General features: G+C 62.8%; 54 protein-coding genes, 2 tRNA genes and 1 pseudogene (1 of these 57 only partly in view). 35 read left to right on the top strand and 22 right to left on the bottom strand.

The window, feature by feature from the left end:
• Positions 1 to 18: transfer RNA gene (locus F3H26_RS01920), tRNA-Gly, on the top strand; it begins 56 nt to the left of the window's first position.
• A gap of 39 nt (positions 19 to 57) precedes the next feature.
• Here F3H26_RS01920 and F3H26_RS01915 read toward each other — a convergent pair.
• Positions 58 to 912, bottom strand: coding sequence for a LysR family transcriptional regulator (locus tag F3H26_RS01915; protein WP_149774377.1), 855 nt, complete (start codon positions 910 to 912; stop codon positions 58 to 60).
• An 86-nt stretch (positions 913 to 998) separates the two neighbouring features.
• Between F3H26_RS01915 and F3H26_RS01910 the strand changes: the two genes are divergently transcribed.
• From F3H26_RS01910 to F3H26_RS19340, 3 genes are all read left to right on the top strand, one after another.
• Positions 999 to 1466 carry a c-type cytochrome gene (locus tag F3H26_RS01910; RefSeq protein ID WP_149774376.1) on the top strand — a complete coding sequence of 156 codons (468 nt, stop codon included), beginning with the start codon at positions 999 to 1001 and terminating at the stop codon, positions 1464 to 1466.
• 7 nt (positions 1467 to 1473) lie between these two features.
• Complete coding sequence (locus F3H26_RS01905; RefSeq protein WP_149774375.1) at positions 1474 to 2367, top strand: cytochrome c; 894 nt, start codon at positions 1474 to 1476, stop codon at positions 2365 to 2367.
• A 202-nt stretch (positions 2368 to 2569) separates the two neighbouring features.
• The gene (locus tag F3H26_RS19340; protein WP_188127666.1) at positions 2570 to 3331 is read left to right on the top strand and encodes a hypothetical protein; all 762 of its coding nucleotides are present in this window, start codon (positions 2570 to 2572) and stop codon (positions 3329 to 3331) included.
• Positions 3332 to 3394: 63 nt separating this feature from the next.
• On the opposite strand, the gene F3H26_RS01890 is transcribed toward F3H26_RS19340, so the two are convergent.
• Both F3H26_RS01890 and F3H26_RS19960 read right to left on the bottom strand, forming a co-directional pair.
• Positions 3395 to 4036, bottom strand: coding sequence for a response regulator (locus F3H26_RS01890; RefSeq protein WP_149774373.1), 642 nt, complete (start codon positions 4034 to 4036; stop codon positions 3395 to 3397).
• Positions 4033 to 4620, bottom strand: a complete 588-nt coding sequence (locus F3H26_RS19960; RefSeq protein ID WP_149774372.1) for a sensor histidine kinase — start codon at positions 4618 to 4620, stop codon at positions 4033 to 4035. Before F3H26_RS19960 ends, F3H26_RS01890 begins: the two co-directional genes overlap by 4 nt.
• 94 nt (positions 4621 to 4714) lie before the next feature.
• Between F3H26_RS19960 and F3H26_RS19955 the strand changes: the two genes are divergently transcribed.
• A complete protein-coding gene (locus F3H26_RS19955; RefSeq protein WP_149774371.1) occupies positions 4715 to 5410 on the top strand; it encodes a hypothetical protein in 696 nt (231 codons plus the stop codon).
• Positions 5411 to 5548: 138 nt separating this feature from the next.
• Here the strand turns inward: F3H26_RS19955 and F3H26_RS01875 are convergent, their stop codons facing one another.
• A complete protein-coding gene (locus F3H26_RS01875; RefSeq protein WP_149774370.1) occupies positions 5549 to 6406 on the bottom strand; it encodes a class I SAM-dependent methyltransferase in 858 nt (285 codons plus the stop codon).
• 24 nt (positions 6407 to 6430) lie between these two features.
• A complete protein-coding gene (locus tag F3H26_RS01870; RefSeq protein WP_149774369.1) occupies positions 6431 to 8473 on the bottom strand; it encodes an ASKHA domain-containing protein in 2043 nt (680 codons plus the stop codon).
• A gap of 217 nt (positions 8474 to 8690) precedes the next feature.
• Here F3H26_RS01870 and guaB point away from each other — a divergent pair, with 217 nt between their 5' ends.
• From guaB to F3H26_RS01855, 3 genes are all read left to right on the top strand, one after another.
• On the top strand, positions 8691 to 10139 hold the full coding sequence (gene guaB, locus F3H26_RS01865; protein ID WP_149774368.1) for an IMP dehydrogenase: 1449 nt from the start codon (positions 8691 to 8693) through the stop codon (positions 10137 to 10139).
• 33 nt (positions 10140 to 10172) lie between these two features.
• The gene (locus F3H26_RS01860) at positions 10173 to 11330 is read left to right on the top strand and encodes an RsmB/NOP family class I SAM-dependent RNA methyltransferase (protein WP_149774367.1); all 1158 of its coding nucleotides are present in this window, start codon (positions 10173 to 10175) and stop codon (positions 11328 to 11330) included.
• Between the two features lie 113 nt (positions 11331 to 11443).
• Positions 11444 to 13735: a hybrid sensor histidine kinase/response regulator gene (locus F3H26_RS01855; RefSeq protein ID WP_149774366.1), complete on the top strand. Its 2292-nt coding sequence runs from the start codon at positions 11444 to 11446 to the stop codon at positions 13733 to 13735.
• Between the two features lies 1 nt (position 13736).
• Here the strand turns inward: F3H26_RS01855 and F3H26_RS01850 are convergent, their stop codons facing one another.
• A complete protein-coding gene (locus F3H26_RS01850; RefSeq protein ID WP_149774365.1) occupies positions 13737 to 14330 on the bottom strand; it encodes a gamma-glutamyl kinase in 594 nt (197 codons plus the stop codon).
• Positions 14331 to 14623: 293 nt separating this feature from the next.
• Here F3H26_RS01850 and recA point away from each other — a divergent pair, with 293 nt between their 5' ends.
• The 4 genes from recA (at position 14624) to F3H26_RS01830 (ending at position 19750) form a co-directional block, all read left to right on the top strand.
• Complete coding sequence (gene recA / locus F3H26_RS01845) at positions 14624 to 15688, top strand: recombinase RecA (protein WP_149774364.1); 1065 nt, start codon at positions 14624 to 14626, stop codon at positions 15686 to 15688.
• 136 nt (positions 15689 to 15824) lie between these two features.
• Positions 15825 to 18497, top strand: a complete 2673-nt coding sequence (alaS, locus tag F3H26_RS01840) for an alanine--tRNA ligase (RefSeq protein WP_149774363.1) — start codon at positions 15825 to 15827, stop codon at positions 18495 to 18497.
• A 1-nt stretch (position 18498) separates the two neighbouring features.
• Positions 18499 to 18786, top strand: a complete 288-nt coding sequence (locus F3H26_RS01835) for a DUF1330 domain-containing protein (protein ID WP_149774362.1) — start codon at positions 18499 to 18501, stop codon at positions 18784 to 18786.
• A gap of 340 nt (positions 18787 to 19126) precedes the next feature.
• Positions 19127 to 19750: a transglutaminase-like cysteine peptidase gene (locus F3H26_RS01830; protein WP_223162406.1), complete on the top strand. Its 624-nt coding sequence runs from the start codon at positions 19127 to 19129 to the stop codon at positions 19748 to 19750.
• Positions 19751 to 19928: 178 nt separating this feature from the next.
• Here F3H26_RS01830 and F3H26_RS01825 read toward each other — a convergent pair whose 3' ends face one another.
• The 5 genes from F3H26_RS01825 to F3H26_RS01805 all read right to left on the bottom strand — a co-directional run bounded on the left by F3H26_RS01825 (position 19929) and on the right by F3H26_RS01805 (position 24436).
• Positions 19929 to 20465, bottom strand: coding sequence for a hypothetical protein (locus F3H26_RS01825; protein ID WP_149774361.1), 537 nt, complete (start codon positions 20463 to 20465; stop codon positions 19929 to 19931).
• 481 nt (positions 20466 to 20946) lie between these two features.
• Entirely contained in the window at positions 20947 to 22764 is a 1818-nt protein-coding gene (typA, locus tag F3H26_RS01820; RefSeq protein WP_149774360.1) for a translational GTPase TypA, read from the bottom strand.
• Between the two features lie 74 nt (positions 22765 to 22838).
• Complete coding sequence (locus F3H26_RS01815; protein ID WP_149774359.1) at positions 22839 to 23174, bottom strand: DMT family transporter; 336 nt, start codon at positions 23172 to 23174, stop codon at positions 22839 to 22841.
• Between the two features lie 363 nt (positions 23175 to 23537).
• The gene (locus tag F3H26_RS01810) at positions 23538 to 23783 is read right to left on the bottom strand and encodes a hypothetical protein (RefSeq protein WP_005983173.1); all 246 of its coding nucleotides are present in this window, start codon (positions 23781 to 23783) and stop codon (positions 23538 to 23540) included.
• On the bottom strand, positions 23783 to 24436 hold the full coding sequence (locus F3H26_RS01805) for an alpha/beta hydrolase (protein WP_149774358.1): 654 nt from the start codon (positions 24434 to 24436) through the stop codon (positions 23783 to 23785). The genes F3H26_RS01810 and F3H26_RS01805 overlap by 1 nt, the downstream gene beginning before the upstream one ends.
• Positions 24437 to 24615: 179 nt before the next feature.
• Here F3H26_RS01805 and F3H26_RS01800 point away from each other — a divergent pair, with 179 nt between their 5' ends.
• The 10 genes from F3H26_RS01800 to F3H26_RS01755 all read left to right on the top strand — a co-directional run bounded on the left by F3H26_RS01800 (position 24616) and on the right by F3H26_RS01755 (position 32424).
• Positions 24616 to 25074 carry a Fe-S cluster assembly transcriptional regulator IscR gene (locus F3H26_RS01800; RefSeq protein ID WP_149774357.1) on the top strand — a complete coding sequence of 153 codons (459 nt, stop codon included), beginning with the start codon at positions 24616 to 24618 and terminating at the stop codon, positions 25072 to 25074.
• Between the two features lie 51 nt (positions 25075 to 25125).
• Complete coding sequence (locus F3H26_RS01795) at positions 25126 to 26169, top strand: cysteine desulfurase family protein (protein WP_149774356.1); 1044 nt, start codon at positions 25126 to 25128, stop codon at positions 26167 to 26169.
• A gap of 18 nt (positions 26170 to 26187) precedes the next feature.
• The gene (sufB, locus tag F3H26_RS01790) at positions 26188 to 27708 is read left to right on the top strand and encodes a Fe-S cluster assembly protein SufB (RefSeq protein WP_149774355.1); all 1521 of its coding nucleotides are present in this window, start codon (positions 26188 to 26190) and stop codon (positions 27706 to 27708) included.
• On the top strand, positions 27708 to 27905 hold the full coding sequence (locus F3H26_RS01785) for a hypothetical protein (RefSeq protein WP_149774354.1): 198 nt from the start codon (positions 27708 to 27710) through the stop codon (positions 27903 to 27905). Before sufB ends, F3H26_RS01785 begins: the two co-directional genes overlap by 1 nt.
• Before the next feature lie 48 nt (positions 27906 to 27953).
• Entirely contained in the window at positions 27954 to 28709 is a 756-nt protein-coding gene (sufC, locus tag F3H26_RS01780) for a Fe-S cluster assembly ATPase SufC (protein ID WP_149774353.1), read from the top strand.
• Positions 28709 to 29989: a Fe-S cluster assembly protein SufD gene (gene sufD / locus F3H26_RS01775; RefSeq protein ID WP_149774352.1), complete on the top strand. Its 1281-nt coding sequence runs from the start codon at positions 28709 to 28711 to the stop codon at positions 29987 to 29989. Before sufC ends, sufD begins: the two co-directional genes overlap by 1 nt.
• Positions 29989 to 30474 carry a YIP1 family protein gene (locus F3H26_RS01770; protein WP_149774351.1) on the top strand — a complete coding sequence of 162 codons (486 nt, stop codon included), beginning with the start codon at positions 29989 to 29991 and terminating at the stop codon, positions 30472 to 30474. Before sufD ends, F3H26_RS01770 begins: the two co-directional genes overlap by 1 nt.
• Complete coding sequence (locus F3H26_RS01765; RefSeq protein ID WP_149774350.1) at positions 30471 to 31037, top strand: Yip1 family protein; 567 nt, start codon at positions 30471 to 30473, stop codon at positions 31035 to 31037. Before F3H26_RS01770 ends, F3H26_RS01765 begins: the two co-directional genes overlap by 4 nt.
• 12 nt (positions 31038 to 31049) lie before the next feature.
• Entirely contained in the window at positions 31050 to 32270 is a 1221-nt protein-coding gene (locus F3H26_RS01760; RefSeq protein WP_149774349.1) for a cysteine desulfurase, read from the top strand.
• 77 nt (positions 32271 to 32347) lie between these two features.
• Positions 32348 to 32424 (top strand) — tRNA-Arg (locus tag F3H26_RS01755).
• 138 nt (positions 32425 to 32562) lie between these two features.
• Here F3H26_RS01755 and F3H26_RS01750 read toward each other — a convergent pair.
• Entirely contained in the window at positions 32563 to 33132 is a 570-nt protein-coding gene (locus F3H26_RS01750; protein WP_149774348.1) for a YcbK family protein, read from the bottom strand.
• 344 nt (positions 33133 to 33476) lie between these two features.
• Between F3H26_RS01750 and F3H26_RS01745 the strand changes: the two genes are divergently transcribed.
• The 4 genes from F3H26_RS01745 to F3H26_RS01730 are packed head-to-tail and all read left to right on the top strand — an operon-like array spanning position 33477 to position 37721.
• Positions 33477 to 35087 (top strand): L,D-transpeptidase family protein, encoded by a 1611-nt coding sequence (locus tag F3H26_RS01745; RefSeq protein ID WP_149774347.1) that lies wholly within the window; start codon positions 33477 to 33479, stop codon positions 35085 to 35087.
• Between the two features lie 34 nt (positions 35088 to 35121).
• On the top strand, positions 35122 to 36213 hold the full coding sequence (gene lpxD / locus F3H26_RS01740) for a UDP-3-O-(3-hydroxymyristoyl)glucosamine N-acyltransferase (protein ID WP_149774346.1): 1092 nt from the start codon (positions 35122 to 35124) through the stop codon (positions 36211 to 36213).
• A gap of 32 nt (positions 36214 to 36245) precedes the next feature.
• Positions 36246 to 36503 carry an acyl carrier protein gene (locus F3H26_RS01735; RefSeq protein ID WP_149774345.1) on the top strand — a complete coding sequence of 86 codons (258 nt, stop codon included), beginning with the start codon at positions 36246 to 36248 and terminating at the stop codon, positions 36501 to 36503.
• Positions 36504 to 36512: 9 nt separating this feature from the next.
• Positions 36513 to 37721 (top strand): beta-ketoacyl-[acyl-carrier-protein] synthase family protein, encoded by a 1209-nt coding sequence (locus F3H26_RS01730; protein WP_149774344.1) that lies wholly within the window; start codon positions 36513 to 36515, stop codon positions 37719 to 37721.
• A 45-nt stretch (positions 37722 to 37766) separates the two neighbouring features.
• Here F3H26_RS01730 and F3H26_RS01725 read toward each other — a convergent pair whose 3' ends face one another.
• A complete protein-coding gene (locus tag F3H26_RS01725) occupies positions 37767 to 38360 on the bottom strand; it encodes an invasion associated locus B family protein (protein ID WP_149774343.1) in 594 nt (197 codons plus the stop codon).
• A 431-nt stretch (positions 38361 to 38791) separates the two neighbouring features.
• On the opposite strand from F3H26_RS01725, the gene F3H26_RS01720 reads away from it, so the two are divergent.
• Positions 38792 to 40339, top strand: a complete 1548-nt coding sequence (locus F3H26_RS01720) for a helicase HerA-like domain-containing protein (RefSeq protein ID WP_149774342.1) — start codon at positions 38792 to 38794, stop codon at positions 40337 to 40339.
• Positions 40340 to 40353: 14 nt separating this feature from the next.
• Here the strand turns inward: F3H26_RS01720 and F3H26_RS01715 are convergent, their stop codons facing one another.
• The 7 genes from F3H26_RS01715 to F3H26_RS01685 all read right to left on the bottom strand — a co-directional run bounded on the left by F3H26_RS01715 (position 40354) and on the right by F3H26_RS01685 (position 46884).
• Complete coding sequence (locus tag F3H26_RS01715) at positions 40354 to 40608, bottom strand: hypothetical protein (RefSeq protein WP_149774341.1); 255 nt, start codon at positions 40606 to 40608, stop codon at positions 40354 to 40356.
• A gap of 162 nt (positions 40609 to 40770) precedes the next feature.
• Complete coding sequence (locus F3H26_RS01710; protein WP_149774340.1) at positions 40771 to 42084, bottom strand: branched-chain amino acid ABC transporter permease; 1314 nt, start codon at positions 42082 to 42084, stop codon at positions 40771 to 40773.
• Positions 42081 to 43091, bottom strand: a complete 1011-nt coding sequence (locus F3H26_RS01705; RefSeq protein ID WP_149774339.1) for a branched-chain amino acid ABC transporter permease — start codon at positions 43089 to 43091, stop codon at positions 42081 to 42083. Before F3H26_RS01705 ends, F3H26_RS01710 begins: the two co-directional genes overlap by 4 nt.
• Positions 43092 to 43299: 208 nt before the next feature.
• Entirely contained in the window at positions 43300 to 43629 is a 330-nt protein-coding gene (locus F3H26_RS01700) for a hypothetical protein (protein WP_149774338.1), read from the bottom strand.
• 328 nt (positions 43630 to 43957) lie between these two features.
• Positions 43958 to 44788, bottom strand: coding sequence for an ABC transporter ATP-binding protein (locus F3H26_RS01695; protein ID WP_149774337.1), 831 nt, complete (start codon positions 44786 to 44788; stop codon positions 43958 to 43960).
• On the bottom strand, positions 44785 to 45573 hold the full coding sequence (locus F3H26_RS01690) for an ABC transporter ATP-binding protein (RefSeq protein ID WP_005983120.1): 789 nt from the start codon (positions 45571 to 45573) through the stop codon (positions 44785 to 44787). Before F3H26_RS01690 ends, F3H26_RS01695 begins: the two co-directional genes overlap by 4 nt.
• A 129-nt stretch (positions 45574 to 45702) precedes the next feature.
• A complete protein-coding gene (locus F3H26_RS01685; protein ID WP_149774336.1) occupies positions 45703 to 46884 on the bottom strand; it encodes an ABC transporter substrate-binding protein in 1182 nt (393 codons plus the stop codon).
• A gap of 166 nt (positions 46885 to 47050) precedes the next feature.
• Here F3H26_RS01685 and F3H26_RS01680 point away from each other — a divergent pair.
• Both F3H26_RS01680 and F3H26_RS01675 read left to right on the top strand, forming a co-directional pair.
• Positions 47051 to 48147 (top strand): annotated as a pseudogene (locus F3H26_RS01680) (PQQ-dependent sugar dehydrogenase).
• Between the two features lie 32 nt (positions 48148 to 48179).
• Positions 48180 to 48590, top strand: a complete 411-nt coding sequence (locus F3H26_RS01675; RefSeq protein ID WP_149774335.1) for a hypothetical protein — start codon at positions 48180 to 48182, stop codon at positions 48588 to 48590.
• 3 nt (positions 48591 to 48593) lie between these two features.
• Here F3H26_RS01675 and F3H26_RS01670 read toward each other — a convergent pair whose 3' ends face one another.
• A complete protein-coding gene (locus tag F3H26_RS01670; protein WP_149774334.1) occupies positions 48594 to 49598 on the bottom strand; it encodes a GlxA family transcriptional regulator in 1005 nt (334 codons plus the stop codon).
• Between the two features lie 169 nt (positions 49599 to 49767).
• Here F3H26_RS01670 and F3H26_RS01665 point away from each other — a divergent pair, with 169 nt between their 5' ends.
• Entirely contained in the window at positions 49768 to 51138 is a 1371-nt protein-coding gene (locus F3H26_RS01665) for a class II 3-deoxy-7-phosphoheptulonate synthase (RefSeq protein ID WP_149774333.1), read from the top strand.
• Between the two features lie 66 nt (positions 51139 to 51204).
• On the opposite strand, the gene F3H26_RS01660 is transcribed toward F3H26_RS01665, so the two are convergent.
• The gene (locus F3H26_RS01660; protein WP_223162405.1) at positions 51205 to 51822 is read right to left on the bottom strand and encodes a PAS domain-containing protein; all 618 of its coding nucleotides are present in this window, start codon (positions 51820 to 51822) and stop codon (positions 51205 to 51207) included.
• 286 nt (positions 51823 to 52108) lie between these two features.
• Here F3H26_RS01660 and F3H26_RS01655 point away from each other — a divergent pair, with 286 nt between their 5' ends.
• The 5 genes from F3H26_RS01655 to F3H26_RS01635 all read left to right on the top strand — a co-directional run.
• Positions 52109 to 52999: a YicC/YloC family endoribonuclease gene (locus F3H26_RS01655; protein ID WP_149774331.1), complete on the top strand. Its 891-nt coding sequence runs from the start codon at positions 52109 to 52111 to the stop codon at positions 52997 to 52999.
• 16 nt (positions 53000 to 53015) lie between these two features.
• Positions 53016 to 53657 carry a guanylate kinase gene (gmk, locus tag F3H26_RS01650; RefSeq protein ID WP_149774330.1) on the top strand — a complete coding sequence of 214 codons (642 nt, stop codon included), beginning with the start codon at positions 53016 to 53018 and terminating at the stop codon, positions 53655 to 53657.
• Positions 53654 to 54187 (top strand): gamma carbonic anhydrase family protein, encoded by a 534-nt coding sequence (locus F3H26_RS01645; RefSeq protein ID WP_149774329.1) that lies wholly within the window; start codon positions 53654 to 53656, stop codon positions 54185 to 54187. Before gmk ends, F3H26_RS01645 begins: the two co-directional genes overlap by 4 nt.
• A 16-nt stretch (positions 54188 to 54203) precedes the next feature.
• A complete protein-coding gene (locus F3H26_RS01640; RefSeq protein ID WP_149774328.1) occupies positions 54204 to 55250 on the top strand; it encodes a sensor histidine kinase in 1047 nt (348 codons plus the stop codon).
• A 140-nt stretch (positions 55251 to 55390) separates the two neighbouring features.
• Positions 55391 to 55578 (top strand): ATP-binding cassette domain-containing protein (locus F3H26_RS01635; protein WP_223162404.1); only part of this gene is annotated, 188 nt, incomplete at its 3' end.

The raw sequence follows: 55578 nt of genomic DNA, 5'->3' as shown, positions 1-55578 counted from the left end.
TTCCCGCTACCCGCTCCAGATTTTCCCGCTTTGGCAATGTGGTCGTTCGTTTGAGCGTCAGGTCCGCTCTGCTGCAAACAGCGGCTTCAAACGTGCCAGCAGTTGGTCGCGCACCAGCGTGAACCTGGGGGTGTGGGCAATCTCTTCCAGCATGGCGACCCATAGCGGCACGGTCATCCCAGGGGGCGTTTCGGGGTCGCGCTGCAGTCTGGGCTCGGCGTCTCCGACGAAGGTCGGCAGGAACGTCCGGCCCGCTCCTTCGGCAGCCATCTGCCGCAGGACCAGAAAGCTGTCGGCGCCGCTGATGATGGACGCGGGCGCGATGTTGTCCGCCATCCACTGCGCGGGCTTCGACTTGTCCAGCGCGCCTTGCAGGGCCAGCCATTTCTGGCCGGGCGTGCCATCGTGATATACGGCAAAGCGCAGTGCGCCGGCCTTCAAACCGGTCAGCCCGCCATCCAACCCGGGGGACGGGCGCACCACGATATCCGCCGTCAGGCGGGTCAGGTCATGGTGCGTGTTGTTGCTGAGCAAAGTGAAATCCAACCCCGGAAACCGTTCCGAGATGCGACGCAAAATACCTGGCAGCACGATCTGGCACAGGCTGTCCGTCGAAGCGATCCGCACTTTTCCCACCGGCGACCGGTCGGCCCCTGCGATCGTCCGATCCAGCGCCAAAACCGCGTTTTCGACATCTTCCATTGCGGCAAAGATCTGCTGAGTCTCGGGGCGGGGTGCATAGCCGGACGTGGCTTTGCCGAACAGATGGCAGGCGTGGCGTTGCTCGAACGCGGCGACCCGGCGCAGGACCGTGGCATGCGTAACGTTCAGGGCCGTTGCCGCGGCGTTCAATGAGCCATGGCGACGGACGGCCAGCACGTAGCGGATGTCATCCCAATTTTCCTTGTTCATAAATGAACAAGGTCAGCAAAATATCAAACAATTACAAGAAAATTTATTCAAGCTAGTCTGAACCCGTTCAATCAGGGAGCAGAATTATGACCAAATATCTTTCCTTTGCGGCGGCCGGGCTTCTGACGGTTGCGATCGTAGGTACCAGCATGGCGCAAGAGGCGAAGAATCCCGCGGTGAAGGCGCGGCAGTCTCTGATGTCGCTCTATGCGTTCAACATCGGCCAGTTGGGCGCCATGGCCAAAGGCGAGGCGGAATACAATGCCGAGGCCGCGGCGGCGGCGGCGAGCAATCTGGCCACGCTGACCCAAGTCGATCAGTCGGCGATGTGGCCGGCCGGAACCGACAATGCGGCCGATCCGTCTTCGCGTGCCTTGCCGGCGATCTGGCAGAACTTCCCTGATGTCAGTGCCAAGGGGCAGGCCCTGGCCGAAGCCGCTGTTGCCATGCAGGCGGCCGCTGGGCAGGACCTTGATGCCCTGAAGGCCGCGATGGGGCCTCTGGGCGGGGCGTGTTCGGCATGCCACAAGGCCTATCGCGCGCCCAAGGAGTAAGAGCGGAATGCGAAAATGGGGTGTCACGGCCGCCGCCTGTGCGGCCGTGATCGTGGGGGCTGGACTTTTCGTGACCCGCCCGCGTTTGGCTGATCCGGCAGTGTTGAGCGGCCTGGTTCCCGATATTGCGCAGGGTGAACAGGTGTTTCATGCCGCCGGCTGCGCGGCCTGCCATTCGGCACCCGGGGCCGAAGGCGAGGCCCGCTTGGTCTTGTCCGGTGGGCGCAGGTTTTCCACGCCGTTCGGCACCTTCGTCGCGCCCAACATATCCAGTGATCCGGCGCACGGGATCGGCGATTGGACGCCCGTCGATCTGGCCGGCGCGCTGTGGCATGGCAGCAGTCCGGACCGCCAGCATTATTACCCCGCTTTCCCCTATGCGTCCTACGTCAGGATGGCGCCGCAGGATGTCGTCTCGTTGCATGCCTTCCTGATGAGCCTTCCCGCCGACGCCACGCCCAGCGCAACCCACGAGGTAGGTTTTCCGTTCAATCTGCGGTTGGCTCTGGGAGGGTGGAAGCTGCTGTTTCTGCGATCAGGCTGGATCGTGGACGGGGATCTGTCCGGCCAGCAGCAGCGCGGCCGCTACCTTGTCGAGGCGCTGGGTCATTGCGGAGAATGCCATACCCCGCGCAACGCCCTGGGCGGGTTGATCCTGTCGAAATGGCTGCAAGGGGCGCCGAATCCCGGCGGCAAGGGACGCATCCCGGGGCTGGCCCCCGATCAGTTGGACTGGTCCGAAGCGGATATCGCCGAGTATCTGAAGTCCGGGTTCACGCCGGACTATGACAGTGCCGGGGGCGAGATGGCCGAGGTGGTGCTGAATACCGCGAAACTGAGCGACGCAGATCGTCTGGCCATCGCCAGCTACCTGAAGGCCATCCCTCAATCGCGTGATTGATTGACATCGAAGTTGCGTTGTCTCGGCGTCGGGCCGGTACGTATGCTCCTGTTCGGAGGCTTGTTCGGAAGAAAGACCTGTCGGGCAGTGTCCCAAGGGCCGAAAATTCGTCCGACCATGGGCCGATGTTGCCGTTTCCCCAGCCTGCTAGCTTTTTCTCAATGGCGTCAAGAGGGGCGCCTGGACAGGAAAGGATATCGAGATGAGCGTGAAATCGAAAATCGCAAGGTTGTTGAGCACCGCCGCCCTGGCGTCGGCCTTCGCCGCCAGCCCCTATTCACTGAGTTTTGACTTCGACTCCGGTTTCCATGTGGATCCCTCCTATGCTTTTGCAAAAAGCGGAAAAGGCAAGGATGGTGACGACGACCGGGACGACGACCGCGACGACGATCGGGATGACGACCGGGACGACGATCGGGATGATGACAGCGACGACGACCGCGACGACGATGACGACAGCGACGACGACCGCGATGATGACAGCGACGACGACGAAGACGACAAGTCCCGCAGCGGCAAAAGCAAACGCGGCGGATCCGCGGCCGCGTCGGGATCGGGCAACGGTCCGGTGCGCGTGACCAAGATCGAAACCAGCGCCAGCGGTGTCGAGGTTCGCTATTCGGACGGCACCAAGGAAGAAATCGAGAACGGGCGCTATGAGCGCAAGAACGCGCAGAACCGCACGGTCGAGGAGCGACCGGCGACCGGCGCGGACGTGACGCGACTGCGTTCACTGGCCGACAGCGTGACCATCAACAGCGTGCCGTCCAGTGGCAACGGCGCCGGTGGCCGGCCGGCCAAGGTGGAACGTCAGGGCGGCAATATCGAGGTGCGCTATACCAATGGCTGGAAAGAGGAAATCGAGGCAGGCCGGTACGAGTTGAAGGATCCCTACAATCGAACGGTGGTCGAACGCCCGGCGACCTCGGCCGATATGCAGCGGTTGAACGCGATCACCAACTAAGCAACCCGCCCGGCAAACCAGGCACGGCCCCCGGAAATTCCGGGGGCCGTCATCCGTTGGGCGTCAGGTTTTCCAGGCGTCATGGGCGATCAGCGCCGCCTCGACCCGGTTTCGCGCGTGCAGCTTGGACAGAATGCTTGTCATATAATGCTTTACGGTCTTTTCCTGAAGCTTCAGCTCATCGGCGATTTCGCGGTTGCTCAGCCCCTTGGCCACGCGGCGCAGAATCTCTTCTTCGCGATACGTCAGGTCGCTCAGCCCGTCAGGTTCGGTATCCTTGGCCTTGCCTTTTCCGATCGAGAACAGCACCCGTGCGGCCAGTCCGGGGGACACGACCCCTTCACCGGCGGCGATGCTGTGCAGCGATCCGGTCAGGGCGCCGGCTGTGACGCCCTTGAGAATGTAGCCCGTCGCCCCGGCCTCCAGCGCGTCGGCGACGTCGTTGCTGTCCTCGGAAACGGTCAGAATGGCAATGCGGGGCGGGTCCTCCATCGCCGCGATCTGCCGCGTCGCGGCAATCCCGCCGCCCGGCATGGACAGGTCCAGGATGACGAGGTCGGGCTTGTGGCTTTGGGTGAGTTGCACGGCCTCGTCGGCGCTCTCGCCGGCCGCCAGCACCTTGAATTCGCCCGAATCCTCCAATGTCCTGCGCAATCCGTCCCGGAAAATCGGGTGATCGTCCGCCAATACGATTGTCCTGGTCATCTCGGCCTCGCTTGCCTGTGAAACAAAGTCATCTTGATCGTTGTTCCCGCGCCGGGGGCGGTTTTGATCTCGAAACGCCCGCCGGTGCTTTCCACCCGGTCACGCAGCCCCAAAAGGCCCTGACCGCCCTCGGTGCCCAGCTTGATGGCATCTGACGGATCGAACCCCGGCCCATCGTCTGCGACCGTCACCGACAGCTCGTCGGGACTTGATGCGCAGGTCACGGTGCATTTCGCCCCCTTGGCGTGACGGGCCGCATTCGACAGGGCCTCCTGCACGAACCTGAAAACGCACAGCTTTTCGGCGTAGGACAACGCGGGCGTCACGTCGCCGCTGATCGACAGCTCGGGGGCGTGCGTGCCGGGAACCGACCGGTCGCTGGCGGCGAGCACGATTGCGTCTTCGAGGTCCAGCGCCTCGATGTCGGGGGCGGCCAGCCCGCGGGACAGGGCGCGGATCTCGCTCAGTGCGCGTTGAATCGATTGGTGAACCTCGTGGGCGACCTTGTCGCCGGACCCGTCCTGGGGGAAAGGCCGAATCCAGCCGCAACGCCGCCAGCGCCAGATATTGGGCCGGGCCGTCATGTAGTTCGGCACCCAGCTTGCGCAAAAAGCGGTCGGTCTGGGCGGTGGATCGGTCCGACGCCTCGATCACCCGCGCGCGCAGGTCGGCGTTCTGTTGCGACATCTTCTGGCTTTCGGCCAGACGGGCCTTCAACAGGTCGGACTGGGTGCGGATCGTCCGGTCGCCGACCGCCACGATCAGGTACAGGATCAGCGTGCTCAGCCCGAAGGTCGTGGCCACCACCAGCCAACTGGTGCGTCTGGCCTGCATCAGGTCGGTCTGCAACTGATCCGCGCGCTGGTAGAATTCGCCGACGGCGATGATCTCGCCGGACCAGATCTCGCGGATGGGGCTGTAGGCTTCCAGCAACGGAAGGCCCATCGCGGCTTCGGCCTGGTTCTCGGCGCGGTCCAGTTCCTCGAACGAACCCGAGATCTGCCCCGACCAGGCGCGTTTCAGATCGTCGGTGGGGGGGAACGTGCGTCCGATGATGTCCGGGTCGGACGCATGGGCGATCAGCCCGCCCTTTTTCCAGATCTTGTACGAGACGATCCGCTCTTGCATCGATTGCTGGTCGAACAGCTCGGACACGGCCCTCGCTGCCGGGTCCGACAGGCTGTCGCCGTAGGCCAGTTCCTGGCTGAGCGGCGACAGGATGCTTTCCATGTAGAGGGCTGCGGAATTGGCCGAGTTCTGAACGACCGCATCTTCGATCCGGCCCGTGACCCAGCCGCCGATCACGATGGCGCCAGTCCCCATGACGACGACGCTGGCCGCAAGATAGGCGCGCGACAGGGACCAGGTTCCTGAACTGAGATCGGGCTTTGGTAGTTTCATGCTTCCCCCACTATTGCCCGGCCGGCCGCCCTTTGCCACGGACCTTGGTCGGAAAAGATCACCCCCGGGATGCGGCAATGGCCGCACTGGGTGCAACGGTAAGGGGCCGCCTCAGGCGGCGCGGCGGGCCTGGAACAGGTTGATGACCGCGGGCAGCCCGGGAATGCCATCGACGACGAAATGTTCAAATTCGCCCTGAACGGCGCGCTGGATGATGCGGGCGTCGTCCTCGGACCCGTCGAAATGCGCGATGACCCGCGCGGCAGGCCCCACGCGGGTGCACAGGCTGGCCGTGTCCTCGACGCTGTTCAGGCCGGGCAGTCGCAGGGGGACAGGTTCGCCGGAAACATCGCGCAGCCCGGCCCGGGTCATCAGGCCGGTGACGCGGTCGATGTCCTGAAAGGCCAGCGGGCCGGGCGCGTGGCGTCCGTATTTGGGTGGGTGGCCCAGATGCGCCGTGGCGGCCACATGCGGCACCCGAAACCACGGGTTGTCGGACAGCGGCCCCCAGGCGGCAAAGATCATCCGTCCGCCCGGAACCAGCGCCTTCGCGATATTGGTAAACGCGGCGACGGGATCGTCGAAGAACATCACCCCAAAACGTGAAATGGCCACGTCGCGGGTTTCCGGCTCGAACGGGGCGACCTGGGCATCGGCCAATTGGAACGCGGCGTTGGGCAGGCCGACCGCGTCGGCACGCTGGGCGGCACGGTCAAGAAACGGGGCCGAGATATCGGCGCCAAGAACGTGCCCCTCGGGCCCGACCGCGCGCGCGGCCGCGACCGTGCTGGCACCGGTGCCACAGCCGATGTCCAGCACCCTCAGGCCGGGCGTCAGGTCTGCGCGCTCCAGAACCAAGTCTAGCACCGGGGCCAGCATGTGGTCCAGTTTGTCCTCGAAGGTCAGCCATTTGGTGCCGGATTCGGAGTTGCCCCAGTATTCAGCCTGATCTTCGTTTGCTGTTTGCATGGGGGTCCTCCGCAGTTTTTCGGACTATGCCTTTCTGCGGCGGCGGCGGCCAGTTTTTTCCGCGTCGCCGCCGGTGTTGAAGGACGGGGTGGGCAGGGTGACGACCTTGGCCAGTTCCGGGAACGGGTCGGTCTTGTGCGGAATGGCGTTGGCGGCGACGAAATGCTCCTGGAATTTCGGCTCGATCGCGGTTTCGACCTTGGTGATCTCGCGCACCACGCGTTCGATCTCGGCCCGGGCGGCGATGTTGCACAGCGCGATGCGCGCGCCGGTACCGGCGGCGTTGCCCGCGCTTTGGACCTTGTCCAGCGGCGCGTCGGGGATCATGCCCAGAACCATCGCGTGCTTGGTCGAGATATGGGCGCCGAACGCCCCGGCCAGCACCACGCGATCCACCTTGTCTATGCCCATCTCGTCCATCAGCAGCCGCGCCCCGGCATAGAGCGCGGATTTCGCCAGCTGGATCGCCCGGATGTCGCCTTGGGTCACGGTGATGCGCGGGCCGCCTTCGGCGCTGGCGTCATGGATCAGGTAGGAATGGGTGCGGCCCTCGGGGACGCAGCGGCTGGTGCCGGTCTGCTCGGCCGAGCCGATCAGGCCGCTCTCGTCCAGCAGGCCGGCCATGCGCATTTCGGCCACCGCCTCGATGATGCCCGACCCGCAGATGCCGGTGATACCGGTGGTGGCGATGTCTGCCTCGAACCCTTCCTCGTCCGACCACTTGTCCGAGCCGATCACCCGGAACCGGGGTTCCTTGGTCACGGGGTCGATCTGAATGCGCTCGATCGCGCCGGGGGCGGCGCGCTGGCCCGAACTGATCTGCGCACCCTCGAAGGCCGGTCCGGTGGGCGAGGAACAGGCCAGTACGCGGGTCGTGTTGCCCAGCAGAATCTCGGCATTGGTGCCGACGTCCACGATCAAAACCAGATCCTGCGACTTGCCCGGCTCTTCGCTCAGCGCCACGGCGGCGCAGTCGGCCCCCACATGGCCCGCGATGCAGGGCAGGATGTAGACCTGCGCACGGGGGTTCATCGTGGTCAGATCCATCTCGCGCGCGGGCAGCGAGACGCTTTCCGACGTGGCCAGCGCAAACGGCGCCTGGCCCAGTTCAACCGGGTCCAGGCCCAACAGCAGGTGGTGCATGACCGGGTTGCAGACGAACACGGTTTCCACGATCAGGGCTGGGTCGATCCCGGCCTCGTCGGCGATTGAGGTGACCAGATCGTTGATCGCCTCTCGCACGGCCCGGGTCATCTCGTGATCACCGCCGGGGTTCATCATCGCGTACGAGACGCGGCTCATCAGGTCCTCGCCGAACCGGATCTGCGGGTTCATCAGGCCCGAGGAGGCCTTGACCTCGCCGGTTTCCAGATCGGTCAGATGCGCGGCGATGGTGGTCGAGCCCAAATCGATGGCCAGCCCGTACAGCCCGTTTTCGTGCAGGCCGGGCCAGATTTCGACGATGCGCGCCACGTTGTCCTTGTGGCCCTTGTGAAGGGCGACCGTGACCTCCCACTTGCCCTTGCGCAGGGTCGGCTGCAGCTTGCACAGAAGCGACAGGTCGGCAGTGACGGCCTCGATCTGCCACTGCTCGCGCAGGGCACGCTCCAGCCGTTCCAGATCGCCGGTGGGCGAGTGCATGTCGGGTTCTTCGACCACCACGAAATAAAGACGCGTGGCCGGGTCCATGGTGATGGCGCGCGCGGCGGCGGCCTTGCGCACAACCTGGCGGTGCACCTGGCTTTCGGGCGGAACGTCGATCACCACGTCGCCCTGAACGGTGGCCTGACAGCCCAGACGTCGGCCCGGTTTCAGGCCGCGCTTGTCGTCATAGCGCTGCTCGACCGCGTTCCATTCGCTCAGCGCGTCTTCGCGGACCGTGACGCCGTGTTTGGGAAACTCGCCATAGCTGGGCGTGATCTGGCATTTCGAGCAGATCCCGCGCCCACCGCAGACCGAATCCAGATCGACCCCCAGCTGCCGAGCCGCCGTCAGGATCGGAGTGCCCACGGGGAAATGTCCGCGTTTGCCCGAAGGGGTAAAGACGACAAGGGGATCGGTGGTCATGGATGGCCTGCCTTTTCAATATTCGCGCGTGTGGCGGCAAGATATGGGTTTCGCGGCAAAGGGAAAGGCCAATCCGCGGCAGGTTTTGCGCGGCTTGCGTCGTTTTCCGCGCCATCGCGGCGGTTTGTGGGCGAACAAGTCGGGGCAGGGGCTTTCCCTTTGGTCGAAACCATGCAATAGGGTCACCGCCAAACGGGGTTTTGCATGGGGTTAGCAGATGCAGATTCGTGAGGCACTCACCTTTGATGACGTTCTTTTGGTTCCGGCGGCCTCGTCGGTCCTGCCGGCAACGGCGGACACGTCCACGCGCGTGACACGCGCGATCACCATGAACATACCGCTGCTCAGCTCGGCCATGGACACGGTGACCGAAGCGCGCATGGCCATCGCCATGGCGCAGGCCGGCGGCATCGGAGTGATCCACAAAAACCTGACGGCCGAGGAACAAGCCCGCGAGGTGCGCCGGGTCAAACGCTTCGAATCCGGCATCGTCTACAACCCCGTCACCCTGCGCGCCGATCAGACGCTGGCCGATGCCAAGGCCTTGGTCGAGCGCTACAACTTCACCGGGTTCCCGGTGGTGGATGACGCGGGCCGCGTCGTCGGCATCGTGACCAACCGCGACATGCGTTTCGCCACGTCTGACGATCAGCCGATCCGCGCGATGATGACCTCGGACAACCTGGCCATGCTGCAGGAACCGGCCGATCGGGAAGAGGCCATCAGCCTGATGAAGGCCCGCCGGATCGAAAAGCTGCTGGTCGTGGACGCCAACGGCAAGCTGACCGGCCTGCTGACGCTGAAGGATACCGAACAAGCGGTGCTGAACCCAACGGCCTGCAAAGACGATCTGGGCCGGTTGCGCGTCGCGGCGGCCACATCGGTCGGCGATGCCGGTTTTGAACGGTCCGAGCGGCTGGTGGATGCGGGCGTCGACATCATCGTGGTCGACACGGCGCACGGCCATTCCCAAGGGGTGCTGGACGCGGTGAAGCGGATCAAGTCCCTGTCGAACGAAGTGCAGATCATCGCCGGCAACGTCGCCACCGCAGACGCGACCAAGGCCCTGATCGATGCCGGAGCCGATGCGGTAAAGGTCGGGATCGGGCCGGGCTCGATCTGCACCACGCGCATGGTGGCCGGTGTCGGCGTGCCCCAGTTGACGGCAATCATGGATTGCTCGGCGGCGGCTGGTGACGTGCCGGTCATCGCCGATGGCGGCATCAAGTTCTCGGGCGATTTCGCCAAGGCCATCGCGGCGGGGGCGTCCTGCGCCATGGTCGGTTCGATGATCGCCGGCACCGACGAAAGCCCGGGCGAGGTGATCCTGTACCAGGGCCGTTCGTTCAAATCCTATCGTGGCATGGGCAGCCTGGGCGCGATGGCGCGCGGCTCGGCCGATCGCTATTTCCAGAAGGACGCCGCCAATGACAAGCTGGTGCCCGAAGGGATCGAGGGGCAGGTGCCCTACAAAGGCTCGGCCAGCGCGGTCGTGCACCAGTTGGTCGGCGGTCTGCGGGCGGCCATGGGCTATACCGGCTGTGCCACGATCGAAGAGATGCGGCGCAACTGCCAGTTCGTGAAGATCACCGGCGCGGGCCTGAAGGAAAGCCATGTGCACGACGTGCAGATCACCCGCGAAAGCCCCAACTACCGCATCATGTAACGGCGCCAACGGATTGCCCGAACGGATCAGCAGATGACACCAGCCGCGCGGGTTCAGGCCGCCATCGAAATTCTGGACGAGATCCTGTCGGGTGCGCCCGTCGAAAAGGCGCTGACCGGCTGGGCGCGGCGCAGCCGCTTCGCCGGGTCCAAGGATCGCGCGGCCATCCGCGACCACGTGTTCGACGCGGTCCGGTGCATGCGGTCCTACGCGGCGCGCGGCGGAGCGGTGACCGGGCGTGGGTTGATGCTGGGCGCGCTGCGCGCGGCGGGCGAAGAGCCGGACGATTTTTTCTCCGGGGATCGGCACGCACCGGCGCCGGTGCGGGACAACGAAGTCAGCCGCGCCTTTGCCACCGAGGCCGAAGAACATGATATCCCCGAATGGCTGTGGCCGATCTTCGAGCGGTCCCTCGGTGATCTGGCGCGCCCCACCGCCGTCGCCCTGCAGCGGCGGGCGCCGGTGCATCTGAGGGTGAATCTTGCCCGCGCCGATGTGGAAACGGCTGTCGCGTCACTGCGGTCTGATGGTATTGAGGTGGTCCCGCATCCGGCCTGCGCAACCGCGCTCGAAGTCGTCTCGGGGGCGCGCCGTGTATCGAACGGCCAGGCTTACGCGCGCGGGCTGGTCGAACTTCAGGACGCGGCCAGCCAGGCGGTGGTGGCCGAGTTGGGCCTAAAGCCCGGCATGCGGGTTCTGGATTTCTGCGCCGGCGGCGGCGGCAAGGCTCTGGCGATGGCGGCCCACGCGGGGGTTCAGGTGTTCGCCCATGATGCAAACCCGGCCCGGATGCGGGATTTGCCGGTGCGGGCGGGCAGGGCCGGTACAAGCGTGACGCTGCTGGCACCGCACGAGGTCGCTCGGCACGGGCCTTTCGACCTGGTGCTGGTGGACGCACCCTGTTCGGGCAGCGGGTCCTGGCGCCGCGCGCCCGCCGGAAAATGGGCCTTGACACCGGATCGGCTGACCGAGCTGTCGGGCATTCAGGACAGCATTCTTGACCAGGTGGCACCGCTGGTCACCGATCAGGGTGTGCTGGCCTATGCCACCTGTTCGCTGTTGGATGTCGAGAATGATCGGCGCGTCGAACGGTTTCTGGGGGATCACGCAGGCTGGACGTGCAGGTTCCGGCAATTGTGGCAGGTTGTACACGGAACCGATGGTTTTTTTGCCGCTCACTTGACGAGATAGCCGCGAGCTGGAAACAACTTTGGGTAGTGGTTGGCGCCGAAGGTTGTGTTAACCCGATTTTTACCATCCGTGTGCCCGACTGCGCACGAGGTCGAATTGGAACAGGCTATTTCATGACTCAGGCGGTTGGGGCGGTACCCGGGCTGAACGACAGATCATTACCCAGTTGGTCGCGGATGTTGTCATTGCTTGGGGCGGCCGTGGGCCTGATTATGCTGCCGATGCTGCCGGCCATCCCTGATGAATGGACGCCCGGCATTCTGGCGGTCGGCGGGTCCTTTCTGGCGGTATTTTTCTTTGTGGCGCTTCGGGGCTTGCTTGAGGAACGCGCCAACGGCAAGGCTAGGGCGATACTGGCTGCCTTTCTGGAAAAGGAACCCGCGCCTGGCTTCATCTCTGATTCCGACGGGACCATCGTCATCGCCAATTCAGCGGCCCGAAGCCGGTTCAACGCCGGTCCGGGCGTCCGGCTGGACCGATGTCTTCGGTCGGTCTTCGCCAACCCGTCGCCCATCTTGCTGCGCATGCATTCGCGGGCCGTGGCCCATGGCCGGGCGGCCGAAGATATCGTGAGCAATGGCGCCAGCATCCCCGTTCTGACCGTCGATCTGGGCAACAGCCTTTTCTTGTGGCGCATCAAGGCGTCGGGGCGCCAGCAATGGGCGCATGTGTCGGTTCCGGTGGTCACTTTGGGGCACAAGGACAGCGTGCTTGCAGTGAACCCGCTGGCGCAGGACCTGCTGAGCCGGGTCCCCGACGCGCTGCAGCAGGCCCTTTCCGCCGGGTCATCGAAAGGCGCCGGGATGGTTCGCGTCGAAGGAGATGATTCGGTGAGCCGTATCTGTGTCACCGAACTGAGGAGGACGAACTCGGGCCGAGACCTGGCGCTGATCGAGATCGACGAGATCAAACCGGCCCGATGGGCGCCGGCGGTGGCGGACTTGCCCGTGCCGCTGTTGCGGTTGTCGCTGACCGGAGATGTCATCGAGGCCAACCACCTTGCTGCGAAACTGTTGGGCGACTTTCCTGTCGGCCAGACCAACATCGGTGAGATCATGCAGGGATTGAACCGCCCGGTATCGGCACTGTTGGCGGATGTGGCCCAGGGCGAAGCTTCCCCATTTTCCGAATTTCTGCGGCTGAGTCGGAAGGACAAGGACATCTATGTTCAGGTCACCCTGTCGCGGGTCGTCAATGATGGCGAGGTCGGCCTGCTGGCTGTGCTGCATGATGCGACGGAATTGAAGACGCTGGAAGCACAGTTCGTCCAGGGCCAGAAGATGCAGGCCGTCGGGCAGTTGGCCGGCGGCGTCGCGCATGACTTCAACAACCTGCTGACCGCGATTTCAGGTCACTGCGACCTGCTGCTGCTGCGGCACGACGCCAGCGATCCTGATTATGCGGACCTGGTGCAGATCAACCAGAACGCCAACCGCGCGGCCGCCCTTGTGGGGCAGTTGCTGGCGTTTTCCCGCAAACAGACCTTGCGGCCCGAAGTCCTGGACCTGCGCGACACCATATCCGATCTGATCCACCTGCTGAACCGATTGGTGGGCGAGAAGATCCGCCTGATCCTCAGCCACGACCCGGTGTTGAAGCCCGTGCGGGCGGACAAGCGTCAGTTGGAGCAGGTGTTGATGAACCTCGTGGTCAACGCGCGTGACGCCATGCCCGATGGCGGCGATATCCGCATCGAGACCGAGGTCGTCGTGTTGACCGAGGAATTCAGGCGTGACCGGGCAACCGTCGCGCCCGGCGAATACGTTTCGGTCAAGGTCATCGACAGCGGCGTGGGAATTCCGGGGGACAAGCTGGACAAGGTGTTCGAGCCGTTCTTTACCACGAAGCGCACCGGCGAAGGCACCGGGCTGGGGTTGTCGACGGTTTACGGGATCGTCAAGCAGACCGGCGGGTTCATCTTCGTGGACAGCGTCGAAGGCCGCGGCTCTGAATTCAACGTGCTGCTGCCGGTGTGCAATACGGCCGAACCCGAAAAGCCGTCGGAACACAGGCCCGAGGAACCGGGCACCAGCCATTCCGGCGAGGGCGTGGTTCTGCTGGTCGAAGACGAGGCGCCGGTCAGGGCCTTTGCGACCCGGGCCTTGCGCTTGAAGGGGTATACTGTTCTCGAGGCCGGATCGGCCGAAGAGGCGCTGAAGCTCCTTGAAGATCCCGATCTGCATGTCGATGTCTTCGTGACCGATGTCGTCATGCCGGGCATGGACGGCCCGACCTGGGTCTCCAAGGCGCGCATCGACAGGCCGGACGTGCGGGTGGTGTTCATGTCGGGATATACCGAGGGTGCCTTCGGCGAGTCCGGCCCGGATATGCCCGATGCAAGTTTCCTGCCCAAGCCGTTTTCGCTGACGCAACTGACCGAAGCGGTGCAGCAGCATCTGAACTGAGTCATCTGGCCCGATCGTACAGGTCGAACTCGGCCGCATGGATCTTGCGAAACCGTCGCTCGGTCTGCGGCGCGATGTCCATCGGGCGTTTCGGTGACACGTTTTCCCGGGTCAGGTTGATTTCGGTATCCAGACGGTCCTGCAGGAAGTCGAGGATCGCCTGTTGGTTGTCATAGCGAAAAACATGGGTCGCCCCACGGCCATTGCTGCGCGTTCTGAAGAATTCGGATTGGCTGCCCACGTCGGCAAAGGCCGGGCGCGGTGTGCGCAAGTAGCCTTGAACGAAGGCGTCGAAGCTGAGGTCATGTGTCGCCTTTTCGTGACCCAGCAATTCAGGCCGCGACCGGTACCTGTACCAACTGCCCAGCCAATCCAAAGGCTCGCGGACAACGGCCATGACCTCGAGTTCGGTATCGTACATCTTCAAGAAAATGTTCTGAAAGAACCGGTCGAACCGGCGCACAGGCGCGTGCTTGAGATCGGGAGGGCCGGACACCACGATATCGGCCCGATCCCGCAGCGATTTGAAATATGCCGTGCTGCCGGTCTTGGGGACGGACAGCAAAGCCAGCCGTTCTTTGAAGAATATCAGCATGAACCTACTGCCCGACGCAAAACCCGTTTGATGGGCCAATGTTTGGCCGGGCATGTGCGCAAGGTCAATGACGCAGCCGGATTCGAGGCGCAAATTGCAGAAAAAACGCCCTTTCTCAGCGCTTTGCGCGATTCACCGTTCAAGTAAACGTCTCGTTAACATCTTTTGTCGAAAGTGAATGGTGAAAGTTTTAGTTGAAATGTTCACTTTTTGATCTCATAAGGAACAAGGGGCGAACAAAGCAGCGATTGCCGCCCGGTTTCGGGTGTGACAAAAGGGAAGGCGACAGGACAATGGCGGATCTTCTGACGATGAGCGACAAGAAAAACGCGGACAAGCAAAAGGCGCTCGACAGCGCGCTGGCCCAGATCGAGCGGCAGTTCGGCAAGGGGTCGATCATGAAGCTGGGCGACGGCGCCCGCCAGGAGATCGAGGCCAGTTCGACCGGCTCTCTGGGGTTGGACATCGCCCTGGGCATCGGCGGCTTGCCGATGGGGCGGATCATCGAGATCTATGGGCCGGAAAGCTCGGGCAAGACGACGCTGACCCTACATTGCATCGCAGAACAGCAAAAACGCGGTGGTGTGTGTGCGTTCGTCGATGCGGAACATGCGCTGGACCCGCAATACGCCCGCAAGCTGGGGGTGGATCTGGACGAGCTTCTGATCTCGCAGCCCGATACGGGTGAACAGGCGCTGGAAATCACAGATACGCTGGTGCGTTCCGGGGCGGTCAACATGGTCGTGGTGGACTCGGTGGCGGCGCTGACGCCGAAATCCGAGTTGGAAGGCGACATGGGCGACAGCAACGTAGGTGTGCAGGCCCGGCTGATGAGCCAGGCGATGCGCAAGCTGACCGGCTCGATCGCCCGCAGCAACTGCATGGTGATCTTCATCAACCAGATCCGCATGAAGATCGGCGTCATGTTCGGCAGTCCGGAAACCACGACCGGGGGCAACGCTCTGAAATTCTACAGTTCGGTCCGCCTGGACATCCGCCGCATCGGCGCGATCAAGGATCGCGATGAGGTGGTCGGCAACCAGACGCGCGTGAAAGTGGTCAAGAACAAGGTGGCGCCGCCGTTCAAGCAGGTGGAATTCGACATCATGTATGGCGAAGGCATCAGCAAGATGGGCGAATTGCTGGACCTGGGCGTCAAGGCCGGCGTGGTCGAGAAATCGGGTTCGTGGTTCAGCTATGGCGATGAACGGATCGGGCAGGGGCGGGAAAACGCCAAGCAGTACCTGCGCGAGAACAGCCGGATCGCGCTGGAGATCGAAGACAAGATCCGTGCCGCGCACGGGCTGGAGTTCGACATGCCGCCCGGGGTGGACGAGGACGACATCCTCGAAGCGTGATCGACCGGGGCAAAGACGGGCAGGGCGGTCCTTTGGGCCGCCCTGTTTCCTTCGCGGTGCAGCAATCCTGTGGACTATCGGCGGGCGGGGGGCTAAACCGTCGCGACAGATCATGAATGCGCGCTGAGAGAGCCCAATGCCCACGCTGAACGATATCCGCTCAACCTTTCTGAACTACTTTGCCAAACAAGGGCACGAAGTGGTCGCGTCGAGCCCGCTTGTGCCGCGCAACGACCCGACGTTGATGTTCGTCAACTCGGGCATGGTGCAGTTCAAGAACCTGTTCACCGGGCTCGAGACCCGCGACTACAAGCGCGCGACCACCGCGCAGAAATGCGTGCGCGCCGGAGGCAAGCACAACGATCTGGACAATGTCGGTTACACGGCCCGCCATCATACGTTCTTCGAGATGCTGGGCAACTTCTCGTTCGGGGATTACTTCAAGGAAGCGGCGATTCCCTTCGCCTGGGAGCTGATCACCAAGGAGTTCGGGATCGACAAGAACCGGCTGCTGACGACGGTCTATCACACCGACGACGAAGCGTTCGAGATCTGGAAAAAGGTCGGCGTCCCCGAGGACCGGATCATCCGCATCGCCACCAATGACAATTTCTGGCAGATGGGCCCGACCGGCCCCTGCGGCCCCTGCACCGAGATCTTCTATGATCACGGCGACCATATCTGGGGTGGCCCTCCGGGTTCGGCTGACGAGGACGGCGACCGGTTCATCGAAATCTGGAACATCGTCTTCATGCAGAACGAGCAGTTCGAGGACGGCTCGATGCGTGAACTGGACATGCAGTCGATCGATACCGGCATGGGGCTGGAACGGATCGGCGCGCTGCTTCAGGGCAGCCATGACAACTATGACACCGATCTGTTCAAAACGCTGATCGAGGCGTCGGCGGATGTGACCAATGTCGACCCCTATGGCGACCAGAACGTGCATCACCGGGTGATCGCCGACCACCTGCGGTCGACCTCGTTCCTGATTGCGGATGGTGTGATGCCGTCGAATGACGGGCGCGGCTATGTGCTGCGCCGGATCATGCGCCGGGCCATGCGTCACGCGCATCTGCTGGGCGCCAAGGATCCGGTCATGCACCGTCTGGTGCCCACGCTGGTGCAGCTGATGGGCGCGCAATATTCCGAACTGGGCCGGGCGCAGGCGCTGATCGAGGAAACGCTGTTGTTGGAGGAAACCCGGTTTAAGCAGACGTTGGACCGCGGTCTGAAGCTGCTGGACGACGAGGTTGCCGGCCTGCCCGACGGTGCGCCCTTGCCCGGCGAGGCCGCCTTCAAACTGTATGACACCTATGGCTTTCCGCTGGACCTGACGCAGGACGCCCTGCGCGAAAAAGGCCGCACCGTCGACACCGAAGGGTTCGATGCCGCGATGGCCGAACAGAAGGCGAAGGCTCGGGCCGCCTGGGCGGGATCGGGGGAAGCTGCCGATCAGGCCGTGTGGTTCGATGTTCTGGACGCCGCCGGAGCGACCGATTTCCTGGGATACGAGACCGAAAAGGCCGAGGGTCAGGTTCTGGCCGTGATCCGCGACGGTGCACTGGTTGACAAGCTTGAGCCGGGGGAAAGCGGCTGGATCGTCTCGAACCAGACGCCGTTCTATGGCGAGGCCGGTGGTCAGGTCGGCGACTCCGGCGTCATTCGGCGCCTGGAGGACCGCGACGAGGTCGCCCTGGTCGAAGACACCAAGAAGTTCGCCGACGGCAAGGTGATCGCGCACAAGGTTACGGTCGAGCGTGGCACATTTGCCAAGGGCGAGGCGGTGGAGCTTGAGGTCGATCACGCCCGTCGCAGCGCGATCCGGGCCAACCACTCGGCCACGCATCTGCTGCACGAGGCCTTGCGCGAAACGCTGGGGGCGCACGTGGCGCAGCGCGGCTCTCTGAATGCCGCCGACCGCCTGCGCTTTGATTTCAGCCACACGAAGGCGATGACGCCCGAGGAAATCGAAACGGTCGAGCGCGAGGTGAACGCTTTCATCCGTCAGAACTCGCCCGTGGAAACCCGGATCATGACCCCAGACGATGCCCGAAAGCTGGGCGCGCAGGCGCTGTTCGGCGAGAAATACGGCGATGAGGTGCGCGTGGTTTCGATGGGCAAGGCGCCCACGGGCAAAGGCCATGACGGCGAGACCTGGTCGATCGAACTGTGCGGCGGCACCCATGTGCGCCAGACGGGTGACGTCGGCACATTCGTCATCCTGGGCGACAGCGCCAGCAGCGCCGGCGTGCGCCGGATCGAGGCTTTGACGGGGGATGCCGCCCTTGAATACCTCTCGACCCAGGACCGCCGCCTGGCGCAGGTCGCGTCCGAACTCAAGGCGCAGCCCGAGGATGTGGTGAGCCGGGTCAAGGCCCTGCTGGACGAGCGCAAGGCGCTGCAGAACGAGGTGGCACAGCTGCGCCGCGAACTGGCCATGGCTGGAGGCGCGGGTCAGGCCAATGGTGCCGTGGCCAAGGATGTCAACGGCATCAAGTTCCTGGCTCAGGCCCTGAGCGGGGTCTCGGGCAAGGACCTGCCGGCCTTGATCGACGAACACAAAAGCCGTCTCGGCTCGGGTGCGGTTCTGCTGATTGCCGACAGCGGTGGAAAAGCCGCGGTTGCGGCCGGTGTGACCAACGACCTGACGCAGAAAATCTCGGCGGTCGATCTGGTTCGGGCAGCCGTGCAGGAACTGGGCGGCAAGGGCGGCGGCGGACGGCCCGACATGGCCCAGGGCGGCGGCCGCGATCCTTCGAACGCAGCCGCGGCCATCAAGGCGGCGGAACAGGTATTGGGAGGTTAGGATGCCTGCACTCTGGATTGCTCATGTCACGGTGACAGATGCCGAGGCATATGGAAAATATGCCGAACTGGCAGGCCCTGCGATTGCCAAGCATGGCGGGCATTTCATCGCGCGGGCAGGGCGGTATGTTCAGCTTGAGGGCAAGGAACGGCCGCGCAACGTCGTGGCCAAGTTCCCGTCCGTCGAGGACGCAGTGGCCTGCTACAACTCGCCGGAATACCAGCAGGCGCTGGATCATGCGCGCGGGGCCAGCGAACGTGAACTGATCGTTGTTGAGACCAACGAGTAGAGAAAGTTTTCAGGCCGACCACCAATCGGCCTGAATTTGGATTGCTGCCGAGAAATGACGTCGGTCGGATATTTTTGCCGACCGTGGCGAAAATCCTCTGTGCACGCGCAGAGGATGCCTGCCCCGGCAAGGTAAGCCTGCAAGCGCGTTGTTTCGTGGCGTGTCTTTTTGTGCCTTATTCTTGATCTGAAAACGCCCAATTGAGTCACGGATTTCTGCCGTTTTCGATTCTTATTCTGACCGGTGAACGCGCGGTGCCCTAGGTCGCTTGAGGCTTGTTTGCAAGCTGGGTCGGGCAACTGGGTACCTGCGTTCGGTTGGAATTGATCATGGGGCAGACATGAAGGCGGCATGCGGGACTGTTTTCATTTCGAATTTGATTGGCGCCATTCGGAGCGGCTCGCTGCAACGCATGTTCTGCGCTCTGCTGACAGGCATGATTGTGACCACAAACGTCGCGGCCGCCGAAACGGCGTTCATCCCGGTTGGCGTCGCATCTCCGCCGCCAGCCGGCGCCATTCAGCTGTGCAAAACGTATAGTTGGGCGTGTGCGAAGGAGTCTTTTCGAACGCTCAGTCTGACCTCCGAGTTGGAAGTCGTTCGCCAAGTCAACCGGAGCGTAAATTCTTCGACCCGCGAAGTGCCCGATCGAACTCAATACAAGACAGTGGAAAAATGGGCGCTGCCGACAGCCTCAGGTGGGGATTGCGAGGATATAGCTCTTCTCAAGAAGAAAGAACTTGTGAAGGCGGGTGTCAGTCCGAAGCGGCTCTTGATTGCCACCGTTCTGGACAGGAGCAAGAGCGGTCACGCGGTGTTGGTCTACCGTTCCTCGAATGGCGACATGATCTTGGACAATCAAACCAACCGGATCAGGCCGTGGTCAGCGACCAAGTACCTATTCCTGCGCATGCAGGATCCCAATCAACCCCACCGATGGATCGGAGTTTATCGGCGCAGCTGAATTTTCTTCCAGCGCGTGTCGATTGACGAAATCGCTGAAGGCAGGGCTAAGAACTGAAGCCCTGCATTCGCGTTCGAGCCCTTCAACTCTTGTCGTCATTGGCATTGAAGCCTTGTTCTGGGCCGCTTCCCTTGGGGCCATTGCCACCCGCAGTGTTGCCCTTGCTTCCCCAGCGACCTCAAGCGGAACTCTTGCCACTGTTTTTTCCATTTCCACCCTTGTTGCCTTTGCCCTTCTTCTTACCTTTCCCGTCCTTCTTGCCCTTGCCGCCTTTTTTACCTTTGCCTCCCTTATTTCCTTTGTCGCCCTTTTTGGCTTTTCCCTTTTTCTTGCCCTTTCCGTCGCGATCAGGCCTGTCGTCGTCGTTCGGAGGGCCTGAACAGGTGCAACCTCCATCGTCACCGCCGGTGTTGTCGCCATCGCCACCGCCGGTGTTGTCGCCATCGCCACCGCCGGTGTTGTCGCCATCGCCACCGCCGGTGTTGTCGCCGTCGCCACCGCCGGTGTTGCCGCCATTGCTGTCGGTCGTGCCTGGCCCCTGCGCGTCTGAGCTGCCAGTCTCGGGTTCGGACGGTCCGTCGCCTCTTCTCTGTTGCTGAACACCGATTGAGGCTGTCGGAATATCGGTCAGGAGCACGGCAAGTTGCGGGCATTCAGCGCCAACCCTCGTCAGAATCTGTTCAAAGTCCGCGCGGCGTTGGATGTATCTCAGCATACCTCTTGTGACTTGATCGCATTCACACAGTACCTAAGCGGACGCCCCGGATTGGCGCGCAGTCTTTACACTACAGGCCTGTGAGGCGTTTGCGGTGGTCACGGAAACAGCCAGAAAACCAAATGCTACAATCAAACTCGAAAATGAAAGGGGCTGAGAACCCATAGCAGATACCTCTCAGAACTCGTTACTCGATCTGCTCAGCTGCCTTGGAGTTTCATAACCTGCGAAACCCACGGAGACTCCAATTGGCAGCGTCACGCTTTCGACAAATTTTGCACAAGCCGTCGCCATATTGGCAAGGTTTGCCAAGGAAAAATCGCAGCATTCTTTTCGGGCCAATGGAGGAAAGAAAAGAAAAAACGGAAAAAAAGGCGCATTCTGGGAATGCGCCTTGAAATCCCTTGTTTGCGGGATTTGGAAACAGTTAGGTTCCTGATGAACTATTGCACAAGGGGATGCATCAATTTTTAGGATGCATTCAGGCGGACTTGGCCATCCGCTTCCGCTCGTGCGGGTCGAGGTAGCGCTTCCGAAGGCGGATCGCGTTCGGGGTCACTTCGACCAGCTCATCGTCATCGATATAGGCGATGGCTTCCTCCAGCGAGAACTGGACATGCGGGGTCAGCCGAACCGCGTCGTCCGATCCGCTGGCGCGCACGTTGGTCAGCTTCTTGCCCTTCAGCGGGTTCACTTCCAGATCGTTTTCGCGCGAGTGCTCGCCGATGATCATCCCCTGATAGACATCCGTCTGCGGGCCGATGAACATGCGGCCGCGCTCTTCCAGGTTCCACAGGGCGTAGGCCACGGCCTGACCGTTCTCCATCGAGATCAGAACGCCGGCGCGCCGCCCGGGAATCGGCCCTTTGTGGGGCGCCCAGCCATGGAACACGCGGTTCAGAACGCCGGTGCCGCGGGTGTCGGTCAGGAACTCGCCGTGATAACCGATCAGCCCGCGCGACGGAACATGCGCGATGATGCGGGTCTTGCCGGCGCCGGCCGGGCGCATCTCGACCAGTTCGCCCTTGCGTGCGCCGGTGATCTTTTCGATCACGGAACCCGAGTATTCGTCATCCACGTCGATGGTGACTTCCTCGATCGGCTCCAGCCGCTGGCCATTTTCCTCGCGGAACAGAACCTGTGGGCGCGAGATGCTGAGTTCGAACCCTTCACGCCGCATGTTCTCGATCAGAACACCCATCTGCAATTCGCCGCGGCCGGCCACCTCGAAGGCTTCTCCACCGGGGGTGTCGGTAATCTGGATGGCCACGTTGGATTCGGCCTCTTTCATCAGGCGGTCGCGAATGACGCGCGACTGGACCTTCTTGCCGTCACGCCCCGCCAGCGGCGAGTCGTTGATGCCGAAGGTCACGGTGATGGTGGGCGGGTCGATCGGCTGGGCGGGCAGGGCCTCGTCGACCTGGGGCGCCACCAGCGAATCCGCCACGGTGGCCTTGCTCATGCCCGCGATGGTCACGATGTCGCCCGCTTCGGCCACGTCGATCGGCTGCTGGCCGAGGCCGCGGAAGGCCAGGATCTTGGTGGCGCGGAAATTTTCGATCAGGGTGCCGTCACGGCTGAGCGCCTTGAGCGCGTCGCCGGCCTTGAGCGTTCCGCTTTCGACACGGCCGGTCAGGATGCGGCCGATGAACGGGTCGCTGCCGAGGGTGGTGGCCAGCATGCGGAAGGGTTCGTCCTTGCGCGCGATCTGTTTCGGGGCAGGGACGTGATCGACGATCAGGTCGAACAGCGCCGACAGATCCTTGCGCGGCCCGTCCAGTTCCATGTCGGCCCAGCCCGACCGCCCCGAGGCGTACATGGCCGGGAAATCAAGCTGGTCATCGTCGGCGCCGAGGTTGGCGAACAGGTCAAAGCATTCGTCCAGCGCGCGGTCCGGCTCGGCGTCGGGCTTGTCAACCTTGTTCAGAACGACGATCGGGCGCAGGCCCAGCGCCAGAGCCTTGGACGTCACGAACTTGGTCTGGGGCATCGGGCCTTCGGCGGCATCTACCAGAAGCACGACGCCGTCGACCATGCTGAGGATACGCTCGACCTCGCCGCCGAAATCGGCGTGGCCGGGGGTGTCAACGATGTTGATCCGCGTGCCTTTCCACTCGACACTGGTGGCCTTGGCCAGAATGGTGATGCCGCGTTCGCGTTCAAGGTCGTTGCTGTCCATGGCGCGTTCGGCCACGGCCTGGTTCTCCCGGAACGCGCCGGATTGTTTCAGAAGTTCGTCCACCAGGGTCGTTTTGCCGTGGTCCACGTGGGCGATGATTGCGATGTTGCGCAGGTCCATGAAGTCAGCCTTTGAACGGGAAGTTGCCGCGCGCATAGCGCGGGACGCCACAAGTTACCACCCCTAACGCGCGATCAATGCACCGCCGCGCGCGAAAACAGGTGAATGACAAGGATTCCGCCCAGAATCATCGCCAGCCCCAGCACCGCGGGCCAATCCAACCGCTGCCCGAAAACGACGAATCCGATCAACGCGATCAAGGTGATGCCCAGCCCGGACCAGATGGCATAGACGATGCCCACAGGCATCACCTTCAGCGTCAGCGCCATCAGATAGAAGGCGACGCCATAGCCGACCACGACCAGAACCGAAGGCCACAGTCGCGTGAATTGCTGGCTGGCCTGAAGGGCCGTGGTGCCGATGGTCTCGGCGACGACCGCCAGCAGAAGGATCAGATAGGCTTTGGGCATGATGCGGTACCTTGTTTCGAAGTCTCCGAAGGTTGACCACAGCCAGAGAGGAATTGGCAAGAGGCGGACGCCCTTGGCGCGGATGCCGATTGACGCGAAGGTCAGGTAAACCGGACTATGCCAGCGGGCAAAGTGATGTATCTTGAGAACAGTTTTTGGTGCTTTTGTTACGAGTTTTTCATATGACGACTTTTATCAAGTTCGTCCTGTGTGCTTCGGCACTCATTGCGGCGACTGGGTGGCTTGCTGACGGGGGGTCCGTCGATACCGACGCAGCCTATCTGGCTGAAAGGTCAAGCAAAACAGAAATTTGATCGCCGATGAGGTCGCGAAAAGGAGCCCGAGGGCTCCTTTTTTTGCGGCTTATTTCTTTTCGATGGCCTTCAACTTGGCGCGATGTTCCGACAGCCTGCGGATCACGAACTGGCGGGCCTTGCGCTCGGCCAGGCGCACGCGGATCTCGGTCAGAAAGGCCTCTTCCAGCGACTGCGAGGCCGCGCCCAGCACTTCGCCGACCTCGACATAGAAACGGTCCTGCCCGGTTTCGTCCATGACCTTCATCGTGTCCTCGGCCAGTTTGGCGGCCAAAGTGGTGATCGTGTCCGACATCAGCGCGTGTTCTCGGTCAGGCGACGTTTCACATAGTCGGTGACGTTGGTGATCAGCGTATCCATGTGTTCGCCCTGGAAGAAATGGTCGGCGCTCTCCACCTCGGTATGGGTGATGGTGATGCCTTTCTGCTCGTGCAGCTTGCCGACCAGCGCGGTGGTGTCCGCGGGCGGCGCCACGCGATCGGCGGTGCCGTTGATGATCAGGCCCGACGAGGGGCAGGGCGCGAGGAACGAAAAATCGTACATGTTGGCCGGCGGTGAGACGCTGATGAAGCCGGTGATCTCGGGCCGGCGCATCAGCAGTTGCATGCCGATCCAGGCTCCGAAGGAAAAACCTGCGACCCAACAGTGTTTCGAGTTGTTGTTCATCGACTGCAGATAGTCCAGCGCCGCCGCGGCATCGCTGAGCTCGCCCACGCCCTGGTCATACTCGCCCTGGCTGCGGCCGACGCCCCGGAAATTGAAGCGCAGGACCGTGAAGCCCATGTTGTAGAACGCGTAATGCAGGTTGTAGACGACATTGTTGTTCATGGTCCCGCCGAACTGGGGGTGCGGGTGCAGCACGATGGCGATCGGTGCGTCTTTTTCCTTTTGGGGGTGGTAGCGGCCTTCCAGGCGGCCTTCAGGTCCGGGAAAAATCACCTCGGGCATGTGTGCGGTTGTCCTGTCTTTTTCTCGCGGGCGCCGCGATATACTTGACGGTTATCGTCAGGCACCTTAGAACGGTTCTAATTGAGTATCGCAGCGTGAACACGCTGTCCGACGGAGATACGCATTGACTGCGGCGACGTCAATGTTTTCACGCGGTTCACGCCGGAGGGATCGAGGAAATGAAGCTGTCCACCAAAGGTCGTTACGCGATGGTTGCGCTGGCCGACATCGCACTTCAGCCCGCCGACACCCTGGTGACGCTGGGTGAGATTTCCGAGCGTCAGGACATCTCGCTTCCTTATCTGGAACAGCTGTTCGTCAAACTGCGCCGCGCCGATCTGGTCGCATCGGTGCGCGGGCCGGGCGGCGGCTATCGTCTGGCGCGGCCAGCGTCCGAGATTCGCGTGGTCGAGATTCTGTCGGCCGTGGACGAGACCGTGGACGCCATGCACAAGGGGGCCGGGGCGTCTGGGGCGTCTTCGGGCAGCCGGGCGCAGTCGTTGACCAACCGCCTGTGGCAAAGCCTGAGTGCCCATGTCTATGTATTTCTGCACCAGACCCGGCTGTCGGATGTCATCGAGAACGATCTTGCGCCTTGTCCGGCAGTGCCCAGCCTGTTTTCGGTCGTGGACGATTGATCGGATGAAACCTGCGATGCGCTCTGAACGGATGTCGGAAAAGGTGACTCCATGAAACGTGTTTACCTGGATCACAACGCCACGACCCCGCTGCGCCCCGAGGCGCGCGACGCGATGATCGCGGCGATGGAGGTCTGCGGGAACCCGTCCTCGGTCCATGCCGAGGGGCGTGCGGCCAAGGCCGTCATCGAAAAGGCGCGTGCGCAGGTTGCGGCGGCCTTTGGGGCGGATGGTGCCGATATCGTATTCACATCCGGGTCGACCGAAGGCGCGGCGCTGGCCTTGGAAGGGCGCGGGCTGCATGGCGCGGCGATCGAGCATGATGCCGTAAGGGCCTGGACTGTCGAGGATTTGCCGGTTTCGCGCCAAGGCGCTGTCACCGTTGCCGACCCGGGCCGATCCACGTTGCAACTCGCCAATTCTGAAACCGGGATCATTCAGGCCTTGCCCAAGGGTCTGGCCGTCACCGATGCCACGCAGGCGTTCGGGAAATTGCCCATCGCCTTCAACTGGCTGGATGTGCAGATGGCGTTGGTCTCGGCGCACAAGCTGGGCGGCCCAAAAGGCGTGGGCGCCGTGGTGATGAAACGCGGCACCGATCTGGAGGCCCGGATCAAGGGCGGTGGCCAGGAAATGGGGCGCCGGTCCGGGACGGAAAATGTCATTGGAATTGCGGGGTTCGGCGCTGCAGCTGAAACGGCGGCGCGGGATCTGGCAGACGGAGTTTGGGAAAAGGTTGCAGAACTTAGAAATATTCTAGAAAAGGCCCTTGAGGCTGGTTCTAAATCTACTATTTTTGTCGGGAAAGATCAGGATCGGTTGCCCAACACCCTGTGCTTTGCGACGCCCGGCTGGAAGGGCGAAACGCAGGTGATGCAGATGGATCTGTCGGGCTTTGCGATCAGCGCCGGTTCGGCCTGCTCCAGCGGCAAGGTGAGGGCAAGCGCGGTACTGACCGCGATGGGATATGACGAGGCCACGGCGGCCAGCGCGGTGCGCGTTTCGCTGGGTCCCGAGACGAGTGAAGAAGACGTGCTACGTTTCGCCGAGACGTGGCTGGAAAAAGAGAAAAAGCATCGCGCGCGGGCCGCGTGATCTGACGGAGGGTGGAACATGGCCGCTTTGGACCAGACCCAGGTAAAAGAAGGTGTCGATCAGGAAACCGTTGACGCGGTGCGCGAGGTCGGAACCTACAAATACGGGTGGGATACGGATATCGAGATGGAATACGCGCCCAAAGGCGTGAACCCCGATATCGTCAAGCTGATCTCGGAAAAGAACGAAGAGCCCGAGTGGATGACCGAATGGCGTCTGAAGGCCTTTGAGCGCTGGACCCAGATGGAAGAGCCCAAATGGGCCATGGTCCACTATCCTGAAATCGATTTTCAGGACCAGTATTACTATGCCCGGCCCAAGTCGATGGAGACCAAGCCCAAGTCGCTGGACGAGGTCGATCCCAAGCTGCTGGCCACTTACGAAAAGCTGGGTATCCCGCTGAAAGAGCAGATGATTTTGGCAGGCGTCGAAGGCGCCGAGGACGCCCCGGCCGAGGGCCGCAAGGTCGCCGTGGACGCGGTGTTCGACTCGGTTTCGGTGGGCACGACCTTTCAGGACGAACTGAAAAAGCATGGCGTGATCTTCTGCTCGATCTCCGAGGCGATCAGGGAACATCCCGAACTGGTCAAGAAATACCTCGGCTCTGTGGTTCCGGTGTCGGACAATTTCTATGCCACGCTGAACTCGGCCGTATTCTCGGACGGCTCGTTCGTATATGTGCCGCCCGGCGTGCGCTGCCCGATGGAGCTGAGCACCTATTTCCGCATCAACGCGGAAAACACGGGCCAGTTCGAGCGGACGCTGATCATCGCCGACAAGGGCTCGTACGTGTCCTATCTGGAAGGCTGCACCGCGCCGCAGCGTGATACCGCGCAGCTGCACGCCGCAGTGGTCGAGATCATCGTCGAGGAAGACGCCGAGGTAAAATATTCGACCGTCCAGAACTGGTTCCCGGGCGATGAGAACGGCAAGGGCGGCATCTACAACTTCGTGACCAAGCGCGCCGATTGCCGGGGCGACCGCTCCAAGGTGATGTGGACCCAGGTCGAGACCGGCAGTGCCGTGACCTGGAAATACCCGTCCTGCATCCTGCGGGGAGATGACAGCCAGGGCGAGTTCTACTCGATCGCCATCACCAACAACTACCAGCAGGCCGATACCGGCACCAAGATGATCCATCTGGGCAAGAACACCAAGTCGCGCATCGTGTCCAAGGGCATCAGCGCGGGCAAGGCCCAGAACACCTATCGCGGGCTGGTGTCGATGCACCCCAAGGCCAAGAACAGCCGGAACTATACCCAGTGCGACAGCCTGCTGATCGGCGACAAATGCGGAGCGCACACCGTTCCGTATATCGAGGTCAAGAACAACAGCAGCCGGGTCGAGCACGAGGCCACCACCTCGAAGGTCGATGACGATCAGCTGTTCTATTGCCGCCAGCGTGGCATGGACGAGGAAGAGGCCGTGGCGCTGGTGGTCAACGGTTTCTGCAAGGACGTGCTGCAGGCGCTGCCGATGGAGTTCGCCATGGAAGCCCAGCAGCTGGTCGCGATCTCGCTGGAAGGCTCGGTCGGCTGATGGCCCGCTCGCCGCGCAACCGCAGGGATGATGTCCTGACCGCGGCGTCTTATGCGCTGCCGGTTCTGGGCGGCTTGCTGGGCGTGGCCTATGTCAACGTGAAATACACCGATTTCATCAACCCGGTCTGGGCAATCGGCGGCGGGGCGGTCCTGGGATGGATCGCGGCGCGGCTGCTGCGCAGGGTGCTGGGATAGGAACAGACCGGGGCCGGCGCGTCCCGACGATACGCAAAAGGACAAAACATGCTGGAAATCAAGAACCTGCACGTCAAACTTGAGGAAGAGGAAAAGCAGATCCTCAAGGGCGTGGACCTGACGGTCGAGGCCGGGAAGGTACACGCGATCATGGGGCCGAACGGCTCGGGCAAGTCGACGCTCAGCTATGTGCTGTCTGGTCGCGACGGGTACGAGGTGACCGAGGGTTCGGCGACGCTGGATGGCGCGGACCTGCTGGAGATGGAGCCGGAAGAGCGCGCCGCGGCGGGCCTGTTCCTGGCGTTCCAGTACCCGGTCGAGATCCCCGGCGTGGGCAACATGACCTTCCTGCGCACAGCCGTGAATGCCCAGCGCAAGGCGCGCGGCGAAGAAGAACTGTCGGCCGCAGATTTCCTGAAACTGGTGCGCGAAAAGGCCAAGTCGCTGAAAATCGACGCCGACATGCTGAAACGCCCCGTGAACGTGGGTTTCTCGGGTGGTGAGAAGAAGCGCAACGAAATCCTGCAGATGGCGATGCTGGAGCCCAAGATGTGCATCCTGGACGAGACCGACTCGGGCCTCGACGTGGATGCGATGAAACTGGTGGCCGAGGGCGTAAACGCGCTGCGCGACGAAGGCCGCGGGTTCCTGGTGATCACCCACTATCAGCGCCTGCTGGACCACATCAAACCCGACGTGGTGCACATCATGGCCGATGGCCGGATCGTCAAGACCGGCGGGCCCGAACTGGCGCTGGAAGTCGAAAACAACGGTTACGCCGACATTCTTGCCGAGGTGAACTGATGGCCTTGCCCGACGTGAAACAATCCGCGACCGAAGCGCGGCTGGCCACGCTGCGCATGCCCGAAGCCGGCTGCACCCGCGATGCACGCGAGGCGGCCTTGGCCCGGCTGCGCGCCATGGGTCTGCCCGGGCGGCGCGACGAGTATTGGAAATACACGCGCCCCGATACGCTGATCTCGCCCGAGGCCCCGAAGGCCGAGGTGTTCCACACCGACGAACCGATGGTCTTTGACGGGTTCGACCGCCTGAAGATCGTCTTCGTCGATGGCGTGTTCAGCCCCGAGGACAGCGATGACCTGACACTGGAAGGCGTGAGCATCGACCGGCTCGAGGATATCTGCTGCAAAGACATCCACTGGGCCAAGCAGCTGTATGGCGTGCTCGAGGAGCGCGGTCAGACCCCGGTTCAGCGCCCGTTGGCGGCCCTGAACACCGCCTTTGCGCAGGACGGCGTGGCGATCCATGTGACCGGCAAACCGTCCAAGCCGATCAGCCTGATCTATCGCCACGACTCCGAAAGCTCGGACGCGATCCTGCACCACGTGATCCGCGTGGAAAGCGGGGCCGAGGTTACGATTCTCGAGAATGGTCCGGCGGCCTCGCGGTTCAACAAATGCATCGAGATCGACATCGCCGATGGCGGCACGCTGCATCATGTCCGGGCGCAGGGCAGGGACCATCAGCGCCGTGCCGCGACGCATATGTTCACCCGGCTGGGCAAGGACTCCGTCTACAAATCCTTCACCCTGACCGTGAATGGCGTGCTGACGCGCAATGAACAGGTGGTCGAACTGACCGGCGACGATGCGGTGGCGCATGTGGCCGGCGCCTGTGTCGGAGATGGCGATTTCCACCATGACGACACGGTGTTCATCACCCATGACGCGGTGAACTGCGAAAGCCGTCAGGTGTTCAAGAAGGTTCTGCGCAACGGCGCGACCGGCGTGTTCCAGGGCAAGATCCTGGTCAAGGAAGGCGCCCAGAAGACCGACGGTTACCAGATCAGCCAGTCTCTGCTGCTGGATGACGACAGCCAGTTCCTGGCCAAGCCCGAGCTTGAGATCTATGCCGATGACGTGGCCTGTTCACACGGGTCGACCTCGGGCGCGATCGACGAGACCGCGCTGTTCTACCTGCGCTCGCGCGGGGTTCCGGCCAAGGAAGCGACCAACATGCTGACGCTGGCCTTTTTGGCCGAAGCCGTCGAAGAGATCGAAGACGAGGCGCTGGCCGAGGACATCGTCTCGCGGCTGGAAGGCTGGTTGGCGCGGCACAGCTGATGCCGGTGACCACCGATATCGTCGCCACCTATCGCGGCCCCGGCCGCGTGGTGCGCCGTCTGCTGGACATGGGCCAGCGCGAAGACCGCGCGCTGGCCTTCGTCATGGCGTTCTGCGTGATCGGTTTTGTTGCCCAGCTGCCGGGGCTGGCGCGCCGGGCCCATCTTGAGGGGCTGGACCTGAACATGCTGATGGGCGGAGCCTTGCTGGGTTCGGTATTCATGCTGCCGCTGATGTTTTACGTTCTTGCGTGGGCGTCCGGCGGAATTGCTCGGCTGCTGGGCGCGCCCGTGACGTCCTACATGGCGCGGATTGCATTGTTCTGGGCGCTTCTGGCGTCTTCGCCACTGGTTCTGCTGAATGGCCTGGTGGGCGGCTTCATCGGTCCCGGCCCGGCGCAGACGGGGGCCGGCCTGCTTTGGGTTGCGGTTTTCGCGTGGTTCTGGTTTTCGGGTCTGGCACAGGCATCGAGGACCGCGACATGAACAGCGCCTATCTGGGCAACCTCGCAATTCTGACCCTGGCCAATCCGGCCGAGGCCGCGCGGCGGCTGCTGGCCTCGATCCCTCCGCGCGAGGTGTTGTGGATCGCACTGGCGCTGGTCGTGGTTCTGAACGCTCTGGCGCAATCCGCTTCGACGCTGGTTTTTCCGGCGTTGGACCCGTCGCTGAACATGCCCTTCGAACCGGTCGTGCAGTCGCTGGCGACGTCGGCCGGGGCCTTGGCGCTGAGCATTTTCGCCTTTCTGTTCGTCGGGCGCATGCTGGGCGGCACCGCCAGCCTGGATGGGATCATGGTATTGATGATCTGGCTGCAGTTCCTGCAGATTCTGGGCCAGCTGATCATCTTCGTCGTGGTTCTGGTGATGCCCGCGATGTTTCTGATGCTGGTCCTCGCCATGAGCCTGTACAGCCTGTACATCAGCCTGCATTTCGTGAACCAGGCGCACCAGTTTCATTCGCTGGGCAGATCCTTCGTGGTCATTCTGGTCTCGGGGCTGCTGGCCATTCCGTTCGTTCTGATGATGACCCCCAGCGGGCCGGTCTAGGGAATCTTGTCCATGTATGATGTCCAGAAAATCCGCGCCGATTTTCCGATCCTTTCGCGGCAGGTGAACGGGAAACCCCTGACCTATCTCGACAACGGCGCCTCGGCGCAGAAACCCCAGGTGGTGATCGATGCGGTCACCAATGCCTATGCGCAGGAATATTCGAACGTGCATCGCGGGCTGCACTATCTGTCGAACCTGGCCACCGAGAAATACGAAGCCGTGCGCGGCACCGTCGCGCGGTTTCTCGGGGTGGCCGACGAGAACGAGATCGTGCTGAACTCGGGCACCACGGAAGGGATCAACCTGGTGGCCTATGGCTGGGCCATGCCGCGGATGCAGGCCGGAGACGAGATCGTTCTGAGCGTCATGGAACATCACGCCAACATCGTGCCTTGGCATTTCCTGCGCGAACGTCAGGGCGTCGTTCTGAAATGGGTGGATGTGGATTCCAACGGCGCGCTGGACCCGCAGGCCGTGATCGACGCAATTGGCCCAAGGACCAAGCTGGTGGCGGTTACGCATTGCTCGAACGTTCTGGGCACGGTGGTCGACGTCAAGGCGATCACCGAAGGCGCCCATGCCAAGGGCGTGCCCGTGCTGGTCGATGGCAGCCAGGGCGCAGTGCACATGCCGGTGAACGTGCAGGACATCGGCTGCGATTTCTACGCCATAACCGGGCACAAACTGTATGGGCCTTCGGGATCCGGCGCCATTTTCATCAAGTCCGAGCGGATGGCGGAAATGCGCCCGTTCATCGGCGGCGGCGACATGATCAAAGAGGTCTCGAAGGAGTCGGTGATCTACAATGATCCGCCGATGAAGTTCGAGGCCGGAACGCCGGGTATCGTACAGACCATCGGCTTGGGCGTCGCGCTGGACTACATGATGGATCTGGGCATGGAGAACATCGCCGCGCACGAGGCGGGCCTGCGGGATTATGCCATGCAGCGGCTGGGCGGGCTCAACTGGCTGCAGGTGCAGGGAACCGTGCCGGACAAGGCGGCGATCTTCAGCTTTACGCTGGATGGCGCAGGCCATGCGCATGACGTATCGACGATTCTGGACAAGAAAGGCGTCGCCGTCCGCGCCGGCCACCATTGCGCCGGGCCGCTGATGGATCATCTGGGCGTCACCGCAACCTGCCGTGCCAGCTTCGGCCTCTACAACACCAAGGACGAGGTCGACACGCTGGTCGAGGCGTTGGAACTGGCGCACGATCTCTTTGCCTGAAATCGCGCCGGAAACCGGTTCGTCTGGTGCAAAATCCGGTTGCACCCGGATCGGAACAAGGTTAGCTAACGGCCAACGCACCTGTAGCTCAGCTGGATAGAGCGCTGCCCTCCGAAGGCAGAGGCCAGAGGTTCGAATCCTCTCAGGTGCGCCACTTTCAAAAGTTGTGACGGTCGATCCGACGACGGCTGGGGCGCGCTTGCCGCCCCGAGCGGCGATTGGTCCGGGGTCAAAACAAAAAGCCCCGGGCGCGGGGCTCCGGGGCGGGCAGGTGGAACAGCGGGCTGTGGCTTCAGCCGCGCCAGGTGCGGACGTCACCGCAATCCATGTGCACGAAATTCGAACGGTAATACTGGCCGACACCACCGGCCCGGCAGGACATGGCCGCCTTGGCCATTTGCGAGACCGAACGCGACGCCAGTCGCAGGTCCGCGGCCTGGCCCTTCATGTGCAGAGAGTTCTTGGCGACGCCGCGCGACCGGCGGCGCAGCATCGCGTTGGTCTGCGGCGACCGATAGCCCGACAGCAGCATATAGGGTTCGTTGACATCCAGCAGGTTGTGTGCCGCGGCCATGATGTCGATGGTGCGCAGGTCGATGTCGGTGGACTGATCCGTGCGCCAGTCGCGCATGAAATGATTGATCTCTTTCACGGCGTCCTTGATGTATTTTCCATCGACCCAATAGATCATGTCAATGCGTTCACCGGTGCGCCCCGAATACATGCGGATACGGCGGATGTCGCCGCCACCGCGAAGAAATCCTGCTGCATTTGCATAGGTCGGTGCTGCGGTCACGGCCGTTGCCGCAAATGCGCCCAGAAGGGCACGCCGGGTGATTCCCGATGCACTGCTCTCGGTCATTTCGTGTTCGTCCCGTACAGTTCCTGCCTGCACACGATGTTACGTGCGCTTTCTTAACTTAGTTCCATCCCAGATGCCGAAATGTATGCCACACGGGGATTCGGCGGCCAAGAAGTCTTTGGGTCGCAGGGTCGCCACGGGGAATTTTCGGCGAATTTCTGCGCATGTGATGCAAATTTCACCCGCTTGCATGTTTCGGTGCCCCAAAGATGCAAGCGCGCATCACGCCGAAGCGGATGCGCCCGGTTCCTGCCTTTGTGAATGGACAATCCGCCACCGGCTGACTCATACTTGGACGGCTCGGGAAATGGTTGCACAAGTTGTTGATTGAATTGAGGTACGGAATGAATTTCATCCATGGGAATACGCGTCGGTTGTTGATGGTCGCAGGGCTCGTCCTTGCGGTCGGGCACACCCCGGCCGCGGCCCAGGACGCAGGGCAAACCGCGTTTCGGATGGCAGTTGCGGAAAGCGCGCTTCACCAGGACGAAATCACCGCGTTTTATCGATCGAACGGGTATTCCGCGATCTGGGTCGGTGACGCGCCCGAGCATGTTGCGCGGCGTGCGGCGCTCATCAATGCCCTGTCGTCGGCGCATCTGCACGGCCTGCCGACCGGGGCCTACGTTGTCGAAGGCCTGCTGGCGCTGATGAAAAATGCGCGGACTCCGCGTGAACTTGGTGCGGTTGAAGCGGCGCTCAGCCTCGCATTCGTCCGGTACGCGCGCGACGTGCAATCGGGCGTTCTGCATCCGTCCGAGATCGATGACGGCTTGGTGCGTCCGGTGGCCGTGCGACCGGCATCCGAGCACCTGTCGGCCATGCTGGCCGATGATGACGGGGCCTATGTCGCGCAGCTTGCCCCGCGATCCAGCCAATACCGCGCCCTGATGAAGCAGAAGCTGGTCCTGCAGGAGCTGATCCGCCATGGAGGTTGGGGGCCGACCGTTCCCGATGGGAAATACGAACGCGGCGCAAGCGGCGCCGGGGTTTTGAAGCTGCGTGACAGGCTGGTGGCGATGGGTTTCATGAAGCCGACGGCCAGCCCCGTCTACGATGACGCAATGGTTGCGGCGGTGCAGGCCTTTCAGCGCGCGCACGGGCTGGAACCCGACGGCGTGGCCGGGCAGGGGACGGTGGCCGAAATCAACAGGTCGCCGGCCGACCGGCTGAAATCGGTCATCGTCGCGCTCGAGCGCGAACGCTGGCTGCCGGCCGATCGCGGCGAGCGGCACGTCCTGGTCAACCAGGCGGATTTCTCGGCCAAGATCGTTGACCACGGCCGCGTCACCTTTCAAACGCGTGCCGTCATCGGCAAGAACACCCATGACCGCCGCAGCCCCGAGTTTTCGGATCAGATGGAACACATGGTCATCAACCCCAGCTGGCACGTGCCGCGGTCGATCATCACCAAGGAATATCTGCCGAAACTGCGCGCCAACCCAAATGCCGTGCGCCATCTGGAAATCACCGACCGGCGGGGCCGGCGGGTGGATCGCGGGGCCGTGGATTTCAATCAATTCTCGGCCAACAGTTTTCCGTTCGCCATGCGCCAGCCGCCGGGCCAGAGCAATGCCCTTGGGCTGGTCAAGTTCATGTTCCCGAACAAATACAACATCTACCTGCATGACACGCCGCAAAAAAGCCTGTTCGCGCGCGAGGTCCGGGCGTTTTCCCACGGGTGCATCCGTCTGGCGCAGCCGTTCGAGTTTGCCTATGCGTTGCTGGCCCGGCAGGAAGAAGACCCCAAGGCGTTCTTTCACCGGATCCTGAATACGGGCAAGGAAACCAAGGTGGATCTGGACCAGCCCGTACCGGTGCATCTGATCTACCGCACGGCCTATATCGGGCCGAAGGGCGATGTGCAGTATCGTCGTGACGTCTATGGCCGGGACGCCAAGATCTGGGACGCGCTGCAAAAAGCGGGGGTGGTCCTGCCCGACGTTCAGGGGTAATCACGGGGCAGATCCTGTCACGAGGAAGCCCGCGATGCAGTTCACTTTGCAGCAGATTGCCGACGCCCTGGGCGCGCCGGCCGAAGGAAACACCAGCCTGACGATCCTGCGGGCGGCCGAACCGGCCGACGCCGGTCCGACCGATCTGGCCATGGCGATGGCGCCGAAATATGCCGAGGCTCTGGAAAAGGGCGCGGCGCGTTGTGCCGTGCTGTGGGAAGGCGCCGACTGGAAGGCCATGGGCCTTGAAGGTGCGATTTTCGTGACCCGCCCGCGCATGGCAATGGCGGGCATCACCGCGATGCTGGACCGGGGGCAGGGCGTCGAACCCGGCGTGCATCCCTCGGCCGTGGTGGATCCGACCGCCGAGATCGGCAAGGGTGTCTCGATCGGCCCATTGTGCGTGATCGGTCCCCGAGCGCGGATCGGTGCCGGGTCGGTCATCGGCGCACAGTGCCATATCGGTATGGACGCGGCTCTGGGCGAAAACTGCCTGCTGCGCGAAATGGTCAGCATCGGCGCGCGCGCAGTGATCGGGGACCGTTTCATCGCCCAGCCCGGCGCACGGATCGGCGGCGATGGGTTCAGTTTCGTCACCCCCGAGGTCTCGGGCGTGGAAAACGTGCGCAAGACGATGGGCGATGCCGGCGATGCCAAGGCCCAAAGTTGGCTGCGTATCCATTCGCTGGGCGCGGTCGAGATCGGCGACGATGTCGAGGTCGGCGCCAACTGCACCGTCGACAACGGCACCATCCGCAACACCGTGATCGGAAGCGGATCGAAGCTCGACAACCTCGTGCATGTGGGCCACAACACCCGGGTCGGGCGCGACTGTCTGCTGTGCGGCCAGACCGGCGTGTCCGGCTCGGTCGAGATCGGCAACAACGTGGTACTGGGCGGCCAGACGGGCGTCGTCGACAATATCTTCATCGGCGATGGGGTGATCGCGGCCGGCGGAACCAAGATCCTGTCGAACGTGCCGGCCGGGCGCGTGATCATGGGCTATCCGGGCGTGAAAATGGCCACTCATACCGAAATATACAAGGCGCAGCGCCGCCTGCCGCGCATCGCGCGTGACGTCGAGGCGTTGAAAAAGGCGGTTTTCAAACAGCCGCCGAGCGACTAAATCAACGCCAACGTGACAATCAGGGGAATGACATGAGCATCAGCGACCGCGTCATCGCAATCATTGCCGAGCAGGCCGTGCTGGAGCCGTCGGACGTGACGCCCGAAAGCACGCTCGAGGATCTGGGGATCGACAGTCTGGGCCTGGTTGAAAGCATCTTCGCGATCGAGGAAGAGTTCGACATCTCGATCCCCTTCAACGCCAACGAACCCGAGGCCAGCGATTTCGACATCTCGAACGTGGCGGCGATCATCGCAGGGATCGAAAAGCTCGTGGCGGAAAAGGTCTGACACGGGGCCATGAAACGGGTTGTCATCACCGGCGCGGGCACGATCAACGCGTTGGGCCATTCGGTGCCCGACACGCTCGAGGCCATGCGCGAAGGTCGCTGCGGCATTTCCGAGCTTGAATTCCGCGATGTCGAACGGCTGGCCATCAAGATCGGCGGGCAAGTGCGCGGGTTCGAGGCCGAGGGCCGTTTCAACCGACAGCAGATGTCGCTGTACGATCGCTTTACCCAGTTCACCTTGACCGCCGCGAAGGAGGCGATCGATCAGGCGGGCCTCGCGTTTCATGGCGACTTGGCGGCGCGGTCGGGCGTGGTTCTGGGAACGGCCGGGGGCGGCGTCTCGACCTGGGATGACAACTATCGCTCGGTCTACGAGGACGGGAAGAACCGGGTGCATCCCTTCGTGGTGCCCAAGCTGATGAACAACGCGGCTGCAAGCCATGTGTCGATGGAACACAACCTGAAGGGCCCCAGCTTTACCGTTTCCACCGCCTGTGCGTCGTCGAACCACGCGATGGCGCTGGCCTTCCAGATGGTGCGCAGCGGGGCGGCGCCGGTGATGATTACCGGCGGCTCGGAATCCATGTTGTGTTTCGGCGGCGTCAAGGCCTGGGAAGGGCTGCGGGTGATGTCCAAAGACGCCTGCCGCCCGTTCAGCGCCAACCGCAACGGCATGGTGCAGGGCGAAGGGGCAGGCGTTTTCGTGTTCGAGGAATACGAACACGCCCGTGCCCGTGGCGCCGAAATCCTGTGCGAGGTCGCGGGTTTTGCGATGACATCGGATGCCTCGGACATCGTGATGCCCAGCAAGCAGGGCGCCGCGCGCGCCATGGCCGGGGCCTTGAAGGATGCCGGGCTGAACGCCAGCGATGTCGGTTACATCAACGCCCACGGCACCGGTACCGCCGCCAATGACAAGACCGAATGCGCCGCGGTGGCCGATGTGTTCGGCCCGCATGCCGACGAGTTGATGATCTCGTCGACCAAATCGATGCACGGACACCTGATCGGTGGCACCGGGGCGGTTGAACTTCTGGCCTGCATCATGGCGCTGCGCGATGGGATCATCGCGCCCACGATCGGCTATGAAGAGCCCGACCCGGAATGCGCCCTGGACGTGGTGCCGAACGAGGCGCGCGAGGCCAAGGTCGATGTCGTTCTGAGCAACGCCTTTGCCTTCGGCGGGCTGAACGCGGTGCTGGCCCTCAAACGGATATGAAAAAGCCGCCCCAAAGGCGGCTTTCCCAATCCAAGCGTGCCCGGATCAGTTCTGGTTGACCGGCAGGCCGTCGAAGGCCGAGGTGAAACCCGACAGCGACATGTCCATGTTGACGATCTGATCCGGCGCACGGGCCGGAACCAGCGACAGAACGGCCTTCGACCCGGCCTTCATCGCGTCGATGTCGCCTTGCGTCAGCCCCAGCTGCGCCACGCAGCCGACCGGAACGCAGTGGTGATAGTTGTACAGTTTGCGCGGCGCACCATCGACCGAAATCGCCAATTGCGCCTGCAGAAGGGTCTCCAGCGGCACGATGACATTTGCCCAGGCGACGGCGGCACCGCCTTCAGGCAGCTTGCCGATGGTGATCTCGGCGATCGGTTCGCCCTGAGGGCCGTTCAGGATCTGGACCATGGCGCAGGGGTCATTGCCGTCCTGCGCCTTGATGCAGGACACATCCCAGTCGCCGGATTTTTCCTTGATGTACTGCTCACCCACGCGCGGACCGGTTTCGCCCAGATCCAGGTCCGAGCCGGCGGGCGCCGGGGTTTCCGTCTCGCTCGATGCCTCCTGTGCCAGCGCCGAACCGGTCAGGGCGAAACCCGCCAACAGGGTGAGTGGAAGAAATTTCTTGATCATGTCTGCCTCATGGTGCTCAAACAGCGTTTGCCTTCGTCTAGCATCCGACACGGGCGCTGTCAGGCGGAAAACTCGTCCGGCGGCGCAGGCCAAACGGATTTCCGCCGATCGGTACAGGTATGGTCATCAACGGAAAAGGGAGCCGCTCGTCCGGCTCCCTTCGATCAATGTATCTCCCCGTCGGACTGGCCGACTTAGTTATGCGGGAACGTTACGAGAGGCAGCCGCAGCGGTCAACTGCTATTGTCAATTTTTAATGTGGGATCAGACGGAAAACCCCGCCGGACACAAAAAGGGCTGTGCCCGAAGGCACAGCCAGTCGACAGGGAGGAAGTTTGCATCCCATCCGGGATGACAAATCAACTATGGCAGTCAAAGGTTAAGTTTGTATGGTGGCCTCAGATCGGTAGGTTGCAGGGATTTGGAAACGTATGACGGACGAAATTTTCATCGGCGGCGGAGGCAAGGACTATGCGCAGCCGCAAGGCCTACGCCTGAAAAACGCCAACCGGCACGGCTTGATCGCGGGTGCGACGGGGACGGGCAAGACCGTGACCCTTCAGATCCTGGCGGAAGGTTTTTCCACGGCCGGGGTGCCGGTGTTCCTGTCAGACGTCAAGGGCGACCTGTCCGGTCTGGCCAAGGCTGGCAGCCCCGATCACAAGCTGCATCGGGCCTTCATGGATCGCGCGGCGCGGATCGGGTTTTCTGACTATGCCTATGACCGCTGTCCGGTGACGTTCTGGGACCTGTTCGGCGAACAGGGCCACCCGGTGCGCACCACCGTTTCCGAGATGGGACCGCTTCTGCTGTCGCGCCTGATGGAACTGAGCGAGGCGCAGGAGGGCATCCTGAACATCGCCTTCCGCGTCGCCGACGAAGAGGGGATGCCCCTGCTTGACCTGAAAGACCTGCAGGCGCTGCTTGTCTGGATCGGGGAAAGCCGCGCGCAGCTGTCTCTGCGGTACGGCAACGTGTCGACCGCCTCGATCGGCGCCATCCAACGCCGGTTGCTGGTGCTCGAGAACCAGGGCGGCACGAACCTGTTCGGTGAACCCGCGCTGGAGCTGGCCGATCTGATGCGGACCGATGCGACCGGGCAGGGCATGGTCAACATCCTGGCCTCGGACAAGCTGATGGGGTGGCCCCGCCTGTATGCGACCTTTCTGCTGTGGCTGCTGAGCGAACTGTTCGAGGAACTGCCCGAGGTCGGCGACCCCGAGAAACCCAAGCTGGTCTTCTTCTTCGACGAGGCGCATCTGTTGTTCGACGACGCGCCCAAGGTGCTGATCGACAAGGTCGAGCAGGTCGCGCGCCTGATCCGGTCCAAAGGGGTGGGGGTGTATTTCATCACCCAGAACCCTGCCGACATCCCCGAGGACATTCTGGGTCAGCTGGGCAACCGGGTTCAGCACGCGCTGCGCGCCTTCACCGCGCGCGATCGCAAGAACCTGCGGCTGGCCGCGGAAACCTATCGCGAGAACCCCGAGTTCGATACCGAAACCGCGATCCGCGAGGTGGGGGTCGGCGAAGCACTGACCTCGATGCTCGAGAAAAAAGGCGTGCCCGGCATGGTGCAGCGCACCCTGATCCGCCCGCCCAGCTCGCAGCTGGGGCCGATCACCCCGGCCGAGCGTCAGGCGATCATGGCCGGCTCGCCCATGGCCGGAAAATACGACAGGGTGCTGGATCGCAAATCAGCGTTCGAAATGCTGAAAGCGCGCGCCGCCCAGGCCGCCCAGGAGGCCGAGGCCGCCGAAGACGAAGAAGAGTTGGAACGCCAGAGCCCGGCCGAACGCGAATATGCCTCGGCCCGGCGATACAGCGGCAGCCGCGTCGGGCGGTCGTCCGCGCGGAGGGTTCGAAAACAGGACAGTTTCGCCAGCGCCCTGGGCGAGGCGGTCATCAAAGAGCTGAAGGGAACCACAGGCCGCCGCATCGTGCGCGGCATTCTGGGCGGCCTGTTCCGAAACCGCTGAATGCAGCCGTTGGGTCAGCGCCCCAGGCGGCGCTGGCCTTCCTGCTGGCAATAGGCATCCGCTTCGGGGACGGACATCTTGGTTGCCGGGAAGTCGATCGCACGATCCCAGTCAACCCGATCCTGCCGGTACAGTTGACAGGTCACGACGCCCTTGGGTGTCTGGACCTTGACGGGCGTGGTCTCGAGGTCGCGGGGCGACGGAATACATCCGGCCAGAACGGCCAGTCCGGCCAGCAACACGGTTGATTTGACGGTCGTCGAAGTCATGGTGTTCCAATGCTCTTGAAGTCTGGGTTGGTATCCGCTGGTGGTGCGGGCGACGGCTGAAAAGTTCGGACGCGCCTGATTTTCCTATTCATTTTAAAGACCGGAATCAACTAGCCGCGCCAGGAGGCCGGCGCGGCTTGTGTGATTTGGTGGCGCTGGCGCCTATTTCTCGGGGATCAGGCCCCTTGGGCTGAATCTGAGAACGATCAGAAGGATCAGGCCCATCGTGAACAGGCGCATATGAGCGGCGCTTTCCACAAGATGCGTCTTGAGCGCGCTGCCGTCCGGCATGCCGGCGGTGATCAGATCCATCAACCACAAACCGATCGGTTCGACCTGCACCCACAGGAACCAGATCAGAAACGCCCCCAGGACCGAGCCGAAATTGTTGCCCGACCCACCGACGATGACCATGACCCAAACGAGGAACGTGAACCGCAGCGGCTGATAGGCGCTGGGGGTCAACTGCCCGTCCAGCGTGGTCATCATTGCTCCGGCAATGCCGCAGATGGCCGAGCCCAGCACGAAGATCTGCAGATGGCGGCGCGTAACGTCCTTGCCCATGGCCTCGGCCGCGACCTCGTTGTCGCGGATGGCCCGCATCATGCGGCCCCAGGGGCTCTTGAGCGCCATCTGCGCCATCCAAAGCAGGACCAGCAGCACGACGAGGAACAGGAAGGCATAGCCGGTCTTGACCCACAGCGTCGATGCGGTGACCGGGTCCAGACCAAGGCTTGCGGCGCGCTCGACGAAAGACGGATCGCTTTGCAGGTCGATCTCATAGCCCACGAACGGGGTGGGGCGCGGGATGCCGTAGACGTTCTTGACGCCGCGCGCCAGCCAGTCCTCGTTCTTCATGATGGCGATGATGATTTCGGCGATGCCCAGCGTGGCAATGGCCAGGTAATCCGAACGCAGCCCAAGGGCCGTCTTGCCGATCAGCCATGCGGCTCCGGCGGCCAGAAGGCCACCGGCGGGCCAGGCCAGAAGCACCGGCAGGTTCAGGCCGCCGATATTGCCGGCCACTGCGGGGTCGATGGCCTCGACGGCTGCGACGCTGGGGTCGAACACGGCGCGGTACACAAAGAACCCGACCACGAGGATCGCGATGATCGCCAGCGTCTGGGTGCGCCCCTTGGGCAGTTTCCTGGCCGCCATGACCGCCGCAACCACGGTGGCCGCACCCAACAGAAGCGCAAGCAAGATCCCGTACCCGCCGGCGGTCCAGGCTCCGGGCGTCGGCGGGGTCGAGACCAGCACCACCGCCAGCCCGCCCAAAGCGACAAAACCCATGACGCCGACGTTGAACAGACCGGCAAAGCCCCATTGCAGGTTCACTCCGATCGCCATGATCGCAGAAATCAAGCCCATGTTCACGATCAGGATCGCCGTATTCCAGCTTTGCATGAAGCCGGTCAGCAGGATCAGCCCGCCGACCAGTGCAAACAGCAGGGTGTTCTTGACCGTTTCGCTCATACCGCTTTCCCCTTGAACAGGCCCGTGGGCTTGAACAGCAGCACGATCAGCAGAATGACGAAGCTGACCGCGAATTTGTAATCAGTTGACAACAGCTGCACCAGACCCGACGGCTCGAGGCTGTCCGGCAGCAAGTAGACCAGCACCTTTTTCCAGGCATAGGTGATGGTCACTTCGGAAAAGGCGATGATGAAGCCGCCGGCGATGGCGCCGATCGGGTTGCCCAGTCCGCCGACGATGGCCGAGGCGAAGATCGGCAGCAGCAGTTGGAAGTAGACGAACGGCTTGAAGCTTTTGTCCAGCCCGTACAGTACGCCCGCCGTGGTGGCCAGCGCGGCGACGATGATCCAGGTGATCATCACCACGCGTTCGGGATTGATGCCGGACAGCAGTGCCAGATCCTCGTTGTCGGAATAGGCGCGCATCGACTTGCCCGTACGGGTCTTGTTCAGGAACCAGAACAGCAGCGCCACGGCGACGACGGCCACGATTACGGTGATGCCTTGCGAGGTCTTGATCGCCAGACCTTCGCGCAATCCGGTCAAAGCCTTGAAATCCCGCGCGGAAATCAGGAACCGCGCGCCATCGGAAAACCGCTGGTCATCAGGGCCGATGATGAAGCGCACCAAGCCGTTCAGGATGAACATGACGCCCATGGAGACGATCACCAGGATGACGGGCTTGGCCTTCTGGTCACGATAGAAGCGATAGACCAGCCTGTCGGTGATCAGCACAAGGGCGATGCAGCCCAGAATGGCAAAGGGCAGGGCCAGCAGCGCGGTGGGCAATGGCCCGAACGTGACCCCGGCGGCCTGGAAACCCCAGGTGACCAGCACGGCGATCATGGCGCCAAAGGCCATCGTGTCGCCATGGGCAAAGTTGGAAAACCGCAGGATGCCGTAGATCAGGGTGACCCCCAGCGCCCCAAGGGCCAGCTGGCTGCCATAGGCAACCGCGGGCACGATCACAAAGTTCGCAAGCGCCACAAGCGCGTTCAGTAGATCCATTGTATTTTCTCACTGTCCGGGTGCGGCTTTATGGCATGACGGCGGCACGAGACTCAACAATTTGGAACATGATTTTTGCGGCTTTGCGCATGTTTTTATGCGGTTTGCCAGAGTTCCGACATTCGTGCCGCGGCGCCGGGGATTTCCCGCAAGAAAAAGACCGCGCCGAAGGGGGGCGGCGCGGTCTCTCTGCCTGCTGAGGGGGTGCTCAGGCGGCGGCTTCCGTGCATTTCCCGCGGTCGTTTTGAAGGACCGGGCGACGAATGGACAGGTTGTAGGACAGATCCGGGCTTTTGACGAAGAACGTCATGACATGCTGTTCGGTCGCCAGGATGAAGGTCAGGTTGTTCAACCCTGGGAACACCTGGGCATCCCCGGTCGTGTCACCGAATTTGACCGATCCCTTTTGCCCGTCTTCAAGCCGTGTCAGCCGGTATTCGGTTCCATCAATGTCCGAGATGCACACGAATTCGCGTTGCTGCGCGACAGCGCCGGTTGCCAGTTGCGCGGTCAAGGCCGCGATCATCCATTTTTTCATTTTTGACTTCCAATTCCTGTGCCCCAGCAGGGGCGCTTTTCGAAGGGGGGTGGAGTGGTTCGGTCGCAGCGATATTTTCGAAGTTTGACCGGATTACAGCAGCAGATTGGCATTCCGCTATTTTCTCCGCTCTTTTTTTCACGACGGGTCGCGGGAAAATTATTGATGTTTTCCAGTTGTCTAATTCGGCCCGGTTTGTCGTGTGGTTTTGTTGGGAACATCGGCTGCCATGTTCTGGCCTTCATTTCTTCGCAATGCGATCAAGCAAAAAGACCAGCCGAGAATCCCGACTGGCCCCATGGAAAAACCGGCTTTTCGAATGCGTCGATCAGCCACCCAAAAACGACTTGCGCACCTCGGGGTCGGCCAGCAGTTCCTTGCCGGTTCCGGTGTAGGCGTTGCGCCCCTGGACCAGCACATAGCCCTTGTCGGCAATCTCGAGCGCCTGGCGGGCGTTCTGTTCCACCATCAGAATCGGCAGACCGGTGCGCGACACTTCGATGATGCGGTCGAACAGCTCGTCCATTACGATCGGCGAGACACCCGCGGTGGGTTCGTCCAGCATCAGCACCTTGGGCTTGGTCATCAGCGCCCGGCCCACGGCCACCTGTTGCCGCTGACCACCCGACAGTTCACCGGCGGGCTGGTGGCGCTTGTCCCGCAGGATCGGGAACAGCTCGAACACCTGCTCCATCGTGTCCGAGAAATCGTCGGTGCGGATGAAGGCCCCCATTTCCAGGTTTTCCTGAACCGTCATCGAGGTGAAGATGTTCGAGGTCTGCGGCACGAAGCCCATGCCCTTGACCACCCGGTCCTGCGGGCTGAGGTTGGTGATGTCCTCGCCATCCAGCCGCACCGAGCCCGAGCGCACATCCAGCATCCCGAACACCGCCTTCATGGCGGTGGATTTGCCGGCGCCGTTGGGGCCGACGATCACGGCGATTTCGCCCTTGTCCACCGAGATGGTGCAATCGTGCAGGATGTCGGGGCCCTTGCCATAGCCGCCGGTCATGCTGTCGCCGATCAGGAAGGGGCCGCCGCCCACATATTCGGTCTTGCCGCTGACACGGTGCGCCGGGGTCATGGTGCCCATGCCGCGGGTATTGGTGATCGAGGCGTCCTTGTTGCCCTTGTCGTCCTGGTAGGGGTTGTCGCTCATGCCCCGGCCTCCAGCTTGTCCTTGTTCTTCAGGCCGGTGCCCAGATAGGCCTCGATGACGTGCTCGTTGGCCTTGATCTCGTCCAGCGTACCCTGCGCCAGAACCTTGCCCTCGGCCATGCAGATCACCGGATCGCAGATCTTGCCGATGAAATCCATGTCATGCTCGATCACCACGAAGGTATAGCCGCGCTCTTTGTTCAGGCGCAGGATCGTGTCGGCGATGGTCATCAGCAGGGTGCGGTTCACGCCGGCGCCGACCTCGTCCAGGAACACGATCTTGGCGTCCACCATCATCGTGCGGCCCAGTTCCAGCAGCTTTTTCTGGCCGCCCGAGACCTGACCCGCCTTGTGATCGGCCAGATGTTCGATGGTCAGGAACTCCAGCACCTCGTCCGCCTTGGCACGCAGGGCGCGCTCCTCGTCGGCGATCCGCTTGCGGCCGAACCAGGTGTTCCACAGCGATTCCCCCGACTGGTTGCCCGGCACCATCATCAGGTTCTCCCGGCAGGTCATCGACGAGAATTCGTGCGCGATCTGGAAGGTGCGCAGCAGGCCCTTGTGGAACAGCTCGTGCGGGGGCAGGCCGGTGATGTCCTCGCCATCCATCCAGACCTTGCCGCTGGTCGGTGGCAAAACACCCGCGATCACGTTGAAAAGAGTGGTTTTTCCAGCCCCGTTCGGGCCGATCAGGCCGGTAATCGAGCCTTTTTCGATTTCCAGCGACGCCCCGTCCACCGCATGGAAACCGCCGAAATGCTTGTGCACGTCCTCGACGACGATCATGTGTTCCCCTGTCCGCGGCATACGCGGCTCTTCCTGTTGCCCCATTCCCGAAAGGGTGGCGCCTTTTGTCATTGAAACAGCCCGGACACAAGGCCCGGGCTGTCTGCTCTCAAGTGGTCGTCCGACCGATCAACGGAACTTGACGGTCACGTTCTTGCCGTCCTGAACCTCGATCTCGCGGTACGAGCCGGCGCTTTCACCCGGTCCGATCAGCTCGACGCCCGAGGCGCCGACATAGTCGATGTCCTGACCGGCGGCCAACAGTTCCAGACCCTTGGCCAGTTCACCCGGATAGATCTTCTCGCCGGGGGCGTTGGCGACCTCCATCACCTTGCCGGCATAGTCGGCCGGATTGGTCGAGCCCGCGGCCTGCATTGCCAGCATGAACAGCGCGGCGGCGTCATAGCTTTCGGGCGAGTAGGGCGACGAGCCGTCGAAACCGGCGGCTTCGGCCATGGCGAAATACTTCTCGGCGCCTTCACCGCCCGAACCGGCGATCTGACCGAACGAGCCGTTCAGGTCGGGGCCGACATTGGCGGGCAGCGAGTCACCGATCATGCCGCCAGGCAGGCCGAACGTGTCGAACGCGCCGCTGTCCAGCGCCGACTGGATGATGCCCAGACCACCCTGGTCGAGATACCCGGCAACCACCAGGATGTCGCCACCGGCCGACGCCAGCGCGCCCACTTCGGCCGAGTAGTCGGCCTTGCCGTCTTCATGCGCGGCGACGATGGTCACTTCACCACCCACCGCCTCGAACGACGACTGGATCGCGTCGGCCAGACCTTTGCCGTAGTCGTTGTTGGTATAGGTCAGGGCGATCGAGTTGATGCCGCGATCCTTCAGGATGTCGGCCATCACCTGACCTTCGCGCGCATCCGACGGGGCGGTGCGGAAGAACAGGCCGTTGTCCTCCATGGTCGACAGGCCCGGCGAGGTGGCCGAGGGCGAGATCATGACCATGCCGTTCGGAATGGCGACGTTCTGCAGAACGGCGCCGGTCACGCCCGAGCAGTCGCCGCCGATGATGCCGGCCACGCCATCCGCGATCAGGCGTTCACCGTTCGAGGTGGCCAGACCGTTGTCGATACAGCCGGTGTCGGCGCGCATCGGGGTGACGGTGGATCCATCCAGCAGCTTGCCGGACTCGGACACTTCGGCGATTGCCAGTTCGGCGCCCGCGCCCATGGCCGGGGCCAGCGATTCAATCGGCCCGGTGAAGCCCAGCAGAATGCCCAGCTTGACGTCTTCGGCCATTGCGGCACCGGCCAGCAATGCGGTTGCTGCAGTTGCAGTAAGCAGCTTTTTCATAAGGTTACTCCCTGTTTGGAACGATGTCGTTCTGGCCCGACCCTAGGCAAGCTGTCGGAAAAAGAAAAGTCCTAACGAAGATGTGCCTTTGGTGGCGTTAACACTATTTGATTTGATGGGCTTGGTTCGGGCCATCGCCCGACAAGGCAGCTTATGAGGCATCATCATGACCCGGATTTTCGCGATTCTCTGGCTGATGGCATCGGCTGTGGCTGGGGCGGCGGACGGCTTGCGGACATCGCTCGGCCCGGTATCCGTGACCCGGATGCTGGGCGGGCTGGACACGCCGTGGGCCATCGGGCTGCTGCCCGACGGCAGCTTTCTGGTGACGGAGCGCGACGGCGACATGCTGCTGGCCCGCGAGGGTCGGGCCCGGCGCGTGCGGGGTGTGCCGAAGATCGCCGCGCAGGGGCAGGCCGGGTTGCTGGACGTGACCGTGGCCCGCGACTTCCCGACCAGCCGCGAGATCTTTCTGACCTTTTCCAAACCTCAGCCCGGCGGCGCCGGGACCGCGCTTGCCGTGGCCCGCCTGTCCGATGACGGCCGCCGTCTGACCAACCTGCGCGTGATCTTCGAGGCCATCCCCGGCGGCTCGGGCGGGCGTCATTTCGGATCGCGCGTGGTCGAGGCGCCAGACGGCACCCTGTTCGTCACGCTGGGCGACCGCGGAGACCGGCCCAGCGCCCAGGATCTGGCGACCCACATGGGGACCGTCGTCCGCGTCAATCGGGATGGCTCGATCCCGGCTGACAACCCCTTTGTCGGGCAGGCCGGTGTACGCCCCGAGATCTGGTCGTATGGCCATCGCAACCCGCAAGGCGCTGATATTGATACACGCGGCCGCTTGTGGGTTTCCGAACATGGCGCCAAGGGCGGCGACGAGGTGAACCTTGTCAAGCCCGGCGCCAATTTCGGCTGGCCGGTGATTTCCTACGGCACGCATTATTCAGGGGAAAAATCGGTGAGGGAACAAGCAGACCCGGCATGGAACAGCCGCGCCTGTACTGGGATCCGTCGATCGCACCGTCGGGCTTGATGGTCTATTCGGGCAGGATGTTTCCTGAATGGAGGGGCGACATTTTCGTAGGTTCGCTGAAATTCGACTATATCGCGCGGCTGTCCGGAAACCCGTTGCGCGAGGTCGAGCAGATCAAAGGCCCCGAGATCGAACGGGTCCGCGACATCGTGCAGGCCCCGGATGGCGCGATCTGGTTCATCTCGGTCGGGCAGGGCGCGGTTTACAGGATCGCCAGATCCTCCTAGGGGTGTCGCGATACACTTCAAAGAGGATTGATATGTTCCGCTTTCTCGCAGCCGTTGTCCTTTGCCTGTCATCCCTTCCTGCCGCGGCCGACGAGGTCTTTTCGACCTATGCCGATTATGAAGCCTTCGTCGACACCAAGATGAAGAACCGCGAGTTTTCGAACGTCATCAGCCGGTTGGGCGGCGCCGACGAATACACGCCGCAGCAGATGCAAGTCCTGCAAGGGCAGCTGCGTGACCGTGTTCCGTACTACCTGACCAATGCCGACGTGGCCAAACGGGTCGAGCTTGAGAACGGGTTCGCGCAGGAAATGCGGATCTACTGGAACGACAAGAACAGCTATCTCTACTATTATGCCCTTCTGCACCAACGCGACGACGGCGTGATGGTTCTGCAGTTCAGCATCAACACCCGCGCCGAGCCCATTCTGGCGAAGTTCTAGGCGTCAGACCGACAGCCGTCCGCTCTGCGTTCCACGCTCGCGATAGGGCGTGGTGTTGTAATGCGCGCGGTAGCATTTCGAGAAATGGCTGGGGCTGGCAAAACCGCAGGCCAAGGCCACGTTGATCACGCTCATGTCGGTCTGCATCAGCAGGTTGCGCGCCTTGTGCAGGCGCAGTTCCATGTAATAGCGCTTGGGCGAACGGCTCAGGTACCGCCGGAACAGCCGCTCGAGTTGGCGGGTGGACATGCCGACCTCCTTGGCCAGGATCGAGGGCGAGATCGGCTCCTCGATGTTTTTTTCCATCATCAGGATGACCTGGCTCAGCTTGGGGTGGCGTACGCCGATCCGTGTGGGCGTCGACAGGCGCTGGGTGTCCTGATCGGTGCGGATCGAGGAATAGATCATCTGGTCGGCCACCGCATTGGCCAGTTCCTCACCGTAATCATCGGCGATCAGCTTCAGCATCAAATCGATCGACGAGGTGCCGCCCGCCGTCGTCATCCGGTTGCCGTCGATCAGAAACACCGATTTGGTCAGTTCGACCTCGTCGAATTCCTCGGCGAAACTGTCGGCGTTTTCCCAGTGGATCGTGGCGCGTTTGCCATCCAGCAGACCGGCCTTGGCCAGGGTATAGGCAGCGGTGCACAGCCCGCCGATCCGCAATCCCTTGCGGGCCTCGCGGCGCAGCCAGTTCAACACTTTCTTGGTCGTGGCGGCCTGCACATCGACCCCGCCGCAGACGATGATCACGTCATCGCGCTGCAACTCGCCCAGATCGCGATCCAGTTGAAAGGTGGTTCCGGCCGAGCATTGCACAGTCTCGCCGCCTTCGCCAGCCAGGGTCCAGGCATAGATCTGTCGGTCCGCCATCCGGTTCGCGATACGCAGACTGTCGAGCGCCGAGGCGAACGACAGCAAGGAAAACTTGTCCAGCAGAACAAAAACGAAGTTGCGCGGCTTAACCGCATCCTTGTCCACGGTGACAACTTGGCGTTGCTCTTGCATGGCGAACTGTCCTTGATTCGGCGGGCCGAGGCGCAGGGCCTGCGGCGAACTTGACCGCCACCATGCTCAAAGCTTGTTTCCGACGTCAAGAGGCGCAAATCGGTTATGGTCTCTGGCCCGTGGATTTTGTATAGAGACCACCTGAAATACATCAGCGGAGATCAAAGCTATGACCGAGTGGCAAAAATCGAACTGGCGCACCAAGCCGCGGGTTCAGATGCCAGACTATACCGACAAGGCCGCCTTGGCCAAGGTCGAGGCCAAGCTTTCGCAGTATCCCCCGCTGGTCTTTGCAGGCGAGGCGCGGCGCCTCAAGCAACATCTGGGTGCCGCCGGTCGCGGCGAGGCCTTTTTGCTGCAGGGTGGGGATTGCGCCGAAAGCTTCGACCAGTTCAGCGCCGATGCGATCCGTGACACCTTCAAGGTGATGCTGCAGATGGCGATGGTGCTGACCTATGGCGCCAAGGTTCCGGTGATCAAGGTGGGTCGCATGGCCGGCCAGTTCGCCAAACCCCGCAGCGCCCCGACCGAGGTGATCGACGGCGTCGAGCTGCCCAGCTATCGTGGTGACATCATCAACGAGCTGGCCTTCACCCCCGAGGCGCGCGAACCCAAGCCCGAGAAGATGTTGCAGGCCTATACCCAGGCCGCGGCCACGCTGAACCTGCTGCGCGCGTTCTCGACCGGCGGCTTCGCCGACATGAGCCGCGTGCATTCCTGGACGCTGGGCTTCACCGACGAACAGGACGTGCAGAAATACTCCGAGATCGCCGACCGCATTCAGGACACGATCGACTTCATGGAGGCCGCCGGAATCACCGCCGACACCACCCATGAATTCTCGACCGTCGAGTTCTACACCAGCCACGAAGGGCTGTTGCTGGAATACGAAGAGGCGCTGACACGGCTGGATTCGACTTCGGGCAAGTGGCTGGCCGGCTCGGGCCACATGATCTGGATCGGCGACCGCACCCGCCAGCCCGACGGCGCGCATGTCGAATTCTGCCGCGGCGTGCTGAACCCGATCGGTCTGAAATGCGGCCCGACGACAACGGCTGAGGACCTCAAGGTTCTGATGTCCAAGCTGAACCCGGACAACGAGGAAGGCCGCCTGACCCTGATCGCGCGTTTCGGCGCGGGCAAGGCGGGCGAGCATCTGCCGCGTCTGATCAAGGCCGTCAAGGAAGAGGGCGCCAAGGTGACCTGGGTCTGCGACCCGATGCACGGCAACACGATCAAGTCGGCCACCGGCTACAAGACCCGGCCGTTCGAATCGGTCCTGCGCGAGGTGCGGGATTTCTTCGGCGTGCATCAGGCCGAGGGCACGATCCCCGGCGGCGTGCATTTCGAGATGACCGGCCTGGACGTGACCGAATGCACCGGCGGCGTCCGCGCCGTCAGCGAAGAGGACCTGTCGGACCGCTACCACACCGCCTGCGACCCGCGCCTGAACGCGTCGCAGTCGCTCGAGCTGGCCTTCCTTGTGGCCGAAGAGCTGACCAACCTGCGCCGCGAACGCAAGAAACGCGCGGCCAGCTGATCGCGGTTGTTCCGAAACGGGAGCGGCGGGCCGAGGCCCGCCGTTTTTCGTTCGATCGAACAGGGTTCAATCGTCTCGGGAATAGACCAGCTTCAGATGGCCAGATGGGCCCTTGAACTCGGCCTGATCCTCGGCAAACCCGGACTCGAGACGGGGGTGTTCGGCCTGCCGTTGAACCGCGACCAACGGCCGGACCTGGCTGGAGTCGATCGTAAAACGGCGGGGCGTCGTGCCGATCACGCCATCGCTGACCAGAACGCCAAGAATCCGGCTGACATCGCCCAGATCGCTGCGCAGAGGCAGCAGGATCATCCGCGCCTCGAGCCGGACCCGACCCAGCTTGCCCTTCGAAACCAGGGTGAACTCTCCGATCGCTGGCTCGGAGAAAACCTTCTCCAGTTCTTCGGTGATCCGGTCGCGCGACGAAGGATCGAAGAACGCGGTCAACGGCATGCCGCGTACTTCCATGCCGGCGATCTTGCTCAGATGGCTGCCGGCCAGCCGGAACCGGGCCAGACCGGGCGCGATGCGTTCCAGGATGAACGTGTATTCCAGAATGTTTTCCAGTCCGCGCGGATCGATCTGCGACCTCCGGGGAACCCCGTCGTCGCCCAGCAGCGCGGTCCAGTAAGATTCTGCCTGACGGATCGGCGACAGACTGCGCCCACTGTCAAAGCGGTCCATTGCGATGATCTTTCCAAGTTTCGGCCCGGAACCGTTCCCGAAGAAGGTTTTCATTTCATCACCTCGTGTCGAATGGCCGCCCTTTGGTCTGCTGCGGCGCTGCGGCCAACTGCAACCGACCTGTCCTTGTGACTGACAGATTGACACGGGTTTACATAAAATTGGAGCAAATCTTTAACGAATGGTTAACTTGCCCGGATGAAGTGCGCCATAAGCAAACTCTTGCCCTGACCGGCGCGATGGCATTAGGTGCAGCAGCGCAGGGCGACAGTCGGAAAGGGCAGGCATGATCAAATCCATGACGGGTTTTGCTTCGGGCAAGGGGGCCTGCGGGCCGCATGGCTGGAGTTGGGAACTGCGCAGCGTGAACGGCAAGGGGCTGGACATGCGGCTGCGGGTGCCCGAGTGGCTGACCGGGCTCGAAGCGGCGCTGCGGGCCGAGCTGTCGCGCATGATCGGCCGCGGCAACGTAACGCTGACCCTGCGGATCACGCGGCAGGAAACGGCCACCGACCTGAGCCTGAACGAACCGGCGATGCGTGCGGCGCTGTCCGCGGTTGCCCGGGCCGAGGAACTGGCGGCGCAACAGGGCGTTTCTCTGGCCCCTACGCGGGCGGGCGACCTGCTGGCGTTGAAAGGGATGCTGGAGACCGGCGCCGAAGACGACGACCCGGCGCCGCTGGTCGAGGCGCTGAAGGCCGCGTTCGGAAACCTGCTGGCGGATTTCATCGAGATGCGCAGGACCGAAGGCGAGGCCCTGGCTGCGGTTCTGGCCGACCATCTGGACCGGATCGAGGCGCTGACCGCGCAGGCCGTCGATCTGGCGCAGGCCCGCGCCGACGCGATGGCCGATGCGCTGCGTCAGAACCTGGCCCGGGTTCTGGACAACGCCCAGGGCGCCGACCCGGACCGCGTGGCCCAGGAACTGGCGCTGATCGCCGTGAAATCCGACATCACCGAAGAGCTCGACCGGCTGACCGCCCATGTCGCCGCGGCACGGGCGCTGCTGGCGCAGGACGGCCCGGTGGGCCGCAAGCTGGATTTTCTGGCGCAGGAGTTCAACCGCGAGGCCAACACTTTGTGCTCCAAATCGCAGAACGCCGAACTGACGGCGGTTGGCCTGGAGTTGAAGGCGGTGATATACCAGTTGCGCGAACAGGTACAAAACGTTGAATAGACAAGGACAATCACAGATGGCGGATCGCCGGGGCCTTCTCATCATTCTGTCATCGCCTTCGGGCGCGGGTAAATCGACGCTGGCCCATCGGCTGATGAACTGGGACCCCGGTCTTCAGTTCTCGGTTTCGGCGACGACGCGCAAGCCCCGCCCGGGCGAGGTTCACGGGAAGGATTACTGCTTTCTGTCCGAGGACGAGTTTCGCCAGCAGGTCGCCAGCGGACAGATGCTGGAACACGCGCATGTCTTCGGCAATTTCTACGGCTCGCCCGCCGGCCCGGTGCGCGACGCGATTCAAAGCGGCCGGGACGTGCTGTTCGACGTGGACTGGCAGGGCGAGGTGCAGATCCGCAACTCGGAACTGGGCAAGCACGCGCTGTCGATCTTCATCCTGCCGCCCTCGATCAAGGAACTGCGCCGCAGGTTGGAGACGCGCGGGCAGGACGCGCCCGAGGTGATCGCCAAGCGCATGATGAAAAGCTGGGACGAGATCAGCCACTGGGGCTATTACGACTATGTCCTGATCAACGACGATCTGGATGCGACCGAGGACAAGCTGAAAACCATCGTCAGCGCCGAGCGAATGCGGCGGATCCAGCAACCCAAACTGCAAGAGCATGTCCGCGCCCTGCAACAAGAATTTGAGAGCATGAAATGACGATCTATGCATTGGGCGATCACGCCCCGCAAATCCACGAGGACACCTGGGTTGCCCCCGATGCCAACCTGATCGGCAAGGTGGTGCTGGAACAGGGCGCCTCGGTCTGGTTTGGCTGCACGATCCGTGCCGATCACGAGGAAATCCGCGTGGGGCAGGGCAGCAACGTGCAGGAAAACTGCGTGATGCATATCGATGCCGGGTTCCCCCTGACCATCGGCAAGAATTGCACGATCGGCCACAAGGTCATGCTGCACGGCTGCACGATCGGCGACAACAGCCTGATCGGAATGGGGGCGATCGTACTGAATGGCGCCAGGATCGGGCGGAACTGCCTGATCGGGGCCGGCGCCCTGATCACCGAAGGCAAGGAAATCCCGGACAATTCGCTGGTCATGGGCGCGCCCGGCAAAGTGGTGCGCGAACTGGACGCGGCAGCCGCGCAGCAGATCACGCTCAGCGCGTTGCACTATCAGGACAACATGCGCAAATTCCGCGACGGCCTGAAACCCGTGCGTGTCGGGGACTAGACGCAAGGGGCCATTCATGTCCGACGCCAACCTTGCCGAATTCGTTTCGGCCGTGCCGATGCCAGCGCTTGTGATCGACCAGACCGAGCGGATCATCGCCGCGAACGCCGAGGCCAGAACCCTGTTGGGGCGCAATCTCGACAACCGGCATTTCGCCACGATCCTGCGCCAGCCGCCGGTCGTCGAAGCGATCGAAAAGAGCCTGCGCGCCAAGGGATCGGCCACCGCGCGGCACCTGGCCAATGACGGGGCGCAGGACACTACCTTTCAGGTCCACTGCCGTTACATTGATGGTGTCGGCGCTGTGTCGGCCGGTGCTGTTCTGGCCAGTTTCATGGACGTGACCCATCTGGAACAGGCGCGGCAGATGCGCCGGGATTTCGTGGCCAATGTCAGCCACGAGCTGCGCACGCCGCTGACGGCCCTGATGGGGTTCATCGAAACGCTGCGCGGCCCGGCCCGCGACGACCCTGCCGCGCGGGACAGGTTCCTGCAGATCATGGCCGACGAGGCCAGCCGCATGAACCGGCTGGTCGGGGACTTGCTGTCGTTGAACCGGGTCGAAAGCGAAGAGAGGGTGCGCCCGACGGAACGGCTGGACCTGACCGAAGTGCTGGAGTCCACCCTGGCCACTCTGCGCCCCCTGGCCGAGAGCGCGGACGTGACGCTGGCTCTGACGGCGCCCGAGGCGCCGGTGCACCTGCCCGGAGACGCCGACCAGTTGCGGCAGGTGTTCACGAATCTGGTCGAGAACGCGATCAAGTACGGCGGCAGCGGCGGCAGCGTCGAGCTGCGGGTTTCGGTAGCCGAGCGCGATCCGGCCGTCCGCGGCGCTGCGGTTCGGGTTCAGGTCATCGACAAGGGCCCGGGGATCGACCCGATACACCTGCCGCGCCTGACCGAGCGGTTCTATCGCGCCGACAGCCACCGGTCGCGGCAACTGGGCGGCACGGGCCTGGGCCTGGCCATCGTGAAACATATCGTCAACCGGCATCGGGGCCGGCTGCGGGTCGAGAGCGATCTGGGCAAGGGCGCGGTGTTTACGGTCATTCTGCCGCTGTGATCGTTCCGATCCGCGCACAAGCGGCAAAGCTTGACCTTTGACCGCCCGGCATGCGATGGCCCGGTTGCGGGGGGCGCCTTTTCGGCAATGCGCGTCTTTACCTGCAGCAACCGGACGAACTGGCGCGAGCGGAGCAGGAAGTGGGCGAAAAAACGATCAAGATCTCGGCACGGGACGTCAACGTCCACTATGGCGACACGCATTCCATCAAGGACGTGAACGTCGAAATCGGAGACAAGACGGTCACGGCCTTCATCGGGCCGTCGGGCTGCGGCAAGTCCACGTTCCTGCGCTGCCTGAACCGGATGAACGACACGATCGACATCTG

It is taken from the genome of Ruegeria intermedia, from assembly GCF_900129345.1.
Taxonomy (GTDB): Bacteria; Pseudomonadota; Alphaproteobacteria; order Rhodobacterales; family Rhodobacteraceae; genus Ruegeria; species Ruegeria intermedia.
Note: the sequence above shows the minus strand (reverse complement) of the source record. Positions and strands in the feature narration are given on the sequence as shown.

Excerpts from the sequence above, each read along its gene's own strand:
- F3H26_RS01915 (WP_149774377.1), bottom strand. The coding sequence starts at position 912 with ATGAACAAGGAAAATTGGGATGACATCCGCTACGTGCTGGCCGTCCGT.
- F3H26_RS01910 (WP_149774376.1), top strand. The coding sequence starts at position 999 with ATGACCAAATATCTTTCCTTTGCGGCGGCCGGGCTTCTGACGGTTGCG.
- F3H26_RS01905 (WP_149774375.1), top strand. The coding sequence starts at position 1,474 with ATGCGAAAATGGGGTGTCACGGCCGCCGCCTGTGCGGCCGTGATCGTG.
- F3H26_RS19340 (WP_188127666.1), top strand. The coding sequence starts at position 2,570 with ATGAGCGTGAAATCGAAAATCGCAAGGTTGTTGAGCACCGCCGCCCTG.
- F3H26_RS01890 (WP_149774373.1), bottom strand. The coding sequence starts at position 4,036 with ATGACCAGGACAATCGTATTGGCGGACGATCACCCGATTTTCCGGGAC.
- F3H26_RS19960 (WP_149774372.1), bottom strand. The coding sequence starts at position 4,620 with ATGACGGCCCGGCCCAATATCTGGCGCTGGCGGCGTTGCGGCTGGATT.
- F3H26_RS01875 (WP_149774370.1), bottom strand. The coding sequence starts at position 6,406 with ATGCAAACAGCAAACGAAGATCAGGCTGAATACTGGGGCAACTCCGAA.
- F3H26_RS01870 (WP_149774369.1), bottom strand. The coding sequence starts at position 8,473 with ATGACCACCGATCCCCTTGTCGTCTTTACCCCTTCGGGCAAACGCGGA.
- guaB (WP_149774368.1), top strand. The coding sequence starts at position 8,691 with ATGCAGATTCGTGAGGCACTCACCTTTGATGACGTTCTTTTGGTTCCG.
- F3H26_RS01860 (WP_149774367.1), top strand. The coding sequence starts at position 10,173 with ATGACACCAGCCGCGCGGGTTCAGGCCGCCATCGAAATTCTGGACGAG.
- F3H26_RS01855 (WP_149774366.1), top strand. The coding sequence starts at position 11,444 with ATGACTCAGGCGGTTGGGGCGGTACCCGGGCTGAACGACAGATCATTA.
- F3H26_RS01850 (WP_149774365.1), bottom strand. The coding sequence starts at position 14,330 with ATGCTGATATTCTTCAAAGAACGGCTGGCTTTGCTGTCCGTCCCCAAG.
- recA (WP_149774364.1), top strand. The coding sequence starts at position 14,624 with ATGGCGGATCTTCTGACGATGAGCGACAAGAAAAACGCGGACAAGCAA.
- alaS (WP_149774363.1), top strand. The coding sequence starts at position 15,825 with ATGCCCACGCTGAACGATATCCGCTCAACCTTTCTGAACTACTTTGCC.
- F3H26_RS01835 (WP_149774362.1), top strand. The coding sequence starts at position 18,499 with ATGCCTGCACTCTGGATTGCTCATGTCACGGTGACAGATGCCGAGGCA.
- F3H26_RS01830 (WP_223162406.1), top strand. The coding sequence starts at position 19,127 with ATGAAGGCGGCATGCGGGACTGTTTTCATTTCGAATTTGATTGGCGCC.
- F3H26_RS01825 (WP_149774361.1), bottom strand. The coding sequence starts at position 20,465 with ATGCTGAGATACATCCAACGCCGCGCGGACTTTGAACAGATTCTGACG.
- typA (WP_149774360.1), bottom strand. The coding sequence starts at position 22,764 with ATGGACCTGCGCAACATCGCAATCATCGCCCACGTGGACCACGGCAAA.
- F3H26_RS01815 (WP_149774359.1), bottom strand. The coding sequence starts at position 23,174 with ATGCCCAAAGCCTATCTGATCCTTCTGCTGGCGGTCGTCGCCGAGACC.
- F3H26_RS01810 (WP_005983173.1), bottom strand. The coding sequence starts at position 23,783 with ATGTCGGACACGATCACCACTTTGGCCGCCAAACTGGCCGAGGACACG.
- F3H26_RS01805 (WP_149774358.1), bottom strand. The coding sequence starts at position 24,436 with ATGCCCGAGGTGATTTTTCCCGGACCTGAAGGCCGCCTGGAAGGCCGC.
- F3H26_RS01800 (WP_149774357.1), top strand. The coding sequence starts at position 24,616 with ATGAAGCTGTCCACCAAAGGTCGTTACGCGATGGTTGCGCTGGCCGAC.
- F3H26_RS01795 (WP_149774356.1), top strand. The coding sequence starts at position 25,126 with ATGAAACGTGTTTACCTGGATCACAACGCCACGACCCCGCTGCGCCCC.
- sufB (WP_149774355.1), top strand. The coding sequence starts at position 26,188 with ATGGCCGCTTTGGACCAGACCCAGGTAAAAGAAGGTGTCGATCAGGAA.
- F3H26_RS01785 (WP_149774354.1), top strand. The coding sequence starts at position 27,708 with ATGGCCCGCTCGCCGCGCAACCGCAGGGATGATGTCCTGACCGCGGCG.
- sufC (WP_149774353.1), top strand. The coding sequence starts at position 27,954 with ATGCTGGAAATCAAGAACCTGCACGTCAAACTTGAGGAAGAGGAAAAG.
- sufD (WP_149774352.1), top strand. The coding sequence starts at position 28,709 with ATGGCCTTGCCCGACGTGAAACAATCCGCGACCGAAGCGCGGCTGGCC.
- F3H26_RS01770 (WP_149774351.1), top strand. The coding sequence starts at position 29,989 with ATGCCGGTGACCACCGATATCGTCGCCACCTATCGCGGCCCCGGCCGC.
- F3H26_RS01765 (WP_149774350.1), top strand. The coding sequence starts at position 30,471 with ATGAACAGCGCCTATCTGGGCAACCTCGCAATTCTGACCCTGGCCAAT.
- F3H26_RS01760 (WP_149774349.1), top strand. The coding sequence starts at position 31,050 with ATGTATGATGTCCAGAAAATCCGCGCCGATTTTCCGATCCTTTCGCGG.
- F3H26_RS01750 (WP_149774348.1), bottom strand. The coding sequence starts at position 33,132 with ATGACCGAGAGCAGTGCATCGGGAATCACCCGGCGTGCCCTTCTGGGC.
- F3H26_RS01745 (WP_149774347.1), top strand. The coding sequence starts at position 33,477 with ATGAATTTCATCCATGGGAATACGCGTCGGTTGTTGATGGTCGCAGGG.
- lpxD (WP_149774346.1), top strand. The coding sequence starts at position 35,122 with ATGCAGTTCACTTTGCAGCAGATTGCCGACGCCCTGGGCGCGCCGGCC.
- F3H26_RS01735 (WP_149774345.1), top strand. The coding sequence starts at position 36,246 with ATGAGCATCAGCGACCGCGTCATCGCAATCATTGCCGAGCAGGCCGTG.
- F3H26_RS01730 (WP_149774344.1), top strand. The coding sequence starts at position 36,513 with ATGAAACGGGTTGTCATCACCGGCGCGGGCACGATCAACGCGTTGGGC.
- F3H26_RS01725 (WP_149774343.1), bottom strand. The coding sequence starts at position 38,360 with ATGATCAAGAAATTTCTTCCACTCACCCTGTTGGCGGGTTTCGCCCTG.
- F3H26_RS01720 (WP_149774342.1), top strand. The coding sequence starts at position 38,792 with ATGACGGACGAAATTTTCATCGGCGGCGGAGGCAAGGACTATGCGCAG.
- F3H26_RS01715 (WP_149774341.1), bottom strand. The coding sequence starts at position 40,608 with ATGACTTCGACGACCGTCAAATCAACCGTGTTGCTGGCCGGACTGGCC.
- F3H26_RS01710 (WP_149774340.1), bottom strand. The coding sequence starts at position 42,084 with ATGAGCGAAACGGTCAAGAACACCCTGCTGTTTGCACTGGTCGGCGGG.
- F3H26_RS01705 (WP_149774339.1), bottom strand. The coding sequence starts at position 43,091 with ATGGATCTACTGAACGCGCTTGTGGCGCTTGCGAACTTTGTGATCGTG.
- F3H26_RS01700 (WP_149774338.1), bottom strand. The coding sequence starts at position 43,629 with ATGAAAAAATGGATGATCGCGGCCTTGACCGCGCAACTGGCAACCGGC.
- F3H26_RS01695 (WP_149774337.1), bottom strand. The coding sequence starts at position 44,788 with ATGAGCGACAACCCCTACCAGGACGACAAGGGCAACAAGGACGCCTCG.
- F3H26_RS01690 (WP_005983120.1), bottom strand. The coding sequence starts at position 45,573 with ATGATCGTCGTCGAGGACGTGCACAAGCATTTCGGCGGTTTCCATGCG.
- F3H26_RS01685 (WP_149774336.1), bottom strand. The coding sequence starts at position 46,884 with ATGAAAAAGCTGCTTACTGCAACTGCAGCAACCGCATTGCTGGCCGGT.
- F3H26_RS01675 (WP_149774335.1), top strand. The coding sequence starts at position 48,180 with ATGTTCCGCTTTCTCGCAGCCGTTGTCCTTTGCCTGTCATCCCTTCCT.
- F3H26_RS01670 (WP_149774334.1), bottom strand. The coding sequence starts at position 49,598 with ATGCAAGAGCAACGCCAAGTTGTCACCGTGGACAAGGATGCGGTTAAG.
- F3H26_RS01665 (WP_149774333.1), top strand. The coding sequence starts at position 49,768 with ATGACCGAGTGGCAAAAATCGAACTGGCGCACCAAGCCGCGGGTTCAG.
- F3H26_RS01660 (WP_223162405.1), bottom strand. The coding sequence starts at position 51,822 with ATGGACCGCTTTGACAGTGGGCGCAGTCTGTCGCCGATCCGTCAGGCA.
- F3H26_RS01655 (WP_149774331.1), top strand. The coding sequence starts at position 52,109 with ATGATCAAATCCATGACGGGTTTTGCTTCGGGCAAGGGGGCCTGCGGG.
- gmk (WP_149774330.1), top strand. The coding sequence starts at position 53,016 with ATGGCGGATCGCCGGGGCCTTCTCATCATTCTGTCATCGCCTTCGGGC.
- F3H26_RS01645 (WP_149774329.1), top strand. The coding sequence starts at position 53,654 with ATGACGATCTATGCATTGGGCGATCACGCCCCGCAAATCCACGAGGAC.
- F3H26_RS01640 (WP_149774328.1), top strand. The coding sequence starts at position 54,204 with ATGTCCGACGCCAACCTTGCCGAATTCGTTTCGGCCGTGCCGATGCCA.